Below are 57,394 nucleotides of genomic sequence, written 5' to 3'. Positions count from 1 at the left end.
TTCGCAACCTCAAGCTAGGTAAGAAGGAACGCGTGGACGATTACGTCACCGGCGTGGATGTTGTCGCCACAGCGGTGACTGGGGATTTGGATAAATCAGCAAATTTGGAGCTCAAAACTGAGGATTCTCGTGCACCATTGCCGGTGCCTGGGTTCGACGGGCGTGTGTCTACCGGTGGCGCGGCTGATCCGTTACAAGGGGCGTTTCGCCAAGCAGTGGAACAGGTCAATGAGTTGTTCGCTGCTGCTGGGATCGACATGTCAAACTCGGCGAATACCCGCATGGTCCACGGCGTATGGGAGGCACTCGCCAAGGACGATGAAGTAGAAGTACTCGCCACAAAGAATCCGATGGAAGCACTCGCGAAATCTCCGAAAATGCGCGATAAGGTACTCACTGCAGTCTTAGGCGCGGGCGCTGACAGTGATAAGTTCACCAACCTGATTCTTGGTGGTGAGGACGCGCTGAGTGTGTTGACTGCCGCTATGGCACGCTTGGCGGTGGCTGCCATGGAGGATAAGGCGGATGGTATTGCGCTGCCAGATGAAAGTCTGGTCAATGAGCCAGTATCCGCAACAGATGCATTTCAACATGCTCGTCGTATCCAGGATCTGCTTGACGTGATGTTAATGCACGCGGGCAATTCACAAGTTGAAGACCAATTTGCGCAGGTGCTAGACGCCGCCCTTGTCTCGCGCGGAAGCTCTAATGTTTTTGAGGTCGTCCGTACAGAGTTCATGGAACGGTCACTGCCTGTGGACGGAAACTTCTATCAAAGCGTGGTGATGTACGCCGTGGAAAACTATTAACCAAACAACTAGGCCCTAAATACGTCAAACTGAGAACTCCCTTCCCTTCATCGTGGAAGGGAAGCGGGAAACGTCGCCAAGCGCCGGCGCCCGCTCTGGCGCCCCTTTGCCTCCCATTCTCCTGCCCCTCACCTCCCCCACTCGGGCCGCCGCTCAGGCCCAAACGACAACAACCCCCACCTCCTCACATGGTCTCCCATGTGCCTGTTTGGAGGTAGGGGTTGTGGTGGTGTCAGTACAGAAACTTAGGCGTTCAACGTCCTAGGAGGTGCCTAGTTGATGCGGCCGGTTTCCTTGCGGTACTGGCGGTAGTAGCGGCGGCCATACTTGACGGAGCCGACGGCCAGGATGGCAACAACGACGAGCGCGATAGCGCCGACGATGATGTTGATTTGGTAGTCAGCACCAGCGGTGCCATCCGGGTAGAGCCACGTACCGAGGCCCCAGATGAGGATGCCGGCTGCCGGCAGCATCGAGAGGACCAAGCCCATGCCCACCCATGTGGAGGTGCGCAGCAAAGAAGAGTGCGGTGCACCGTAAGAAACGGGGTCATATCCCTCGATGTAGGAGTCCTGAATCTTACCGGAGAACTCCGGGTAGGTCTCGCTGTGGTGATCAGCAACTGCCGGGTTGAGGTCGCTCATGGCTGAAACTTTCTCTCGTTCCTGTTAATCCTGTGAATGACTATAGCTTAGTCGTCCTTGCCGCGGAAAGCAGCACGTGCACGTTCGCGGGTAACCGCGGAAACCGCGGTCAGCGGCACACCAGCCGGGCAGACGTCGGCGCACTCGCCGTAGAGCGAGCAGTGGCCGAAGTTCTGCTCCAGATCGTCCACCATGTTGCGTGCGCGGCGGCCACGCTCTTCCTTGCCCAGCGGCATGAGGGAGAGGTGAACCAGCTTGGCGCCGGTGAACAGGTGAGCAGCACCGTTCGGGCAGGATGCCACACAGGCACCGCAGCCGATGCAGGCAGCGTGGTCCAGAGCGTACTCGGAGGTCTCGTGGTTGACGTGCAGAGTGTCAGCGTCCGGAGCGGTACCCGCATCCATGGACACGTAGCCGCCCTGCTCCATGACGTGGTCCAGCTTGGCGCGGTCCACGATCATGTCCTTGATGACCGGGTAGGCAGCGGAGCGGAAAGGCTCCAGCTTGATGGTGTCGCCATCCTTGAACTGGAAGAGGCGCTGCTGGCAGGCCGGGGTGTTCTGCCCCGGGCCGTGCGGGCGGCCATTGACCAGGAGGCCACAGGTACCGCAGATGCCCTCACGGCAGTCGGAAGCGAATGCGAACGGCTCCTTGCCGGCCTCAATGAGGCCGTCGTTGACGTGATCGAGCAACTCCAAGATGGACATCTGCTCGGCGGCGTCGTCAACCTGCACGGTTTCGAACTTGCCTTCTTGCGTCGGTCCGGCTTGACGCCAGATCTCAAGTGTCAGTTTCATTACTTGTAGTTCCTTGTCATCAGCGGGATCGAATCAAAGTACAGCGGCTCAGCGTGGCGGATGAACTCGCCCTCAGCGGCGCCCGGCTCCCAAGCGGAAACGAAGCACCAGTTCTCGTCATCACGCTCGGCCTCGCCGTCCTCGGAGAGGTGGTCATCACGGAAGTGAGCACCACAGGACTCGTCGCGGTCAAGGGCGTCAATACACATGAGCTCGCCCAGGTCGATGTAGTCAGCAACACGCAGACCGTACTCGAGAACCTGGTTCATGTCGTTGGCGTCGCCAGTAATGCGGACGTTAGCCCAGAATTCCTTGCGCAGTGCGCGAACCTTCTCGATGGCAACCTTGAGGTCCTCGACGTTACGGGACACGCCACAACCCCAGTAGAGGATGTCACCCAGCTGGCGGTGGTAGTACGCCGGGCCGTGCGGATCCTGACCCTGGATGGACATGAGGCGGTCGATGCGAGCCTGTGCGCGAGCAACAGTCTCGTTGGCCTCTGCCGAGTCCTCAGCCAGCTTGGCCTCACCCAGGTGGTGAGCCAGGTAGTTCGGGATTGTGAACGGCAGGGTGAACCAGCCGTCGACGGAAGCGGACAGCAGGGAGTTAGCACCCAGGCGGTTCGCACCGTGGTAGGTCCAGGAGCACTCACCGGCGGCGAAGAGGCCGTCGATGGTGGTCATCTCATTGAAGTCCGTCCACAGGCCACCCATGGTGAAGTGGCAAGTCGGAGCGATACGCATCGGGGTCTCATAAGCGGACTCACCAATGGCCTCTTCGTACATTTCGATGAGGTTGGAGTAACGCTCGCGGATCTTGTCCTTACCCAGGCGCTCGATGGCGTCGCGGAAGTCCAGGTACACGGAGTTGTGCAGCGGACCAACGCCCAGACCCTTGTTGATCTGCTGGGAGATGGCGCGGGAAGCCACGTCACGCGGGACGAGGTTACCGAAGGCCGGGTAGCGGCGCTCCAGGAAGTAGTCGCGCTCCTCTTCTGGAATCTCGTTGGCAGGACGGTCATCCTTCTCCTTGATCGGAGACCAGATGCGGCCGTCGTTACGCAGCGACTCGGACATGAGGATGGTCTTGGACTGCCACTCGGAGTTCACCGGCAGGCCAGTCGGGTGGAACTGGATGAATGCCGGGGAAGCCAGGTAAGCACCGTTCTCGTACGCACGCATCATGGCGCCAGCATTCGAGTTCTTGGCCAGCGTGGACATGTGGTAGACGTTGCCGTAACCGCCGGTACCGAGGATAACTGCATGGCCGGTGAAGGCCTTGAGCTCGCCGGTGATGAGGTTACGGGTCACGATGCCGCCGGCGCGCTTCTTGCCACCGTCGTTGTAAGTAATGATGTCCTGCAGGTCGTGGTGAGCGAAGAGCTCCACGTTGCCCAGGCCAATCTGGCGGTAGAGCGCAGACGTGGTGGACAGCTGCAGCTGCTGACCTGTTTGGCCACGGGTGTAGTAGGTACGGGAGACCTGCACGCCACCGAAGGAACGGGTAGCCAGGGTGCCGCCGTACTCGCGAGCGAACGGAGCGCCAATGGCGTTCATGTGGTCGATGACGCGGATGGACTCATAAGCCAAGCGCCAGCAGTCGGACTCACGGCAGCGGTAGTCGCCGCCCTTGACGGTGTCCTTGGTGTGGCGGTAAGCGGAGTCGTTATCCACCTTCTTGTGGCGAGAGGAGTTCACACCACCCTGCGCAGCAATGGAGTGCGCACGGCGCGGGGAATCGTGGTAGGTGAAGACCTTCACCTTGTAGCCCAGCTCGCCGAGAGCAGCCGCGGCGGAACCAGCAGCCAGGCCGGTGCCGACGACGATAATTTCGAACTTACGGCGGTTCAGCGGGGAGACCAGCTCCATATGGTCCTTCTGGTAGCTCCACATGTCCTTCATCGGGACGCCGTGCGGCTCGTTGGACTCCAGAATGCGGCCCGGCTTAACACCCGGGACGATGGACTGCGGGTGCGAGAAGTTCGGGTGCTCGCGCTTGAGTTCAGTATTCGCGTTAGTCATGGGTTCAAAACTCCTTTAGCTGACCCAGCCCAGGGCGACGGACAACGGCATAACGATGTTTGCCAGGCACACGACGGCCGGGACGATGTACGCCAGGATGACAAATACCTCGCGCCACTTAGCACCGGTGATGCCCAGGTCGGAAGCCGCAAGGCGGATACCGTGGGTCAGGTGCAGGAAGAGGCAGAGCATGGCGACGATGTAGATGATGGTCACCGGCCAGCGAGAGAAGGTAGCGATCATGTTGGCCTTCACGTCACCATGAGCGAAAGTCTCCGGAGCGATCGGCTGGACACCCATCGTCAGATCCAGAAGGTGGAAGACGATGAACAGGAGCAGCACGACGCCGGTCACCAGCATGGTCTTCGTAGCGAAGGAATCCATGCCACCCATCAGGTTGGTGCGCTTGAACTTACCGCGGGATGCCTTGGAGCGAGCGGTCAGCGCAAAGGCGCCGTAAATGTGGGCGATCACGCAAGCCAGCAAAACGATGCGGATGATCCACAGAAGGTGACCGCTCGGAATCAGCGGATCACCCATGCTGCGCAGGAATGCACCGTAGGCATCGAGGGCTTCCTGGCCGTCATGAGCCGGCAGGTAAAGCTTCAAGTTGCCGGCCATGTGTCCCACGACGAAGAGCGCGAAGAACAAACCGGTAATTGCCATCGTCAGTTTCAAAGCCCAGGACGGAATTCCTGGCTTAGGACGAATCGTTTCATTAGTAATACGGCCGTGAGCGAGGGCTTCACGGTCAGGATTTTTTACAGACATGACACCTCCATAGTCGTCCTTACCTTACGCAGAACTTCACGCTGACCACTAGTTATCTCTTTGCTTTGCGCACCCCTTCCCCCTCCTATGGCCCACCGAAAGATTCAAGATAAGGCAAGGATCACCTTAGGTGGTCTATCCCTTTTGCCGCTCTACCTTGATTACTTCTCTTTACGCAATATTGACCTTGCGAAAACATTTCGCGGTTGAGACTTTTGTCACAGGGTGTGGCGCGAGTGACGACCCTACCCCTTTAGGTGTCAAACTTTCGCTTGGTATCCACCCTTCATTGCCCGCCCAGCACCCTGCCAACACCCCCACTTCGCAGCGGAGTTAAAATACTTCACACATTCCTTGCAAAAATATTGTTATGAGTGAAAGGCACTAGGTAATCTAGCTCACATGAGCAAGACATACGTGGGTTCGCGCCTGCGCCAGCTGCGCCGCGAACGTGATCTCAGCCAAGCTTCCCTCGCCGCTACGCTGGGACTTTCAGCGAGCTACGTCAACCAGATTGAGCATGACGTGCGCCCGCTTACCGTCCCGGTCTTGCTGAAAATCACTGAAGCATTTGGCGTTGATGCCACGTTCTTCTCCCGCGATGATGACTCACGCCTGCTGGCAGAAATCCAGGATGTCGTACAAGACCAGGAAATCTGCCCCTCCCCCGTGGAACTTCAGGAATTGTCCGAGTTGGTTTATAGCCACCCCACCGTTGCCCGCACGCTCGTGGATATCCACCGTCGCTACCGCAACATTCGTGACAAGCTTTCACTTGCCACCGACACCCGCCGCTCGGATGGCAGCCAGGCGCTATCCATGCCGCACGACGAGGTGCGGGATTTCTTCTATGCCCGGCAGAATTATCTCGATGAATTGGACATCCATGCGGAGGGGATCGCCGCGGAGCTCGGCGTCACCCCCTTCCACATCCGCGATATTGAGCAGGCACTGAATGACAGGCTCACATCCCAGCACGGCGTGGAGATTCTCACCACCGACCGCATGGATGGCACGCTGCACCGCTTTGACAAGGACAGCGGTACTCTTCGCCTGGCCAGCCGTTTGAGCGTGGGCCAGCGCGCCTTCCGCATGGCAGCCGAGCTGGGATTCCTGGAAGCGGGTGGGCTTATTGGCGGCTTCGTGGACGAAGAACCCTTCACCTCAGATGCTTCAATCAACTTGGCCAAGCGGGGAATCGCCAACTACTACGCCGCAGCCACCCTGTTGCCTTATGGCCTCATCCATAGTGAGGCGGAGCAATCCGGGTATGACGTGGAGTACCTCTGCAACGTGTTCGGCGTGGGCTATGAAACGATTGCTTCCCGCCTTTCCACGCTGCAGCGCCCCAACAAGCGCGGCATCCCCTTTACCTTTGTGAGGGTGGACCGCGCGGGCAACATGTCCAAGCGTCAGTCAGCCACGGGCGTGCACTTTTCCAACTCCGGCGGCACCTGCCCGCTGTGGAATGTCTACGAGTCCTTCTCACGCCCCAACACCATTTCCCGCCAGCTGGCGCAGATGCCGGATGGGCGCAATTACCTCTGGGTTTCACGCACGGTGAGCTACCCGCAGGGCCGTTTCGGGGATACCAACAAGCTCTTCTCCATCGGCTTGGGCTGCGAGGCCCGCCACGCCAATCGCACTGTCTACGCCCAAGGGCTTAACCTCGATACCCTTTCTTCCGCGACGCCGATTGGCGCCGGCTGCCGCACCTGCCCGCGCCAGAACTGTGCGCAGCGAGCTTTCCCCGCCATCAACGAGCAGTTGGTCATTGATGCCCACCGCTCCGCGGTTGCGCCGTACTAACTCTGCCCTTGCGGCACGAATGGTAGGGGCAACCCAAAAGGAAAGCTTTTAGACCACAAATAACATTTTTATTGCCTTTTGTGGGGAGCGCTCTCCAGTGTTGGGATGAATTTTTCCGGCGGGCGAATCTCCTCTAGGAGTCCTTGTTACACATCTTGTGCTGGGTGTTTAAGCTCCTGGCAGCTCACATACATTGATCTTAAAAAGCTTTAGAATGATTTTGTATATCAAAGTTCATAGATTTTCCAGGGTCGCATCTCTTATAATGGAACATGACCGATATCCCCTATCGAAAGGATCACTATCATGAGCAGCTACCTTAACGGTTTCCTTGGCCAGGTTCAGGGCCTTCTCGTAACCATCGTTAATGCACCGTTCGCTCTGTCCTCCAAGCTCCTCGGCTAAAGACAGGAGCGTTTCGGCGCTAAAACCAACTCTCCCCCTCAAACCCTTTCTGGGATTGAGGGGGAGAGTTCTTGTTTTGGCTTTTCGCCTTGAGCTTAGAGGTTGATCATGTGGCCGCCGATACCCTCGGCTGCTTCCTTCATAGCCTCGGACAGGGTCGGGTGCGTGTGAACATTGCGTCCGATCTCCTCAGCGGTGAGATCGAAGCGCTGTGCCAGGGTCAGCTCCGGCAGCAGCTCGGAAACGTTGGAGCCCACCATGTGGCCACCGATGAGCTCACCGAACTCACCGTCAGCAATGAGCTTGACGAAGCCTGCGGTCTCATTCAGACCAGCCGCCTTACCATTAGCGGAGAACGGGAAGGTGGCAACCTTGATATCGCGGTCAGCGAACTTCTCGCGAGCCTGCTCCTCGGTGTAGCCGAAGGAGGCAACCTGCGGATTGCAGAAGGTAGCGCGCGGCATGTTCATGTAGTCACCCAGCAGCTGGGTCTCAGCGCCGGCAATGACCTCAGCGGCCACAACACCTTGTGCCTCAGCCACGTGTGCGAGCTGCAGCTTCGCAGTGACGTCACCGATGGCGTAAATGCCTTCAACATTGGTGCGCATGTAGTCATCGATAGCGATGGCACCGCGCTCAGTGAGCTCGACACCAGTGTTCTCCAGGCCATAGCCCTCAGTGCGCGGGGCGAAGCCGATGGAGACCATGCAGCGGTCCACGGTCAGAGTATCGGTCTTGGAGCCATCCTTGGACTCAACCTCAACGGTGACGTTGTCGCCGTTGTCCTTAATGGCGGTGGTCTTGTAACCAGTCAGGAGCTTCACACCAAGCTTCTTATATTCCTTGGCAATGGCCTTAGAGACATCCTTGTCCTCGTTCGGCAGGACGCGGTCCATGAACTCCACGATGGTCACGTCCACGCCATAGTTGGCCAGAACATAAGCAAACTCCATACCGATAGCGCCTGCGCCAACGATAACCATGGAATCTGGGGCCTCATCGTTGAGAATCTGCTCCTCGAAGGACACGATGTTGCCGCCGATTTCCACGCCCGGAAGGGAACGGACGACGGAGCCGGTGGCGATAATGCAGTTATCAAAGGTAACGGTCTTACCCTTGTCATCACCCTCAGTAATCTCGATGGTCTTGGCGTCCTTGAAGGAGCCTAGGCCATTGATCTCCGTGATCTTGTTCTTCTTCATCAGGTAGTGCACGCCCTTGACGATGCCCTCCGAAACCTTGCGGGAGCGCTTGTGCGCAACACCGAAGTCGAAAGAAACATCGCCGGAAATACCAAAGGCCTTTGCCTCATGGTTGAAGGTGTGTGCAACCTCAGCGTTCTTAAGAAGAGCCTTGGACGGGATGCAGCCCACGTTGAGGCAGACACCACCCCAGTACTGCTTCTCAATAACGGCAACCTTCTTGCCCAGCTGGGCAGCGCGGATGGCGGACACGTAGCCGCCGGGGCCCGCGCCGAGTACTACAACGTCAAAATGTTCATTAGTCACGTTCTACAGGATACGTAACTTTAGGCTCGCTGTCCCACCACCCCCGCACCTATTCCCACAGGACGTTCATAGCCCTTCTGATGCTGGCCTAACACATGGAGCGCAGCCCGGCATAAATAAACCCCCAACCCCCAATGAAGGGGATTAGGGGAAAGAAAGCGGGGCACTACCCCCGCAGACTTCTTAGAACAGACCCCAGTCCAGGGCAGCCTTCGAGGACGTGGAGGAACCGAAGTGAGCGATCTGGCCCAGCACCTGGTTGATGGAAACGAGGATGGTGTCAAAAAAGTTCATTCTTCTTCTTTCTATTGATAGTTGAGCGGCACGCGCGGCTTCACGCGGCACCCCTCCCGCGAGGTCACAGCGATGCAGGCGGCCGCCGCCAAAGGCGGTCTCGGTACCTAGCTCCACTAACGAACGAGACTGTCGTTGCGTTACATAACCCCGGAATAGGCGCGGAAAGATTATGACACGGTTTCAACTTCAATACCACCATTCACTTTAATAACTTGGTATGTTTAATCTCGCTACCCTTATCTTCGGGGGTACTGAATTACCCGCCTATCAGTACTTTTACTCATTTCAAGGGTGGTTTGTCCGGAGCATCTCTTAAACTTGCCCCTACACTTCCGCTCATCATCAAGAAAGCGAGATTCCATGAAGATTGCGCGCTCTCTCACCACACTGGCGGCGGCCTCAGCCTTAGCCCTCGGCGCCGTTGTATCCCCTATCGCCAGCGCATCCGACATTGACCCGGCTCAGATCCGCGGTAACGCTGAAGAATCCCAGATTTCCGATATCGACCTCTACACCGAGCTCGAGGAGTACCTGCCCAAGGATGAGGCCGGTAACCCGTCGCCGTCTCGAGAGGAATATGAGGTTGCCCTTAACGACAGAAACACCAATTTCAGCCAACTCAAAATCAACACACTCCCGGACGAAAAGAAGTGGATGGGCTACGTCTTCAGGTACGGGGAATACCGTGAGTTGGTGAAGCCTCTTAAGGCCACCGCACCCGCAATGGACCGCGACGTTCCCCTTGCCGTACTCACCCCAGACGGCACCTTTGATGCTTCCCGCCCCACCATTTACTTGCTCAACGGTGCCGGCGGCGCCGAGCAGGGCATGGACTGGATTAGTTCCACCTTTGGCAAGGATCTCGATCCGAAGGCAAAGGGTGTGCAGCACCTGCCGTACTTCTACGCCAACCGCAACGTGAACGTCGTCATCCCGCAGGCGGGAGCTTTCTCCTACTACACTGACTGGCTGACCGACCCGAACAACGGCTACCTCAAGGGCCCGCAGAAGTGGGAGACCTTCCTGACCAAGGAGCTGCCGGGACCGCTGGAGGAGCGCATTAACGGCAACGGCAAGCGTGGCATCGCCGGCATGTCCATGTCCGCTACCTCCTCGCTCGTACTAGCCCAGCACAACCCGAACTTCTACGATGCCATCGGCTCCTACTCCGGTTGTGCTGCCACCTCGGCCCCGCTGCCGAACTTCTACGCGCAGCTCACCGTGAACCGCGGTGGAGGAAGCACCGAGCAGATGTGGGGCGCGAAGGGCGGCGACTACAACCGCTACAACGATGGCCTGATCAACGCCACCGAGAACAACATGGGCGATTCCAAGGTCTATGTTTCCGCCAACTCCGGTTTGGCTGGGGCAACTGACTTGGGCTCGTCCAAGATTGATGCCTTGGGCTCATCCCAGGCCTTCAAGTCCTCCTCCACCCTCGTGGTTGAGGGCGGCGTCATCGAGGCAGCCATGAACGCCTGCACGCATGATCTAAAGGCAAAGATGGAGCGTGAGGGCGTTGACGCAGTCTTCAACCTGCGCAACACCGGTACCCACTCCTGGCCGGGTTGGTATGACGACATCAACTCCTCCTGGCCGACCTTCGCACGCGCCTTCTTTCCCGAGAATCCTTCCGCGCCGGTAGCGGCAACTTATGCAGCAGATGAGGGCACGAGCGCTAACGAAATGAACGCCGAAGCCGATATGCAGGATGCGAAACTGGATGAGGCAGAGGCGAACAACGACGCCCCCGCTGATTCCCTGCCAGTAGATACTGAGGCGACCGAGCGCTAAGCTCAATCGCCGTACCAACCGTTGATAAAGGAACGTTATGAAGCGTCTTAGCTCTCTCCTCGCCGCCGGCGCGCTCAGCGCAGCCGCGCTGGTCAGCCCCGTTGCGGGTGCTGCCACCATCACCCCACAGCAAGTTGCAGGTGACACTGCCCTATCCACTATCTCGGACCTACAAGTCACCCCGGAGGTCGAAAGCCAAAAGTGGTATGACAAATACAAGGATGACCCCCGAGTTCTGAAGCTGGAGGCTACCTCGCCGGCGATGAACGGCCGCGCTATTCCGCTGGCTGTTATCCCGGCCAAGAACCCGGACCGCCCGACGGTCTACTTGCTCAACGGTGCAGGCTCCGCCGAGCAGGACTCTGACTGGCTGAACATGTCCGATGCCGTGGACTTCTACGCTGAGAAGGACGTCAACGTAGTGGTTCCGCAGGCAGGCGCCTTCTCCTACTACACCGACTGGTTGGAGGAGCCCAACGGCAAGTACCTCAAGGGCCCGCAGAAGTGGGAGACCTTCCTGACCAAGGAGCTGCCTGGCCCGCTGGAGGAGCGTCTGAACGCAAGCAATAAGCGCGCCATTGCCGGCATGTCCATGTCCGCGACGTCCTCGCTGCTGCTTGCTCAGCACAACCAGGGCTTCTATGACGCAGTTGGTTCCTTCGCTGGCTGTGCTGCGACCGCCTACCCCACTGAGTACGAGTTCCTGCGTCTCACAGTGAACCGCGGTGGCGGCCAGCCGGAGCAGATGTGGGGGCCGATGGGTTCTGCCTACAACCGCTACAACGACGCCCTGATGAACTCCGAGAAGCTGCGCGGCACCAAGCTGTACATCTCCTCCGCATCGGGCTTCGCGGGCGAGCAGGACACCCCGTCCTACTACATCAACAAGGGCTACAGCCCGTTGACGGCATACATGGGATCAGCTCAGCTGCAGGTGGAAGGCGGCGTCATTGAGGCGGCCGTTAACCACTGCACCCACATGCTCAAGGCAAAGCTGGATAAGCAGAACATTCCGGCAACCTACAACTTCCGCAACGTGGGCACGCACTCCTGGCCGGGCTGGCGCGAGGACCTGGTGAAGTCCTGGCCCACCTTTGAGGAAGCCTTCAACTCCTAAATAGTGAGCGGAGCACGTCGCGGCGTGACGTGCCTGCTCCCCTGGCTTCGAATAAGCCAAACAGGGCGGTAGGATAGCGGCATTATGAAGCTGCTTTCTACCGCCCTTTCGCATATCTCGTCCGCCCGCGGCCACGCCGCGCCTTCCCGGGATAGCTACACGGGGGTGGATTTCAACATCGGCTTCGAGGTCACCCACTATGACTTGGACCTGACCTACCGCGTGGAGCCCAACATGCTTCAAGGCGAAGCTGTGCTCCATATTCGCGCACTGGAGGACGTGGACAAGCTCACGCTCGACCTCGGCGGTGCCATGGTGGCCCGCCGCATCACGGCGAAGCACGCGCCGCGCGTGGCCAAGTTCCGCCTGTCCGGCGGAAAGCTCCGACTGAACTTCGCCGACACAATTGCGGAAGGCCAGGAGTTTGAGCTGCACATTCGCTATGGTGGCTCACCCCGCCCGCTGCGCACGCCATGGGGTGAGATCGGCTGGGAGGAGACGGATTCCGGCTCTTTGGTGGCTAGCCAGCCCAACGGCGCACCCAGTTGGTTCCCGTGCGATGACACCCCGTCCGCAAAGGCCACCTACGATATTCGCATTACCGCCGACGATCCTTTCGTGGTCATCTCCAACGGCAAGCTGGTCTCCCGCCGCAGCGCAGGTGGCTCCATGACGCGCTGGCACTACTGCGTCAAGCACCCCATGGCCACATACCTCGCCACGGTCCAAGTTGGTGAGTACATCGAAATCCCGCTCGGGGCCAACGTCCGCGCGTGGGCGCCGGCCCGGCTCAAGCAGGTGGTGCTCGAAGAATTCGCTCAGCAGCAGGAAATGCTGGATTTCTATTCCACGCTCTTTGGCCACTATCCCTTCGCCGATTACCAGGTAGTCATCACCGATGATGAGCTAGAGATCCCGCTCGAAGCCCAGGGCCTGTCCATCTTCGGCTCCAACCACGTCAAGGGTGATCACGTCTTCGAGCGGCTCATCGCGCACGAGCTCTCCCACCAGTGGTTCGGCAACTCCGTGGGCCTGATGGAGTGGAAGGATATCTGGCTCAACGAAGGTTTTGCCTGCTACTGCGAGTGGCTGTGGTTCGAGCACGCGCATGGCCGCCCGGCACATGAATCGGCGCGCTCGCACTACCAGGTGCTGGCCCGCAAGAAACAGGACATTCTGCTCAGCGATCCTGGGACGCGCGATATGTTCGATGACCGCGTCTACAAGCGCGGTGCGCTGACCGTCCACGCGCTGCGCCGCCTCGTGGGTGATGAGGCCTTCTTTGCCACGGTGCGGGAGTACCTCACCGCAGCGCAGCACTCGGTGGTGAGCTCGGAGGATCTCATCAGCCGCATGCGCAAGGCTGCGGAGAACCCAAGTGACGTCGACCAGCTCCTAGCCCAGTGGTTGGATGAGCCGGAGCTGCCGCGCTTCCCGCTATAAATATCGGCCGCTTCATCCCGGCAGTCCCGTGATTAGTGCATGCTCTAGACTGGGAGACCATGCGCAGACTGCTTGTTACCGGCGGCGCCGGCTTTATTGGTGCAAACTTCGTGCGGCTCGTGGCCCAGCAGCGCCCGGAGGTGGAGATCACCGTCCTGGATAAGCTCACCTACGCGGGCAATCGCGCCAATCTCGACGGCGTGGACGCCGAGCTCGTGGTGGGGGACGTGGCGGATGAGAGGGTCGTCGACAAGCTCGTGTCCCAGGCCGATACCGTGGTGCACTTCGCTGCGGAATCCCACAATGACAACTCTTTGCGGGATCCTTCGCCTTTCCTCCACACCAACATCATGGGTACTTTCGTGCTGCTGGAGGCCTGCCGTCGCCACGATGTGCGCCTCCACCATGTCTCCACCGATGAGGTTTTTGGTGATTTGGAAATTGGCGCGGATACCTACTTCACCGAGGAGACTCCCTATAACCCTTCTTCGCCCTATTCGGCCACGAAGGCCGGTTCGGATCACCTGGTGCGCGCGTGGGTGCGCAGCTTTGGGCTGCGGGCAACCATTTCGAATTGCTCCAATAATTACGGCCCTTACCAGCACATTGAGAAGTTCATCCCGCGGCAAATCACCAACCTGCTTCTGGGCCAGCCCGCCAAGCTTTATGGCACGGGCGAGCAGGTTCGGGATTGGATTCACGTGGATGACCACAACGAGGCGGTGCTCGCCATCCTGGACCGCGGGCGCATCGGTGAGACCTATAACATCGGTGCCGACCAGGAGGACACGAACAACCGCCAAGTCATCGAGATGATCTGTGAGCTGATGGGTGCTACTGACGACGGCCAAGCGTGTTTTGAGCACGTGGCGGATCGCCCGGGCCATGACCAGCGCTACGCCATGGATGCCAGCAAGCTGCGCCGCGAGCTGGGATGGGCCCCGCGCTACACGGATCTGCGAGAAGGCCTGGCCGCCACCATTGAGTGGTACCGCGCCCACGAAGAGTGGTGGCGCGCGGGCAAGGAAGAAGTCGAAGCCAACTACGCAAAGCAAGGACAATAGATAGCCATGAAGGTGCAGTCAACGGCCATCGAAGGCCTGCTCATTGTGGAGCTGGACGTCCACGGCGATAACCGCGGCTGGTTCAAGGAAAACTGGCAGCGCGAGAAGATGGTGGCGGCCGGGCTACCGGACTTTCAGCCTGTGCAGAACAACGTCTCCTTCAATGCGGAGAAGGGTGTTACGCGCGGTCTGCACGCGGAGCCCTGGGACAAGCTGGTCTCCGTGGCTTCCGGCCGGGCTTTCGGCGCGTGGTGCGATCTGCGTGAGGGCTCGTCCACCTTTGGGCAGCTGGTGACCCACGAGCTGCGCGAGGACGTGGCGGTCTTCGTGCCGCGGGGTGTAGCCAACGGCTTCCAGGCGCTGGAGGCTTGCGCCTACTCCTACCTGGTCAATGACCACTGGTCCCCGGATGCGGAGTACACCTGCGTCAACCTGGACATGGTGGACTGGCCGCTGGAACCGACGGAGATCTCCGACAAGGACAAGGAGCACCCCGCGCTTGCCGACGTCTCCCCCATGCCCCCTCGCCGCATCCTGGTCACCGGCGCCAACGGGCAGCTGGGCCGCGCTTTAAAGAAATTCCTGCCCACCGCTGGTCTGGGCGCGGTGGAGTTCCGTGGGCACGAGGACTTCGATATCACCAACCCGCCTGCACGCCCGTGGAAGCAGTACTCCGCCATCATCAACTGCGCGGCCTATAACGATGTCAACGGCGCGGAGGACGATCGCGCCGCGGCTTGGGCGGTCAACGCTTCCGCACCGGCGAAGCTCGCGCGCATTGCGGCGGAGAATAACCTGACCTTGGTGCACGTCTCCAGCGATTACATCTTTGATGGTTCTAACGAGGTCCACTCCGAAGATGAGCTGCCCTCCCCGCTCTCGGCCTATGGGGCGTCTAAAGCCGCGGGCGATACCGCCGCGCAGACCGCCCCGCGCCACTATGTCATCCGCACCTCGTGGGTCTTCGGCGATGGCGCCAACTTCATGTCCACGATGCGCTCGCTGGCGAATAAGGGAGTCAAGCCCTCCGTCATCCATGATCAGCGCGGGCGCCCCACCTTTGCCGAGGACCTAGCGAAGGGCATCATCCACCTGCTCAAGATCCAAGCCGAGTACGGCGTGTACAACATCTCCAACTCCGGTGATGCGGTGGGCCGCGATGAGATTGCCATGGCCGTCTTCACCGGCGTGGGCCAGGATCCCGCCGATGTCACGCCAGTAAGTACTGAGCAGTACCGCGAGATTGCCGGGCCCGAAGCTCCTCGCCCGAAGGAGTCCACCTTCGACCTGTCCAAGATTGAAGCCACCGGCTTTAAGCCGATGAATTGGCGGGCCGCTTTGGCGCTCTACCTGGGTCTTTACCCGGCATAACACTCAACACTTCCCAGGTGTTATGTTAAGTGGGAAGTTAAGTGTTATGTTCGCCAGTCCGCGCCGCCGCACCCCGGCGTGAGCCCCTCCGTTAAGCTTGAAGCCCATGAAGGGCATCATTCTCGCAGGCGGTTCTGGAACCCGCCTCTACCCCATCACCAAGGGCATCTCGAAGCAGCTCATGCCCATCTATGACAAGCCGATGGTCTACTATCCTCTGACCACCCTGATTCAGGCCGGTATCCGCGAGATTCTCATCATCACCACCCCGGAGGACCAAGCAGCCTTCCAGCGCCTGCTTGGCGACGGCTCCCAGCTCGGCCTCATGCTGCACTATGCGGTCCAACCCCGCCCCGAAGGTTTAGCCCAGGCCTTCCTCATCGCGGAAGACTTCATCGCTGAAGATGACGTGGCCCTCGTCTTGGGTGACAACATCTTTGATGGCCACGGTTTCTCCACCGCGCTTAATGAGTGCAGCCACCCGGATGGTGGCATCATCTTCGCCTACGAGGTTTCCGATCCGCAGCGCTACGGCGTTGTCGACTTTGACTCCTCAGGCCAAGCCCTGTCCATCGAGGAAAAGCCCGCCGCACCAAAGTCCAACCACGCCGTGGTGGGACTGTATTTCTACGACAATTCCGTGGTGGAGATTGCCAAGTCCATCCAACCCAGCGCGCGCGGGGAGTTAGAGATCACCGCCGTCAACGAAGAGTACCTGCGCCGCGGGCAGCTGCGCGTCAAACGCATGCAGCGCGGTGACGTCTGGTTGGATACCGGCACGGTGGACTCCATGAGTGAGGCCTCGGCCTACGTCGAGGTGATGCAAAAACGCACCGGCACCGTCATTGGTTCGCCGGAGGTTGCTGCCTTCGAGGAAGGCTTCATCGATGCGGCAGCACTCACTGAGCTGGCCGAGCCCCTCCTGAAGTCCGGCTATGGCCGTTATCTCCTGGCCGCCGCCCAAGAGAGCTGAGCTCGAGGTACATATCGATCAAATAAGGGCCGAGAATCCGCGGGATCTGAGGCCTTATTTGATCGATCCGTACGTACTTAAGCAACCGTGCCCCGCAGGCGGGAGCCGCCATCACCCAAACCAGCCTAAACGCGTTAAGGTAATCGCATGCCTAGTTCATCCTCTCGCCCTACCAGTGATTCGAAGAAATCAGCGCTATCCACCATCAGCCCCGTGGCGTGGGGACTGTTGGTGATCGTTGTTATTTTGGCCGTCATCATTGGCTTCCTGCTGGCAGAGCGCACCTCTTCCGGCAGTGAAAGCACTCCCGCAGCGCAGGAGACGACGACGAGCACGGCGACTGCCGAAGACCTGGCGAAGGATGCCGCCAAGGCCACGCCCGGCACAAAGTTCTCCGATGGGAAGGGTGACCCGATGATGTTCGGGCCCGGTGGTGACACCATGTCGGGGGATATCACGGTGGTACACCGCAAGAAGGACAACGATCCTTTCGCCGTGGGTGCGGTGGATGCGCCCGTGGTAATTTCGGAGTTCTCCGATTTCGAGTGCCCGTTCTGCTCCCGCCACGCTAATGTCACCGAGCCGGATATCCTTAAGAAGTACGTGGAAAAGGGCCTGGTGCGCATCGAGTGGAATGACTTCCCCGTGAACGGCCCCGCCGCCATCGAGGCTGCTAAGGCCGGGCGCGCGGCCGCGGCACAGGGTAAGTTCCAGGAGTTCAAGCACGAGCTCTATGCCGCCAGCAAGGATATCGACGGCCACCCGGAATTCGGCATCGAGGACTTCATGAAGTTCGCTAAGAAGGCCGGCGTTGCGGACTTGCAGAAGTTCCGCCAACAGGCCACGGATGACACCTACACCGAGGTCATCGAGACAGCCACCAGCTACGCTTCCCAGATTGGTATTACGGGTACCCCGGCCTTCGTGGTGGGAGATCAGTTCGTCAGTGGTGCGCAGCCCCTAGAGGTATTTGAGCAAATCATCCAGGAACAGCTGGGAAAGGCAGCCAATGCCTAAACCACCGCTGATCGTGTGGGTCTTCATCGCACTGGTTATCTTGACCGCATTCTTGGGCGGTTATGCAGTAGGGGTGAGCGTATGAGCATCGGAATTTTTGGCGCCGTCATCGCCGGTGTGCTGACTTTGATCAGCCCCTGTTCAGCGCTGTTGGTGCCAGCCTTCTTTGCCTATGCCTTTGAGTCGCAGCGCCAGCTGCTATTCAAGACCATGGTCTTCTTTTTGGGCCTGTGCACCACGCTCGTGCCCATCGGCATGGGCCTGGCCGCCCTGCTTGCGCAATACCGCAGCCAGGTCATCACGGTGGCGGGGTGGATCATCATCGCGCTGGGAGTCTTTACTGCCTTGGGAGGCGGTTTCCGCATCCCCGGCATGGATGCCCTGTCCGGTAAGGCGCGGGGAAGAGTATTTCTGCTCGGCGCGGTCTATGGCTTCGCCGGCTTTTGCGCGGGCCCGCTCCTGGGCGCTGTCCTCACCACGGCCGCCGCATCCGGCAGCGCACTCTACGGCGGGCTCATCATGGTGGCCTATGCCGCGGGCATGGCCGCACCGCTCTTTGTGCTGGCCGCGCTATGGGAGCGCCTCGATGTGGGTTCGTGGTCGTGGCTGCGCGGGCGCGAGGTGGTCCTCGGCCCCGTGCGCACGAACACCTTGTCCATTGTGTCGGGCGCGTTCTTCGTGCTCATCGGCGTGCTGTTTATCTTGAGCTATGGCAGCGCTACCCTACCTGCGGTCTTAAGCACGGATGCGCAGTTCGCGGTGCAAGAAAAAGCCCGCGCCTTCAGCGCGGGCGTGGCGGATGCGTGGGTCTGGTTCGGGCTTTCACTCGCTGCCACGGTGGCCGTGGGAGTGAAAGCAGCCCGCACCCAGGCCTAAGGTTTGCTTAAGGTCTAGTAACCGCGCGCGATGTACTCATCGATGCGCGCCGCCTCAGCACCAATGGTGGTCTCATCGCCGTGGCCCGGCAGGACGCGGGTCTCCGGCGGGAGGTTCAGCACGCGGTTGCGCAGGGACTCGATGATGACATCGAAGTCGGAGTACTTGCGGCCAGTAGCGCCCGGCCCGCCGTTGAAGAGAGTATCTCCCGACAGAAGCGTGGCCTTGTCCGCAATGTAGAGCACCACGCATCCCGGCGAGTGACCCGGCGTGTGGAAGACCACAAAATCGCTATCACCCACGGTGAAGAGCTGGTTATCCTCCAGCGGCACGAAGGTGGCGTCCTCGTGCGTTTCCTCCCACAGGGGGCGGTCATCCGGGTGCAGGTACACGGACACATCGAAGTGCTCGGCCACCTGGGGAGCAAGCTCACAGTGATCGTTGTGCGCGTGGGTGAGAATAACGCCCTTAACCGTGCGCTTTCCTACCTCTTCGATGACGCGCTCGGCGTCGTGGGAAGGATCGATGATGTAGCACTCGGCGTCGCTTGACGCGCTACCTGCGGCCAGGATGTAGACGTTATTGTCCACGTCCCACTCACCGCCATCCAGGCGGAACTTTCCTGAGGTTACAAACTGTTCAATGATCATTTACAGCTCCACTACGGATCGAAGTACCTTGCCAGCCTTCATGGTAGCGAAGGCCTCTTCCACGTCGTCGAGACCAATTCGCTCGGTCACGAAATCCCTGAGCGGGAAGCGTCCCTGCAAGGAGAGGTCGACGTACATGGGGAAATCGCGCTCCGGCAGGCAGTCGCCGTACCAGGAGGACTTCAGCGATCCGCCGCGGCCGAAGAAGTCGATGGCTGGGACGTCGAAGCGGCTGGTGAGGTTCGGCACGCCTACCATGACCATGCGGCCGGCCAGGTCGCGGGAGTAGAAGGCCTGGCGAGTGGTGACCGGGATACCCACGGCATCGATAGCCACGTCGGTACCGAAACCATCGGTGAGCTCGCGGACTGCCTCGATGACCTCGTCCTCAGACTTGTCCTTCGACGCAATAGTGTGGGTAGCACCGAACTTCTTGGCCAGCTCCAGCTTGTCCGGGTCCAGGTCCACGGCGATGACCTTGGAGGCACCAGCCAGCACCGCACCGGCGATGGCCGCCATGCCCACGCCACCGCAGCCGAAGACCGCGACGGACTCGCCGCGCTTAACGTCCGCGGTATTAACAGCAGCACCCAGGCCGGCCATCACGCCGCAGCCCAGCAGGCCCGCGGCGGCCGGGTCTGCCTCCGGGTTGACCTTGGTGCACTGGCCTTCGTGGACCAGGGTTTTCTCCGCGAAGGAACCGATGCCGAGCGCCGGGGTGAGCTCGGTGCCGGCGTCCTTATCCCCGTCCGCGAGCGTCATCTTCGCGGAGGCGTTGTGGGTATTGAAGCAGTACTTCGGCTCACCCTTCTTACAAGCGCGGCACTCGCCGCACACCGCGCGCCAATTCAGGACCACGAAGTCACCGACCTCGACGTGGGTGACGGCATCGCCCACGCGCTCGACGACGCCCGCCGCCTCATGCCCGAGCAGGAAGGGGAAGGCATCCTCGATATCGCCATCGCGGTAAGCCAGGTCGGTGTGGCAGACGCCGCAGGCCTGAATCTTGACCACGACATCGTGCTCGCCCGGAGCGGGCACGACGATGTTGACGGTCTCGACGGGCTCGCCCTTGGCGCGCGCAATCACGCCACGGACAACCTCCGCGCCTTGCTGAGAGTTATTTTCATTTAGGTTTTCATTAGCAGCCATGTCCGCGAGGGTACGCGAAAGGCCCGGACAACGTTGCCCGGGCCCGAAAGTCAGAAGAGCGCGCTTCTAGAAGCTAGCAAGGTGGTTAGCCACAAACTCGTGACCGCGCGCATTAATGTGCAGCGGCAGGTTGCCCGGCCCCGCGGAGAAGTCCACCAGACCCGCCCACAGGCGCTTGTCGGCATCGGCACACATACCGCGATCCCAGGTCATCGGCTTCATGTCCACAAATTCGGTTCCGGTAGCACGCGCCAGGTCCACCTGCATCCACTGCGCGACGTTTTCATAGCGCTGCACCATCGGCAGCGCCGTAGCGTCGGCCGGCTTCGGGCCAAAGTGGATAAGGCAGTAGCGGTCGCCCGAGCCGATGGTCGGGTAACCCACGATCTGGATGCGGGCATTGGGCGCCGCCGCACGAATCTTGTGGATTAGCGGCGCGTTGGCGCCGACCCAGCGGGCGCGCATGTCGCCGTCGGAAAGCCCGGCGTTGTTGTACGTATCGTTGAAGCCGCTAGCAAAGAGCACGCGCTGCGTATCCGCGCTGAGCGCGCCGCGGCGAATGGCGTCGTCGATCTGCGCGTTCACCTGCGGGCCCTGAGACATGGACACAGCACCCGAGCAGGAGAAATCCGCCACCGGCATGCCCAGCTTGGCGGCGGTGCGCTTGGCGTAATTATTGCCCGACGGGCAGTTCAGGCTCGGGTTGCGCTGAGAAGAGCCCACCCGAGAGGCCAGGTAGGTATCAAGTTGCGGATCCGCCAGCACGGAATCACCAAAGGCGACGAGGTTTCGCTCGCCGGCAACTGCCTGCGGAGCTTGGGACAGGCCTACCGCCACGAGGAGGGAGGCGCAGAGAGCAGCGATGCGCTGAGTAGACTTCACGTGACTAACGTCCTTCCAAAAGAGTATGTTCTAGACCGAAACCATAATAGACTACGCTTGCGGTTGCAGCTTATGTAACAATAGCAACACCTTTAACAGGTTGTCGTTTTGATTATGGCGAGTCCGCCATCTCCGTAACCTCTTTTCCCCTCCTTTCGATGAGAACCTTATGAAGCTTTCTGATGTAACCTTCCACGCCGCCGCCCTCGCGCGCTTTATCCCCTCCCTGTTCCGCGCGGGCCTCATTAGCCCCGCCGGCGGCCCGCGGGCGGTGGCCCTGACCGCGCCGGTTCTGGCGCGCTACCGCTTCACCACCGCCCGCGAAGTGGAGCAAGCCTATCTGACCTGCCCAGAACGCCTGGCGCTTATCGACGATGACGGGGCACTCACCTACCGCCAACTGCGCGATCACTCTCGTACCTTCGCGCGCTGGCTGCTTTCTTTGGGGCTCGAGGAGATTCGCCTCGGTGTGATGGCCCGCAATGGCCGCGGCATTATCACCCCGCTAGCCGCCAAGGGCTATGCGGGGGCGCACATCTTTTTGCTCAACGTTGGTTCTTCCCCCGAGCAGCTCGCCGGATGCATCGAGGAAAACCGCATCAACGTCCTGGTCATCGACGATGAGTTCGTTGACCGCCTCGACAGCGCTACCCCCATTGATGGCCTGCACGTGGTCATTGGCCACGAGTCCGGTGAAGAGATTCCCGCTGAGCTGGCGCAGGCAGCAACGCTGCGCAAGATCGTGGAGAATCCGCGGGGCGTCGAGAAGCACAAGCTTCCCACCTGGCCCAAGCACGGGCATATCGTGCTGATGTCCTCCGGCACCACGGGCATTCCTAAGGGAATCATGCGCCCGGAGCCGACGCTGCCAGTGGTGGTCGCCTCCATCGTCGATGCGGTGCCGTGGCGCGGGGACCAAAAGGTGCAGATGACCGCCTCCATCTTCCACACGTGGGGCTGGGCCTGCCTCAACATCGCGCTGGGCCTGCGCAATACCATTGTCACCCGCCGCGTCTTTGACCCGGCGGCCGCACTCGATGATATCCAGCGCTACCAGCTCGATGGCTTGCTCTCCTCCCCCGTCTTCTTCCGCCAGATGGTCGAGGTTGACCCGGATTCCCGCTTCGATACTTCGAGCCTGAAGTTCATTGCCTCCGCCGGGCACGCGCTGACCCCGGAGATTGTCAAGGAAACCCACGAGCGCTTTGGCCCGATTCTCTGCAACGTCTATGGCTCCACGGAGCTGGCGCTGGCATCGACGGCCACCATGGAAGAGGTAGCTAAGGACCCCACCATCGGCGGCAAGATTGCCTCCGGCACAAAGCTGCGCATCCTCGATGAGGAGGGCAACGAGGTTCCGCGCGGTGAGGTCGGTGAGATCTACCTGACCAACTCCACCGCGCTCATTGGCTATACCAACCCGAAGATCCCGCTCAACAAGGTTGATGGCCTCATTTCCATCGGGGACCTGGGCTATATCGACCCCGAGGGCTACCTGCACGTGGTGGGCCGCGCGGATGACATGATCATCGTCGGCGGCGAGAACGTGCACCCGCAGTCGGTGACGGAGGTGCTCGAGGCCATGCCGGGCATCGCGGAGGTACATGCCGGCGGCGTGGAGGATGACACCACCTTCCAGCGCATCGCCGTGTGGGCAGTGACCACGCGCGATGCCCTAGGCAACACCGTGACTGCCGATAGCATCCGCACCTGGGTCCGCGAGAACCTCGCCGATCACTCCGTGCCGCGCGATGTCCACTTCCTGGACAAGTTGCCACGCAATGCCACGGGCAAGGTGGTGCCGCGCCTGCTGCACGGCACCGACTAGCCCACGCCTATTCCTCTCAAGGCATAGAACCCTCCGAGCCAAACTGCCCGAGTTGCCAAAACCTTCGCTCCTAACCGCAGGCGAGCAAAGTTGTTTTTGGCAACTCGGGCAGTTTTTGTGTCTGGGATTTAATCTAGCCGGCTAGCTGCTGCGCTTGACGGTTGCAGCAACCTCGCCTGGCTGGGTATGGCCCTCGCGAGCGATGTCGACTCCGGCGACCTGCTTGGCCATCGGGCACACCACCGGGGTGATGAGGTTGACGCCGCGCTCGCGTAGCTTCTGCGCCTCCACCGCGATGATCGGCGTGCCGGCGGGGACGGTATCGCCCTTCTTAGCCAGGGCGGTGAAACCTTCGCCCTTGAGCTCCACGGTGTCGATGCCGATGTGAATGAGCAGGTCCAAACCATCCGCGGTCTGCATGCCGAAGGCGTGGCGTGTATTGAAGACCATGGTGATGGTGCCGTCTACCGGGGCGCAGACGTCGAAGGCATCGACGGCATCAGGCATTACGGCGAAGCCTTCGCCCACCATGCCCTGGGCAAAGGAGGCATCCGGGACCTGGGAGAGCTCGACAACGTCACCCGCGAACGGGGCGCGCACGTCGACGTCAGCGGAAGCGGCGCTCTTGGCCCTGGCCGGCACGCTGGCTGCAGCACCCGCGGCACCCGCCGTGGCCAGGGCCGGGGAGCCATGGCGCAGCTGGTGGCTGACCTCGTCGTACATGAACTGTACGGCCGGTCCCACGATGACCTGCACACTCTTCCCGGAGGGGTGGATGACGCCGGAGACGGCGGCGCGTTTGATCAGGGAGTCGTCGACAAGCGCGCGATCCTTGACGCCCACGCGCAGGCGCGTGGTGCAGTAGTCCAGGGAGTCAATGTTGTCCTTGCCGCCGAGCCCCTCGATAATGCGGGCGGCATCGGCTGCGGTCTTGTCATCGCCGGTGGCGGAATCCTCCATGGGGTCTGCTACCGCATCGTCCTCGCCGCGGCCCGGGGTCTTGAGGTTGAGCCAGCCGATGAGGAAGTAGAAGATGATGAAGTAGAGGAAGAAGAAGCCCACGCCCATCGCCAGCAGCATGTACCACTTGTTGGCCAGCGGGTTCTGGGAGGAGAGCAGCATGTCCACGAATCCGGCGGAGAAGCCGAAGCCCGCGGTCCACTCCATGGTGGAAGCGATGAAAACGGACAGGCCCATCAGCAGCGCGTGCACCACATAGAGCAGCGGGGCAACGAACATGAAGGAGAACTCCAGCGGCTCAGTCACGCCGGTGAAGAAGGAAGCCAAGGCGCCAGCAGCCATGAGCGAGCCGACCACCTTGCGCTTCTTCTTATCCGCGCGCAGGTACATGGCAAGGGCCGCGCCCGGCAGACCGAACATCATGACCGGGAAGAAGCCGGCCTGATAGCGGCCGACGACGCCTTCCACCGTGCACTGTCCGTTGGCCCAGATGCCAGGGCAGTCGGCGGCGGAGGTAGCAGTAGCGGCGGCCTCGATGGTCTTCTGGCCGGCCTGGAAATTGCCGATGTCATTGATGCCGATGACATCGAACCAGAAGACGGAGTTCAGCGCGTGGTGCAGGCCGGTCGGGATGAGCAGGCGGTTAGCCACGCCGTAGATACCAGCGCCCGCCGCACCCAGGCCCTGGATGGAGGTACCGAAGTTGAAAAGCGCGTTGTAAATGAACGGCCACACGAAGTAGAGGATGCCGGAAACCACCATGGCGATGATGGCGGTAAGGATCGGTACGAGGCGCCGGCCTGAGAAGAAGGCCAAAAAGTCCGGCAGCTTGGTGCCGTGGAAGCGGTTATAAACCCAAGCCGCCATGACGCCGGCAAGGATGCCGAAGAGGACGTTTCCGCCGCCCACGGCGTTCCAGCCTTCCGAGGCCCATTCCAGGGCCTCGTCACCGGTCAGCGCGGTGGGGTCTTCGATGCCGCGGTAGCCGGCCACGGCCTCTGGGCCGAGCAGCTTCATGAAGGTGGCGAAGGCCAAGAAACCAGAGAGTGCTGCGGCACCGTTGGAATCCTTAGCCAGGCCGAAGGCAATGGCGATGGCGAAGATCCAGCCAAGGTTGGCCAGCACCGCATCACCGGAGCTAATGAGCAGCTGGGCGGCGAGGTTATCCGGGCCGGCGGCACTGGAGATCCAATAGCCAAGACCACTGAGGATCGCCGCGACGGGCAGCACCGCCACAGCTCCCATGAGGGCTTTTCCGAGCCGCTGCAGCGGCCCCATGACATCTATTTTCATGTCTGAAACGTCCTTTCGAGCGGAAGAGGGGGAAAGAAGAGCTTTAGTGCAGCCTGTTCTGGTCCGCGAAGAGGTAGTACTCGCGGTCCTCCAAGAGAGCGGCGGCGGCTTCATCAACGATCACGGTCGCGCGCGGGTGCAGCTGCAGCACCGAGCCAGGGCAGCGCGCGGAGAGCGGCCCCTCAACCATCGCCTGTACCGCATTGGCCTTGTTGCTGCCGGTGGCGATGAGGAGCAGGTGGCGGGCCTCGCTAATCGTGCCCAAACCCTGCGTCAGCGCGTGGCGCGGAACCTCCTCCAGGTTGTCGAAGAAGCGGGAGTTATCCTGCACGGTCTGCGGATGTAGGGCCACCACGCGGGTGCGAGACGTCAGGGAGCTCGAGGGCTCGTTGAAGCCAATGTGGCCATTCGCGCCAATGCCGAGCAACTGGACATCGATGCCGCCGGCATTCCGGATCGCCTGGTCATAGGCGGCGGTGGCTGCCACGGGGTCGGCAGCGCTGCCCTCTGGGCTCTTGACCAAGGCATCATCAAAATCGACGTGGCTGGTGAAGTCACGGCGGATGGTGGCGTAGTAGGACTGCTCGTGCTCGGGGGCGAGGCCTAGGTATTCGTCGAGAAGAAAAGCGCGGCTACCCGCGAAGCTGACCTCGCCGCGCTCGTGGCGGGCGATGAGCTCCTTGTACGTGGCCACTGGGGTGGAACCGGTGGCCAGCCCCAGGGTGGCTGAGGTGTTGGCGTAGCTTGCGAGGATATCGGCGGCGGCGACGGCCACGTCGGCGGGGGTGGAGCGGATGAGGATTTCCATGAGTGCCTTTCTGATGCGAGTGAGAGTGTTTTTACGAGTCTATGAATTCAGCGCCACCGACAATGACGCGTACCGGTTCTAGCTGGGCATTGAGGCCCACCAGGTTGGCGCGCGCGCCAACCGCGATGCGGCCTAGATCCTTCTCCCCCAACACGTCGGCGGCCGTGGTGGAGGTAAAACGAACTGCTTCCCCGAGTCCATGACGCTCGGCGAAGCTGGCGAATTGCTGGGCCAAGGTGGAGGTACCACCCGCGATGGCGCCGCTGGGCACGCGCGCCACTCCCCCGCTCACGGTGACAGGGAGGGAGCCCAATTCATAGTCACCATCGGCCATGCCGGCCGCCGCCATGGCATCAGTGATGGCGAAGGCGCGGTGGCTGTGAGCCATGTCCACGGCGCCGTCGACAAGATGCACACCATCTGCGATCAGCTCGACGGACACATCCCCCGCCTTCGCTGCGGTGAGCAAGGCTGCGACTGGGCCCGGCGCGCGGTGGTGAATGGAGGGCATACCGTTGAACAGATGCGTTCCAGTCACGGTCAGGCCGAGCTCCTTGGCCTTGGCGATAACGCTCAACGTGGTGTCGTAGTCGGCCTCGGTGTGGCCCAGGCTGGCGATGATGCCATGCTCCGCGCAGACGTCGAGCAGCTTGTCGACGTTCTCCGTTTCCGGCGCGAAGGTAATCGAACGCAGGTGGCCGCGGGCTGCGGCGATGACCGCGCGGAAGAAGTCCGGGTCACCGGGCACGATGCGTGAAGGGTCCTGTGCGCCGCACTTGGCCGCCGCGATGAAGGGGCCCTCCATGTGGATGCCAGCAATCTCTTCTTCCTCAGCCAGCTGAGCCAAAAGCTCGGCTCGGGCACACAGCTCTTCTTGCGTACCGGAGACCAAGCTGGCCAGCAGCGTCGTGGTTCCGTGCGCGCGGTGGAAGCGGGCGGCGGCCAGGCACTGCTCGTAGTTGCCGTTGGGGAATCCCCCGCCGTTGCCGCCGTGGTTGTGCAAGTCCACGAAACCCGGCACCCACAGCAACGCATCCGAGTCCCCGGCGCGCCAGGCGGCCTCGGCTTGGGGGACGTCGCCAAGCTTTATGCCCTCAATGATCTCCCCGAACGTGACGGCCCCGGCGCGCAGCTCGAAGTTTTCATCGATGTAGAGGCCCTCGACGTGGCCTTTCGCCTCTGTCTGCATGACTCATTCGATTCTGCTTGTACAGGCTGGCGTGGCACAGCCCGGCTGACAATTCACTTGAAATTTATCAGGGCTGCTGATTTTTGTGAATCACACCTCCGCCGAAGGGGGTGTGTGAGCACAGGTTACTTTTAGCGTGTTCGGTGCACCGCGCGGGATGGAAAAGACCTCGCAAGCTACCAGCCACGGGTGGCCACTCGGTCCCAGAGATCGTTGTTCGCCAGCTCGCCAGCGCCCGCAGGCGAAGTGCCAACGAACACGTCTCGTGCATCAGGATCATCAGCAAGAATGTAGCGGAACCACGCAGTGGCATAGCCGTCCCCGAACTCTAAAACGTCCTTGTGGTCCGCGCCCAGGCGGCGGGCAATGACCGCCGGACCACCGGCTGATTCAAAGCTCTCCTGCAAGTCTGACCACGGGCTAACAAGCCAGCGGTCCGAACGGCCATCGCTCGTCATCAAGAACAACGGGGCCTTTACGTTCGCGGTGGTGTAATCCCAGTCATTGGACTGTGCCACTTTGTGGGAGGCCGGGCTCGCCGCATACACAGCTGCTACGTCCGCGTGGGCCGCAGCGTTGATAGCGCCCGCACCGCCCTGTGAGTGTCCGAAAATACCGACCCGTGATCGGTCCACTCGGGATTCCAGGTCCGGCAATCGCTCAATCAAGTGCACGACGTTCTCCCCTGTACCGGTGTGGGGCGTCTCATCACCGACGACCACGAAGCCCCAACTGGCCAGGTGTTCCGCCACGGGCAGGTAACTGCTCAACGGCGTGTTCGTGCCATTAGCCATGACCACCGCCGGAAATGGTCCCGCGCCCGTCGGTGCCGCGATGGTCACGTCACCATCACGCCGCACGTCGACCTCGTGCGGCCCCTCGCCCGCAAACGACGCTTCCAGCGGGCCACCTGTCTCAGCGCTGTATCCGGCAGCCACGCCGTCATCACCGGTCACACTATCGGCGTCTACCCACTGCATGAATCCCACAAACCCGACAAACGCCACCACAATCACGGCCACCACGGCAATAATGCCAACCACAAGCTTTTTCATGCTCTTTATTGTGTTTCGCACGAGAGCGAAGGTCACTAGCGCTAGCACTACTTTTCCTATACACGGTGCAAGACCTAGCACCACCTATAAGAAGGACGATACGGCGAATCAAAGTGCGGGCGCTCCCCGTCCCACAACAGTAGAGTTGGGGCCGCTTAGCCCCACCTGCCCCCACAACTCATACGGAGCTTTCCTCATGGCCCGCTTTTCTGCACGCCAGCTCAAGCGCTTCATGGGATTCTGGCCGCCCTTCTTGGGCGCTGGCATCAAGATCCAAGAATTTGCTGATGACGGCACTCGCGTCGTTGTCAGCCACAGGCCAAACATGCTGACCAAGAACGCCATGGGTGTTGCCTTCGGTGGCACGCTCTCCGCCATGACGGATCCGTTCTTCATGCTCGCCTCCATGCATCGACTGGGCAAGGAGTACCGCATCTGGGATGCCGCTGGTGAAATTAAGTACCTGAAACCCGGCCGCGGCACGGTCACCGCCGATATGCGCATCCCCGAGGAGACCTACGCGCTCATCGAAGAAAAGACGGCCAACGGTGAGAAGTATTTGCATTGGTTCGACGTGGACATCATCGATGAGGAAGGCGATGTCGTCGCTCATGTGCGCCGCCAAGTCTATTACCGGCGCAAGCAGAAACAAGCTGCACTTGGCCACAGACGCTGGCTAGTGACGCTTGGACTACTGAGGGTGCTTCCCGAAATTCTTGTGCTGTGTTTATCTAGTGCTTTGAAGCCATTTTGAGCACCCTTGATTCTAAAGGCGAACTACTCATCACCATCATGAGTAGTCTTGCCCAGGAAGAATCTCGCTCCATATCTGAGAACGTCACCTGGGGACATCGCAGACGCTTCGCTGATGGGAAAGTCATGGTGCCCTACTCCTCGCTACTGGGATATAAGAAAGGCGCTGACGGTAACCTCGCTATTGATGAGACTCAAGCCCCGACCGTGCGCTTGATCTACCAGCTGTTTCTAGACGGCTCATCGATCACCGAAATCCGTGCCGAGCTACAGCGTCGCGGTATTTTGACTCCGCGAGGTAAAACCAACTGGTCCACCTCAACCGTGCGCTCCATCTTGACCAATGAGAAATATAAAGGCGACGCCCTGCTCCAGAAAACGTTCACCGCTGACTTCCTAACCAAACGAATCGAAGTAAACGAGGGCGAAGTCCCGCAATACTACGTCACCGGAAACCACGAGCCGATTATTGATGCGCCCGTCTGGGATCAGGTTCAATACGAGTTGGCCACCCGCCACGCAACCAACAGCTCCAAAATCGGCCTATTTGCCAGCCGACTCAAATGCGCAGATTGCGGATCCTGGTACGGACGCAAAACCTGGGCATCCAACACTAAATACAAGCACACGATCTGGCGGTGCAACCAAAAATACGACCATCCCCGTCCCTGCCAGACCGCTACCTTGCGTGATGAGCAAATCCAGACCGCGTTCCTCGCCGCGCTAAACCAGCTGGCTGAACAATATCGCGGACAAAGCCACCTACCACAGGTCATCGACGCCATGTTTAATACAGACCAGCTCGAAGCGGAGTCCAAGCGCCTAGACGAGAAAATCCGCGCTCTTGCCAGCGAGATTGAATCATTGGTTGCAGAAAATCAGCGGGTAGCGCAAGACCAGGACCAATACCTCGCCCGCTACACCCAGCTAGAAGCGCGATACCAGAAAACCCTGGGCCGCAAACAAGCCATCGAGGCCGAGATTGCTGCCAAGAGTGCCAAGGCCACTGCGATCAAAACCGCCTACACCCAGTTGGCCGACAAGCCCATCCAGCATTTTCAACCATCCCAGTGGACAGCGCTTATCGACCATGCCGTTATCGGAGCCAACGAGATCCAGTTCGTCTTCAGAATCGGCACTGAAATCACCGTGCCTATTGCTAGCAGGCTGCCAGTTTCTTCCACTTCCTGATTTTGGTGCGAAACGTCGTAAATGGCGCGACGGTGTTGATATGCACCCATTTCCACACCGGCCACGCCGACGGGGTGGAAGAAGCCCACGCACGCTGACCCGAACTAAACAATTCTGATTCGGTTAGACCGCCCACCATTTTGACTATCTCACCAAGCAGGATCTTGAACCTGTCGATCAAATCCTCAGTAGATACCTGCTCCCAGCGTTGGTAGAACGATTCATACAATCCGCCCAGTTGATTCCACTTAAAACCAGGTGCCGGAGTCACCACGTCAAGACCGGCTTGTTCGTCACGTTCCCAGCCGAGCAGTAATTCCATCCAGCCAAGCTGGTAGGCGATCATCTGCCGGGGCGTGCGGTCAACACCGTCAACCAGCCGGTCCCAACCATCGCCAGGAACGCCTACGAACTCGCCGATAAAAAGTTCGCCACGCTTAGTAATCTCTGCGGCTAGTTCATCGCCGGACGCATACGATCTCACCACACACCTCCTCGTGAAACGGCCTTAGGTTTAACGCTTCGTTAGCGCGTTAAACCCTGAATACGCATTTTACTAGGGCAAACAAGATACCCGCTAACGCAAAACCCAAACCCGCTAACGCAAGCGATTTTTCACACCCCCTAAGCGATACTCGCTAACGCAAAAGGGTACTTATCAAATCCGACGTCTAAGTGGAGCCGCCTGCGAGAATCGAACTCGCGACCTTCTCATTACGAGTGAGATGCTCTACCGACTGAGCTAAGGCGGCACGATGCAGTGTGTATATGCACCGCGTGAGAGTTTAGCCTAGGCCGGGGCCGAGAAAGAAATCGGGCCACTTGATGTGAGGCACGTGCAGCACACCCGCAGGTTAGCGCGCGCCACAGGCCAGACGCAGGCGGCCCACCATGCCGTCGAAAGCCACCTGCGGGGTGACGTTCTGCGGCAGCTGCTCGCGGCAGGTACGGATGGCGGACTGAGCTGCCAGCAAGCCATCTTCGCTCACGCGCTGGGCAAGTTCACCGGCTAGGCCCGCGAAGTCCGGGTGGGTCATCTCCACCTCAGCGCCGACTTTCAGCATGAGCGCATCGCGGTAGATGCCGGCGAGATCCACGAGGGCGATGTCGAGGCCGTCGGAGATGCGTCGTTTAGCGCGCTTCTTGTGGAGCTCCTCCAGGTCCTTCAGGGCACTGCGGGCGTCGCGCTGCGCCTTCGTCGCGCCCTTGCCCTTGGCACCAACGCCGAAGGATTGCTCAATCTTGGAGCGCTCCGCCTCCTCCGCCGCCGCGTGGGAGTCCTTGGCTTCCTTCTCAATGAACTTCAGTAGCGCTGTGACGGATTGAAAGGCCTGGGAGCCGTGGAAGACGTCCTCGGCCAGGTTGATGGCCATGGCGCGGCGCTTCTGCGCGGCGGGTTCGTTGACCAGGTGCCGCGCACGGCCCACGTGGCGCAGGGTGGTCACGGCGGCTAGGCGCGCGTCATCCTCGCTGGCGCCTTCGGCGACGAGCTGCTTAACGACGCCATCCACACTCGGCGCCGGAATATATAGGTGGCGGCAGCGCGAGCGCAGCGTGACCGAGAAATCCTCTGGATCCTCCGAGGGCGCCACCATGATGATGACGGTGCGCTCCGGGGGCTCCTCCACGGTTTTGAGCAACGCGTTGGCGGCCTCGTTGCGCAGGCGGTCGGCTTTGTTGAAGATGACCACGCGCCACGGCGCCACGCTCGGCAGGCTGGCCGCGCGCCCAATGACCTCGCGGGCCTCGCCAACGGTGATGAACTGCTCCTGCGGGTCCACGTAAACCAAGTCGGTGTGCTCCTGCTTGTCCAGGACGCTCCGGCAGGAGGGGCAGCGCCCGCAGCCGGGGTTGCCGTTCTCGTCGGCAGAAGTGCACATGAGTGCTGCGGCGAAGCATTGCGCGGCCAGTGAGCGGCCAGCACCGGGAGGCCCAGTAAACAGCCAGGAGTGGCTCATCGCTCGCGAGTCGCCTTCACCGCGAGCCGCGCGGGCAGCACTGAGGATGGTGTGGGCGACGGAGGGGGCGTCGGCAAGCCTTTCTGCAACGCTTGATGTAATCACTCGCCCTAGTCTACTGGGATAACTAAAGTGTGTAACCATGAATAGACTGATGCGTGGCGCCCGCTGGTTATGGGGTACTCAATGGCCGATGTACGCCGCGCTCGTCCTTGGAGCCAACATCATCGGCGCCATCGCGATCATGACCTTCGTGGTCTTCTTTCTCCCCATGCCGGAGATCTCCGACTTCATCGCCCACACGCCCCACCTGTGGACCTACGGCACGCTGTTCGTGACCTTTGCGGTCATCATCGGCATAGCGGTAACACTTCGACTGTTCAGGCCGGTGTTGGACTGGCAACGCAGCCCCGATGACCATGATCCCAACATGGTGCGCAACCTGGTCCTGCGCATCCCGCTCTACCAAGCCGGGGTGGCCGCGGGCGTGTGGCTGCTGGGCATCATCTTGGCGGTGGTGCTGGCAGGGCAGCACTCGGCGCGGCTGGCCATCGTCGTGGGCGTGTCTGCGTCGCTGGCCGGTGGCCTCATCGTGCTGTTGACGTATTTGCAGGCGGAACGCCTCGTGCGTCCCGTGGCGGCAGAAGCCGTGGCCCGGCGCTTTGAGGATTCCACCCTGGAGCCGCCGATTAAGTACCGGCTGCTTTCCACCTGGATGATGACCTCCGGCATCCCGCTCATCGGCATCGTGCTTGTCCTCATGGGCCAACAGGCAGGCCTGTTTAGCCCGGAGACCTCAGACATCATGCCGGCCATTGTTGCGCTGACCGTTACCGCGCTGGGCACCGGGCTCATGGGCACCATGTTCGCGATGATGAGCGTGGTCGATCCCATCATTGAGCTGCAGGACGCCATCAACCGCGTGCGCCGCGGCGAGAGTGACGTCCAGGTGGACATCTACGACGGCTCCGAGCTCGGCGTTCTTCAGGCCGGTTTCAACGAAATGATGCGTGGCCTGCGTGAGCGCCAGCGCGTGCGCGATATTTTCGGCCGCTATGTCGGTGCCGAGGTGGCCCAGCGTGCCTTGGAGGAACGCCCGGAGCTAGGCGGCGAGGACCGCAAGGTAGCGGTGCTGTTTATCGACGTCATTGGGTCCACCACCTTCGCCGTCAACCACACCCCGGAAGAAGTGGTGGAGGAGCTCAACAAGTTCTTCGAGCACGTGGTTGAGGTGGTACACCGCAACAAGGGCATCATCAACAAGTTCCAGGGCGACGCCGCCCTGGCCGTTTTCGGTGCCCCGCTGACGGTCTACGACGCCAACTCCATGGCCTTACACGCCGCCCGCGAACTTCGCCAGGAGCTACGCGGGTTGCGGCTGCAGGCGGGCATCGGCGTGGCGGCGGGCCACGTGGTGGCCGGCCACATTGGTGGCGCGGATCGGTTCGAGTACACCGTCATTGGTGATGCCGTCAACGAGGCCGCGCGTCTCACCGAACTGGCCAAGGACACACCGGGCCAGGTGCTCACCAACTCCGCCACGCTGCGCGGCGCCAACGAGGCGGAGCAAGCGCGCTGGACGCTCATGAAGTCTATTGAGCTGCGCGGGCGCCGCCGCATGACGCAGCTGGCACGTCCGATTCGCCCGACGCTGGCGGAGCGTGCCCTCGGATAAATAAGTCTTTGTAATTCTGGTAGCTTCGGGGCCATGCCTCATCAGCCCCATCCGCCACGCCAGAACTCGAGTCCTCGCCTCCTCGTCCCCGACGTCGCCCGCGGCATGGCCCTGTTGGGCATTGCGCTGGCAAACGTCTGCACCGCGTGGATTATGAACGACGGCGATGGTCCCGATGCTTATTTCGGCGGCGTCGAGACCGTTGCGGACAAGATCTACGTGGTCTTTTCCGCCATGTTCGTGCATGTGCGCGGCCTGCCGATGTTCTCCACGCTTCTCGGCTTTGGCGTGGGGCTTATCGCGATGAGCTTGTGGCGCCGCGGCTTCCCACTGCGGCGCGCGCAGGCCGTGTTGGCTAAGCGCTACGGGTTCTTGGCCCTGTTTGGTGTCCTGCACTGCCTCTTCCTCTTTTCCGGCGACATTATGCTGCTCTACGGCGCGATGGGCATGCTCATCGCGCTGCTGCTTTCTTTCACCGACAAGCTCCTCATGCGCGTGGCCTATGGGCTTTGTGCGCTGCTGGTTGTGTCGGGCATCGGAATGGGTATTGGGGCCGCGTTCATCGATACCTCAGATTTCGATTTCAGCGGTTTTAGCGCCGCCGAGTCCTATTGGGAGCTGCTGGGTGAGCAGGCCATCATGGTCGGCGCCCAACTAATGTCCATCCCTCTAACGGGCGCCATGGTTCTTCCGGTCATGCTTGTGGGCTTCGTGTGGGCGCGCCGCGGCACCCTGGCCGGGGGTCATCAACGCGAGCTGTGGACATGGACCATTTTGGCCCTAGCCATTATCCTCTTTCTCGGCCTGCCCTGGGGCTTGTCGACGATTGGAGTGCTGGATCCAGCACTAGCGGATCCCCTCAACGCGGCGAATAGCTGCATCGGTATGCTCACCGGGCCGGGCATCGTGGCGGCGGCGACACTTGCCCTAGAACCCCTGCAACGCCGCGGCGCGCGCCCGTGGTTCCTGTGGCCGCTGATTGCGCTGGGCAAGCGTTCCATGACCGGCTACGTGCTGCAGTCCGTGTTCTTCCTGGCGCTGGTTTACCCCTTCACCCTCAACATTGGGCCAGAGTTCAGCGCCGCAGGCCAGGCAGCGCTGGCCGCCGGCGTGTGGCTGGCCACGCTTCTCATTGCCTGCGCGCTCGAGGCCGCAGGCAAGCCCGGCCCCTTCGAATGGGTGCACCGACGCTTGTCCTATGGCAAGACGATGCGCCCGGAATTAGGTGCGGCGTCTAACCGCGGCTCTTCCGTGCCAGGCCATCCACCAGCAGCACCAGGCCTACCGTCTGGGCCGCCGACTGCGCCGCATCCAGGACTCGGCCACGCAGGCCCGCATCCTGGCGCTGCTCAGCCGGGTTCAGGACCGTCAGCGCCTCAGAGGCCAGAAGCAGGTTAGCGCCGTGGCTCAGGCCCTGCGTAGATTCGGCAGCACGCAGGGCTGGGTCACCGGCTAGCGCGGAGAGCGCAGCCGCCGGGATTCCGGCGATAGCCGTGGCGAAACGCTCGCCTCGGGCGCGCGAAAGCGCAAGGCCCGCGGCCCACGCGCCGGCGCGCAGGCCCCAACCCAGCGCATCGTTGCGCGCACCGCGCAACGCCCATGCGAAGGCAGCGTATTGCACGCTGACACACGTCACGCCGAACGTTGTTGGCTCACCGCGCTTGGCGGCTTGGCCCAGCGAAGCGGCGATAAGCCCCACGCGGGTCTCCGAGGCGCAGTCCGGGCGCAGGGCCAACAGCACGGGTACAGCGGCGGTCGTGGCCGTGCCGAGCGTGCGCCAGTTAAACAGGCGTGACCAGACAGCAGTCTCCCCCACAGCGAGCGCGCCGAGGGTGAGGTGATCGCGGCCAGTAAAGGCCGGGCCCACCGCGCGCAGGAGAGCCTCAGCGCCCTCCTGGGTGCGAGCCAGCATGTCGCGGGCGAAGCTGGTCTTCATATCCTGCTACTTCCTGCGCGATCCGGCCTTGACCACGTTCTTCGTGCCCGGCGAAGGCTTCTTCGTCGCCTTCTTGCTCGACTTCTTCGTGGCCTTCTTGGTCGACTTCTTAGTGCTCTTCTTCGTCGACTTCTTCGCACCTCCGTTCGCTGCGTCCTTGGCGCGGCGCTCGGAGAGGAGCTCGTTCGCGCGGGCGTCGGTAAGCTGCTCCGGATCGTCGCCACGGCGCAGCGAGGCATTCGTGGTGCCGTCGGTGACGTACGGGCCAAAACGGCCGTCCTTAACCGTCATCGGCTTGCCGGAAACATCGTTGTCACCCAGCTGCTTAATCGGCGGCTGTGCGGCCGCGCGGCCACGGCGCTTCGGCTCCGCGTAGATGCGGCGCGCCTCATCCAAGGTGATGGAGAAGATCTGCTCCTCCTTGGCCAAGGAACGGGAATCCTTGCCCTTCTTCAGGTACGGGCCATAGCGGCCGTTCTGCGCGGTGATGACCTCCCCATCCGAGGGATCCACGCCCACCTCACGCGGCAGGCTCAGCAGCTTCAGTGCTTCCTCCAGCGTGACGCTGGACGGCTCCATCGAAGCAAAGAGCGAGGCTGTGCCCGGCTTCAGCTTCTCTTCGACGTACTCGGCAATGCGCTTTTCCTTCTGCTTCGCCGCGGTCTTGGTCTCCCAGTTCTTGGCGCGCTTACCCTCGGCCGCGCGCTGGGCGTCCTCCGCGGCGCGCTCTTCCTTGACGATCTCCTCGGCTTCGGCCTCGGCCTTCTCGCGCTCGTCATCACGCACCTGCTCGGTCACGTACGGGCCGAAGCGGCCCTCCTTGGCCACGATGGTGCGTCCATTCTCCGGGTTCTGGCCCAGCTCGCGCCCGCCCTGCGGGGTGGCAAAGAGCTTCTCCGCTAGGGCCTCATTGAGCTCATCCGGGGTGACGGTCTCCGAGAGGTTGGCGCGCTGGTACTCCACCGTGCCGTCCTCGTTGGTGCCCACGGCGCGCTCGATATACGGCCCATAGCGGCCCACGCGCACGAAGACATCGCGGCCTTCCGCGTCGGTGTACAGGCGCAGGGAGTTGACCTGGCGGGCATCGATGGCCTCCAGGTTGATGTCCACCAGGGACTTCAGGCCGCCGTGGCGAGCGATGGACGCAGCCTTACGCTCGCCGGCCTCAGTATTGCCGAAGTAGAAGTTATTCAGCCAATCCGTGCCGTTCTCCGAACCGGCGGCAATGGCATCGAGCTCATCCTCCATGGAGGAGGTGAAGTCATAATCCACCAGCTCGGTGAAGTTATTCTCCAGCAGGCCTACCACTGCGAAGGCAACCCACGAGGGCACCAGGGCGTTGCCGCGGGAGAGCACGTAACCGCGGTCCTGGATGGTTTTGATGATGGAGGCGTACGTCGACGGGCGCCCAATGCCCAAATCTTCCATCTTCTTGACCAGGCTGGCTTCGGTATAGCGTGCCGGCGGGTTGGTGGAGTGGCCGTCGGCAGTAACCGCAGCGGTCTTCAGCGTGTCGCCCTCGTTGAGGTGTGGCAGGCGCGACTCTCCCTTCGAGTCCTTCGCCGCCACGTCCTCGTAGGCCTTGAGAAAGCCCGGGAAGGTAATCGTGCGGCCGGTCGCGGAGAAGTCGGCGTCGTGGCCGCCGGCGTTGACGGCCGCGGTCACCTTCATCGAGGTTCCCTTGGCATCGGCCATCTGGGAAGCCACGGTGCGCTTCCAAATCAACTCGTAGAGCTTGTACTCCTCGGCGTCGAGCTGGCCGGCCAGCTGGCCCGGGGTGGCAAAACGCTCGCCGGCGGGACGGATGGCCTCGTGGGCCTCCTGGGAGTTCTTCACCTTGCGGTCATACCGGCGCGGCCCATCTGAGACGAACTCAGCGCCAAAGATGGAGGAGGCAGCCTCACGGGCAGCGTCCAGCCCCTGCTTGGACAGGGAAGTCGAGTCGGTACGCATATAGGTGATGTGACCGTTCTCGTAGAGGCGCTGCGCAATGCGCATCGTGCGCTCCGAGGTGTAGTGCAGGCGGCGGCCGGCCTCCTGCTGCAGAGTCGACGTCATAAACGGCGCGGAAGGCTTGCGCGAATAAGGCTTGTGCTCGACACTAGCCACGGTCATGGTGGAGCCTTCCAGCGCGCTGGCCAGCTGCTCCGCCTGGGCCTGCTTGACGACGACCACCTCGTCGCTCTTCAACTGACCCTTATCGTTGAAGTCGCGGCCCGCGGCCACGCGCTTGCCGTCGAGGGCGCTCAGGCGCGCGTCGAAGTCCGGCGTGGACTTCAGCGTTGCCGTAAGATCCCAGTACTCGGCGGGGATGAACGCCATGCGCTCGCGCTCGCGCTCGACGATGACGCGGGTAGCCACCGACTGCACGCGGCCAGCCGACAGGCGCGGCATGACCTTCTTCCACAGCACCGGGGAAACCTCGTAACCGTAGAGGCGGTCCAGGATGCGGCGGGTTTCCTGGGCGTCGATGAGGTTCTCATCGAGCTCACGGGTGTTTTCCGCGGCCTCCAGGATGGCGGACTTGGTGATCTCGTTGAAGACCATGCGGCGCACCGGCACCTTGGGCTTGAGAACCTCGAGCAGGTGCCAGGCAATGGCCTCGCCCTCGCGGTCGGGGTCTGTTGCGAGGTAGAGCTGGTCGCATTCCTTCAGTTTGGCTTTAAGATCAGCGACCTTCTTCTTCTTGTCCTGACTGATGACGTACAGCGGGGTGAAGTTATCCTCCGGGTTAACACCGAGGCGTGCCCAGGATTCCTTCTTATATTTGGCGGGGACGTCGGCGGCGCCGCGGGGAAGGTCCCGGATGTGGCCGACGGAGGCCTCAACAATGTACTTATCGCCGAGGTAAGGCTGAATCTTCTTCGCCTTGGTTGCTGACTCGACGATGACCAGGGTCTTCCCCGGGCCGGTAGCTTCTGCCACTTCGACTTCATCCCTTCCGATGGCTAGTCCTCTGCTGGGGCAATTGCCCCTAGAGTACACAGATAGAGGTTCACTCTAGTTATTCAGGCCAGTACACGTCCACACAACCGGGGGTCTATACTGGCCGTCCGAGGATTCGCCTCACAGTACACAACAGGGAGACAGCGTGATTGCGTCTATTACTGCATGGTTCGAGGTCATCATGGCCACACAGTGGATTTATCCGCTGGTGGGTTCGCTGATTTTCCTCGACTGCTTCTTCCCCGTTTTGCCTTCGGAGGTTCCCCTCAACATGGTGGGCGCCTGGTCTGGCTCCCAAGGTTTCCCCCACCTTCCCACCATGTTTTTCGTCGCCATGGTTGCCGCCATTTTGGGGGATAACTTGTGCTTCCTCCTGGGAACGCGGCTCATCACCCTTATTAATAGAGCCCAAAAGGGCACAAAGGCCTACGACGCCTTAACGTGGGTCAAGCGCAATATTCGGCGCAGCGGCGGCGCGGCGATCATCATTGCTCGCTTCATCCCCTCGGCCCGGCTGTTTATGACGATTCTCCTGGGCTCCATGCGCTACCCCTGGCCGCTATTTTTCTTTTTCGACACCTTCGGTGTCCTGTTGTGGGTGGCACAGGCGCTAGCCATTGGTTATCTCGGCGGTGTGGCCTTCTCCGGCTCGCCTGCGATAGCCATGCTCATTTCCATCATCGCCGCCGTCATCATCGGCTTCGGCCTGCAAAAAGGGCAGAATAAGCTGCTGGAATGGTGGGATACCCGGCGCGGCTATGCCGAATCCCCCTAAACCACCTCGACGTTGGTGGCCTGCTGGCCTTTAGCGTCTTCCCCAATCTCAAAGGAGACGCGCTGGTTATCTTCGAGGGTACGGAAGCCCGTTCCTTGGATTTCGGTGTAGTGCACGAAGATATCGCCGGAGCCGTCCTCCTGCTCAATGAAGCCATAACCTTTTTCGGCGTTGAAGAACTTGACGGTACCGTATGCCATGATGAGTTGTCCTTTGTGGGAATAAAGTAGTGCAAACTAGTGCACCAGTGTGCCACGTTTGGGCACCTACAGCAGATTAGTGGAGGCAAGCGTGAGTGAGAACCCTCTGGGTGAGGAGCTCGTCGAGCACCTTGTTGAGCGTTTCCCCGAATCCGAGCTAACGCACTCCACCACCCTGCCCGCCCAGCCCGCGCGCTATGCCGAGTGGCCCGAGTGGGTCCTGCCGGAGTTGCGGGCGGCGCTGGAGGAGCGAGGCGTCGCCAAGCTCTATGCCCACCAGGTCGCTGTGGCACAGGCCGCGTGGGAGGGGCGCGACGTCGTGGTCTCCACCGGCACGAGTTCCGGAAAGTCGCTGGGCTATCGTTTGCCCATCCTGTCCCGCCTGGCGCAGGACTCAACCGCGTGCGCGCTCTACATCACGCCGACGAAGGCGCTGGGTTCGGACCAGCTGCGCGCGGTGCTGGAGCTCACGCAGGGCATCGCCGCGCTTCACGACGTCCACCCCGCCCCCTACGACGGCGATACCCCCACCGAAGCCCGTGCCGGCATCCGCGATCAGGCGCGGTTCATCTTTTCCAACCCGGACATGATTCATTCTTCTCTGCTGGGCGCGCACCAGCGGTGGGCGCGGGTGCTACGGCATTTGAAGTTCATCGTGATTGATGAGGCGCATGCCTACCGCGGGGTTTTCGGGGCGAACGTGGCTCTGGTGATGCGGCGTTTGTTGCGGCTGTGCAAGCACTATGGCTCGCGGCCGGTGGTGATTGCGGCTTCGGCGACCATGCGGGATCCCGCCCGGCATGCCGCGCGGCTGACGGGGCGCGAAGTGCTCGCGGTGACCGACGATGGCGCGCCGACGGGTGCGCGGACAGTCGCGCTGTGGGAGCCGGGCTTCATGGAGGGCATCGAGGGCCAAAACGGCGCCCCCGTGCGCCGCGCCGCCACAACGGAGGCGGCCTGGATGATGGCCTCGCTGGTAGCGCAGGGCGCGCGGACGTTGACCTTTGTGCGCTCGCGGCGCGCGGCAGAGACCACCGCGCTGCGGGCAGCAGAAGAGCTCTCCGGGAGGCTGGGCCGGCCGGATTTCGCGCGCCGGATTGCCGCCTACCGCGCGGGGTATCTGGCCGAGGACCGGCGCGCGCTGGAGCAGGCGCTGGACGATGGCTCCCTGCTCGGCGTGGCCACCACGTCTGCTTTGGAGCTAGGCATCGACGTCGGCGGCCTCGATGCCGTGGTCACCGCCGGGTTCCCGGGTACCGTCGCTAGCTTCTGGCAGCAGGCCGGACGCGCGGGCCGCCGCGGCCAGGGCTCGCTGGTGGTTTTGGTGGCCCGCGATGAGCCGATGGACACCTACCTGGTTCACCACCCAGAGGCACTGTTGGGCCGGCCGGTGGAGGCCAGCGTGTTCAACCCAGCTAACCCCTATATCCTGGCCGGGCACGTGTACTGCGCGGCGGTGGAGAAACCGTTGTCTGATGCCGACGTGGCCGCCTTCCGCGCCGAATCCGTGGTCCACGACCTAGCCCAGCAAGGCTTGCTGCGCCGGCGCCCGCAGGGCTGGTTCGCCGCTCCCCTGCCCGCTGGCTCCAGCGAGCTCACCCCGGAGACCGCGCACACGGCAGTCTCGCTGCGGGGTGGCTCGGGCGAGGAGGTCATGATTGTGGATTCCTCCGATGGCCGCCTGCTGGGCACCATCGATTCAGCCCGCGCGGTAAGCCAGGTGCATCCCGGCGCGGTGTATCTGCACCGTGGCGAGAGCTTCGTCATCGAGGAACTTCACCTCGGCGGAGGCGATGGTTCGGCGTCCGCCGAACCGGGCGTGGCCCTCGCCGTGCCGAAGTCCCCGGACTACACCACGCAGCCGAAGTCCACGACGGATATCCGCATCCTGCGCGAGGCCGATGACCTAGTGAACTACGCCCCCGGCCTGTGGGTGGCCAGCCTGGAGGTGGAGGTGACCGACAAGGTCACCGGCTACCAGGTGCGGCTTCCCGATGGCTCCGTGGGCGAGGATATCCCCCTTGACCTGCCGGAGCAGCGCCTGGTGACCCGGGCGGTGGCCTACACCATCGATCCGCTGGCACTCGCAGCGATGGGAGTCACCGCCGGGCGCACCCCGGGCACCCTCCATGCAGCAGAGCACGCCGCCATTGGGTTGTTGCCGCTCATTGCCACCTGCGACCGCTGGGACATTGGTGGCGTGTCCACCGCGCAGCATGCCGATACGGGCTTGCCCACGGTCTTCGTCTACGACGGCCACCCCGGCGGTGCTGGCTTCGCCGAGGAAGGTTTCCGGCGCTTCCCCGAGTGGATCAAAGCCACCTTCGAGGCCGTGCGCTCCTGCCCTTGCGAATCCGGCTGCCCGTCGTGCGTGCAATCCCCCAAGTGCGGCAACGGCAACAACCCTCTGGACAAGGCAGGCGCTGTGGCCCTCCTCGGCGCACTGGTCACCATGACCTCTTAGACCGGACCGGCGCGGGCAACGGCGCTGCGCCCGCGCAGCCGGGCAGTGACCTCAACGTCGCGCCCATCGATGTCGCAGGAGCCGAGTTCCGCGCCGTTGAGCGCGGCGATCTCTGTGGCCTTCGTGCAGGCGTCCCTGCCCTTGGCCACCTCCCACGCACCGGCCACCGCGGCGAGGTCCGCCGCCACCTGCGCTTCGTGCCGCGCCACAACGAGCGAAGCAACTGCCGCGACTGCCAACAACAGAGACGCCACTGCAGCGATGATCCCGGCGGTGACGACGGTGGCATAGCCCTCCTCCCCCGCCAGGATCCTTCCCCAGCTGCGCCGACGACGCCTCATGGCTGCGCCCCGTTGTTCCCACCGGCTGCCATCTCCGCGGGAAACACCGCCTGCGCGCGCATGGTCCCCAGCGGTGCCGGCACGGCGGCCTCAGCGGTCATAAGCCCGGAGCCTTCGCTTAAGCTGACCGTCACTCCATCGCGCTGAAAGTCCACACCGATGGCAGCAGAGCGAGCCGCAGCGCCCGCAGCATCAACGGCAGCGAGGTGAGCCGACAACGTGGCGATGCCACCCACGATTCCCACAGCAACGATGACGAGCGCGGACAGTGACAATGCCGCCTCGATGGTGACGGAGCCGGCGTCATCAAGCGCGCGCATTAGCCTGGGGTGTTGGACAGGGCGTCGGTGATGATGGAGGTAATGGCGCTGGTGACTTCGCCACCGTTGACCACGGCATAGAGCACCGCAGCAAGCGCCGCGGCCGCGAGCGAACCCATGGCGTACTCAATCGTGGACATACCATCATCATTCGCTAATAGTGACTGGTAGTTTACCTTTTTCTGCATGATATACCTAGCTTTCTTTTCTTGTGTTTATGAAGGTTGCGTGTACTGAGTTGGTGAGTGGTTAGTTAAGCGGTTATTGGAATGAACTGCCCTAGAAGAGTTGCTGGCCCAAGCTGATAAGGACAGGTATCAACCCAAGGACCAGGAATGCGGGAAGGAAACACACCGCTAGCGGTGCTGCAATGAACACGCCAGCGCGCTCCGCCCGCGCGGTAGCTTGCGCCGAGGCTTCGGCACGCAGCTGCGCCACCAACCGGTGGCACCCCGTAGCCATAGCCGCACCCGATTCGCCAGACAGCTGCGTAAGCCGCACTAGTTCTTCCAAATGCGGTTGACTGGCCAGCGCCGACCATGCCGAACTCATGGGCACCCCCACCCCGATGAGAGCGGCCGCCTCCGACCACTGCGGCGAGGCTTCGGCGACAGCTAGCACGGCACTGCGCGTGGAGAGACCGGCCTCCAGGCACGCGGCGAAGAGCTCCAGGTCGCTGGCAGCATCGAGCGGACTATAGTCCGTTTCGGGACCATCACGCGGCGTCTTCGGACGCGGTGTGCGTGAGCCAGACTGGGCTATTCGTCCAGACGGTGCAGCAGAGGTAACAGCGAATGCCGCAGCCATGAATGCAGCGGAGATATACGTCAAGACCATCACTGCGCCGCCCTTCGCAGAATGAGACGCGACCAAGCAAAGCCGGCGCAGACGAGGGCCACGCCGATGTCGAGAAGCACGCCCCCAAGGCCACCGCCGAGCAAGAACCCCAAGGAATCCGCGCCCATCGCCCCACCCATAAGGATGCCCGCCAGCGGCAGGGACGCCAGGATGACCGCGGTGGCCTGTGGCCCTTGCAAGGAGGCCGCGGTCTCACCGGCATGGCGGCGCGCGGTATCCAGCTGACTTTGAGCCTGCTCGATGAGGTTCGCCAACGCCACGCCATGGCGTCCCGAGAGCGTGAGCAGCGCTGCATAGCGGGCAACCTCCGGTGCATTGAGAGCAACCGCAGGCGAACCTCCTTGTGCCGCGAGACCCGCAGCCGTGATCAACGCGGCGCGGAGGTTCTCCGGGGTGGAGTCAGGAAGAGCGTCGGCGCCCCGGCGAAGCGCGCCCGCCGTTGTCGATCCCGCCCGCAGCTCGGCGGCAACAGAACCGAAGTAGGAGGCGAGCGCCTCCGCGCCACGGCGCTCGCGCCGGGACGCCGCCAGGTCATTGGCAAACCACAGCGCACAAACCACAATGCAGCCCACCGCCACCACGACAGTGGGCCTGCCGAAGAAGACACAGCACCCGACCCCGAGAAAGACAGCCGCGGGTGCCAACGAGCGAGGCTTCGGCGATTCCAGCCGCGTCACCGAAGGCGGCTGCGAGAGCAAACACGCCGCCGCGAGGAATAGCCACATCATGGTTCCACCCCCAGCCGCGAACACAGCTGCGCAAACCCGGGAAGCGGACCGTCTTCGGCCGTCCACACCAGCTGCGGTGTAACCGGGTTTCCCTCCAGCACACCGAGGTGCGCTAGCCGACGCCCCTCCGGCGTGCGCTCCATCCCGAGGACCACGTGCACGGCGGCCGCCAGCTGCGAATGCAGTGCTACGCGGTCGAGTCCGCCGAGAGCGGCGAGGGCCTCCATGCGGGCGGGCACTTCATCAACAGAGTTTGCGTGCACGGTGCCCGCACCACCATCGTGCCCGGTGTTGAGCGCGGCAAGCAGTTCCACGACCTCCGCGCCGCGGATTTCGCCAACGACGATGCGGTCCGGGCGCATGCGTAGCGCTTGGCGGAGCAGGAGCGACATGGAGATCTCGCCGCGCCCTTCCGCGTTGGCCCGGCGCGATACCAGGGTCACAACGTGCGGGTGATTAGGCGAAAGCTCCGGGGTGTCCTCGATGATGAGCAAGCGTTCGGTAGCGGGCACACACCCCAGCAAGGCTGCGAGCAACGTCGTCTTTCCTGAGCCTGTCCCTCCCGTAACCAGGAAGGACGCCCGCCGCTCAACCACGGCGCGCAGGACGTGCTCCAGGCTGGAATCAATGCTGCCACTAGCTATCAGTTCCTCCAGGCTGGTTTGGGCCTGACGCAACACACGAAGGCTGATGCAGGTTCCGCTTGCCGAGGGAGGAGCAAGCAGCGCGTGGAGGCGAATCCTCGTTCCGTCGGGGCGGGTCAGGCGCCCATCGGCAAAAGGTTGCGCATCATCCAACCGCACGCCCGCCACCGCAGCCAGCCGGGTGGCCAGTTGGCGAACCTCGGTGTCGTCGGCAAAGCCAATATCGCGCGGCTGCAAACCCTGCCCGCAATCGACGAAACAGGAATCGGGGCCATTGACAACGACATCGGTCAGCCCCGGCAGCGACAGGACCGGCTCCAATAATCCCAAGCCCACGGAATCGTGGCGCAGGCGCTGCAGAAGGTCGAGCACATCGACATCGCTGATGACTCCAGCCTCCTGGCGAATGCGCCGCGCCAAAGCAGGGGCGTCGTGGGCCAGCTGTGGCTCGGAGGCCACGATGGTGCGCATCGTATCGATCAGGTTCATGCCACGGCCTCCCACATCTGGCGCGCGGCACGCGCAAGGGCCCGGGGCAGCTGGCTCGGCAGCCCACTGGTTTCTACCGTGCGCGTCAGGCCACGGATGGTGGGCAACTCAGCGATGGGATCCGCGTGAGTCACCGTGGCAATATCGCTGGCATCCAGGCCCGCCCACTGGCGGTTGCGCACGACGACGGAGCACTCCTGCGGCCGGGCGCGAAGTTCAGCTACTAGCTGCGCGCAGGCAGCGGCCGCCCGCACCTCAGCGGCAGTAAGCACCACCACGTGATCCGCCGCATCGGGGATATCCCACGGCGGGCAATCCACCACCACGGTCCCCGGGTATAAACACGCAGCTTGCATAATGGCCGCGCGCCGGGCGCTACTCATCTGAACCACCTCTACGCTGGATGACCTCGCAGCCGAGAGAACCGCGATGCCATCCGGGGTAGCGGGCAAAGCACGGACAAGGTCTGCTGCATCAACCGAACCAGTCCCCGCGGCAAGATCCGGCCACCGCGCGCCGGGCTTGTTCTCAATTCCGGTGAGCAAATCGAGGCCGCCGGAATAAGGGCTCGCATCAACGAGGAGATCCGCGCCCGCCTCGCGGGCCAGCGCCACCGCCACCGTTGATGCACCCAAACCTCCGGCGGAGCCGGTCACCGCCAGGGTTAAGCCGGTAGACACGGTGGTCTCCGGAGTGGCGTCTGCTGCTAGTGCGCCCAGGAGCTCTTTCGATTGGGCGGGCACAATGAAGGCGGCAGTCGCGCGGCAGCACAGCGCAGCCTCATAATCGATGGGCCCCGGATCCAGCGCCAAGAAATACACCCTCGGATGCCCCGCCACGAGACGAGCCGTCAGCGAATCAGCCAAGACGGCATCCGCCTTGGGCAGGTGCCGGGAGAAGTCCCGTGGGTCCTCCACGGTGCTCACTTCCGCAGTACTGGCGGCTGCCGCGGATGCCGCCTCTGCTCGCAGCGTGGAATCCCCAACAGCGATAACTAGGTGAAACGTGCTCATGCCTGAAGCATGCGCGAGCGCACCAACCGCGCGCTAGGGCTTCCTCACCACCTGTGGATAACTTCGCCATTGTGGCGTCTTTCGCCCCTATTTTGCTGACGCTTGAACAAAATTACCGGGGCTCACGTACCAAAACTCACAGGAAACCGTGCTTCCACAATGTCCTCAGAATCGGGTTAAGGGTCAAAAGCAAATACCCCCGAGCCACGCTCGAGGGTATCGCAATAAGTGCGGTAAAGAATGGCTTGGTTAGCCATAAAACTCGGGTAGTAAGTCTGAGACTCGGCCCGAGGAGCGCTTGCTTTTAGCCTGCGGCTATGGCGTTCAGCGCCTCACCTAAGAGTATCGTTGGCGCTTCAATTCTGTCAATGACCTCTCATGGCTTGTCTCAATCTTCAAAAGTGGTGTACGGCAGTCACCAAAATGACTCTCGCCTAATGCGGCCGCAATACCCTTCGAAAGCCGGGCCTTTGGCGAACGATCTTCCAAGAAAGCCTCCAACCCCACGTCTTCGATCTTTTTTCGCGCATGGAAAACCGAACTAGCAAGCAGATCTGCCACCTGTAGTGCCGGACAAGTCCGAGAATCCAGACTAACGGCCGTTGCAAACCGCTTATTTCCAAATCGATTGTTGAGAGAGTTCACTAGTGTGTCTCCGTAGGAAACCCCTACTGGGACATCAATGTGGTCGAGCATTACCACCCCAACTTCACGACGAGTAACCAGCCCCCGCAGCAGCCGATCTGTCGCGAACAAATGCCCTTGCCACTGTTCTCGACTACTCCACGGATCGAAATGCCTCTTGTCCAAAACAAAAGCTCCGAACGTGCACCCCGAGCTTATCGCTGCTCGAAAAATATCAAGCAAAATCGGTTCAGAGTGCTTAGTAACTTTCGAGAACTTAATCTCGTCAGCCTTTGTGAAGTTATTCCGCTCACGACATGCCTTAATCTCCCGCGAAAGGAAATCAGGATCCTTCGTGCGCACAGCCGCAACAACGAAATGCTTACCCAACGTGCCTTTACTTCCGGCTTCATCTACAAAGTAGACGGCACTTTCTGCAGCAAGCGGCAAACTCACCTGAGGAGGACCTGAACCCTTTTGGTGAGAAGAAGAATGTGCTTGATAGCTTGTCACAGCTGAGAGTATATCGCCGTGCTAGGACATCAAATATGTCTCAGCTCAATGGCCACAGGCGAGCCCGGTTTTTTGAAAAAGGTGATGGCCCGCGCCTCGGGGGGGTGTGCGCGGGCCATCGGTAACCCGGCATCGGGGGGTGCGCCGGGGCAGGCCGCACTGTATATCGGGGCCTTGCACCTGACATTATGACATGCGAAAGAAGAGATGACAACAGCGAAATCCAACATTCCTTGAGTTTTCTGGCAATATGTTTGCGCACTCCCGATTCTTCCTGCTAAGAGGCTACGATGAGCAGGGTAACTCGCACACTAACGGCAGGCCTTCCTCGATGACCGGTACCCCTTTCCCCACCGACGGCACCACCCGCGCGGCCGCGTTTTTCGACTTGGACAAAACGATCATTGCCACATCCTCGGCCTATGCCTTCGGCCGCGAGTTCATGCACAACGGGCTCATTACGCATGCGGAGGCACTCCAGCTGTCTTTAGCCAAGGCCAGCTATATGCTCGCCGGCCACAGCAGCGAGCACATGGACACCACCCGCGATCAGCTCGCCGCCATGGCCACCGGCTGGTCCGTTCAGGAGGTCCACGACATCGCGGTAGAGACCATGCACACTGTGGTCACCCCCGCCATTTATGCGGAGGCACGCGCGCTTATCGACGCCCACCGCGCCGCCGGCCACGAGGTGGTGATCATCTCGGCGTCGGCAAGCGTGCTAGTCAAGCCCATCGCACAGGAACTGGGCATCGAGCACGTCGTGGCCACCGAGCTTGCCGAGGAAGACGGCCGGTTCACCGGGGAGATCCTGTTTTATTGCAAAGGTGCGGCGAAGGCCGAGGCCTTGGCGCGCATTGCTCAGGAGCTCAACGTCGACCCCGACGCGTCCTTTGCCTATTCCGATTCCGCCACAGACATCCCGATGCTGGAGCAGGTTGGCCACCCCGTTGCCGTGAACCCGGACCGCCTGTTGAAGAAGCACGCCATCGCCCACGACTGGGAAATCCGCACGTTCAAACACCCCGTTCCGCTCTTCACCGCACCCAGCGCCCGCGAATTCGGTATCGGCTCGGCGGTCGTGGCCGGCATCGCAGCCTTAGTGGTCGGCGGAATTTTATTTGCACGCCAGCAGCTGCGCGATTAAGCCGCTTGCGCGATGCCGTCGGCTTCGCGGGCGCCGGCTTCCCAGGCGTCGAGAAGCAGCGTGATGAGTGCCGCCGGATCCTGGCCATAGGTGTCCAGTGCCGCGCGGTAGTCCGCGCGATGACGGTTAAGAAAGGTCTCGGGCACGGCGAAACCCCGCGGATCGAAGCCGGTATGGATGGCGGCGGTGCGCGCGGCGACGAGCGCCACGGCGGTGCTGCGCGCACCGAAGAGCGAGCGCGCGGCGATCTCCGCGTGCACCACCACCGGCAACAAACGGTCGAAGTCTACGCCGGCCCCGCGCGTGATGAGCTGCGCCAGTGCCTGCGCCACCGCCGGATTCTGATCCGGATGCCCCACGCCGCTCGCCGCAATATCGATGCTGGCCAAGACCTGCAGCGGGGCCCGCGCGAAGGTGCGCACCGTGGCCGCCTGTTTTTCTGGAGCGAGCAAGGAATAGGCGCTGACTGCGGGCGGGATACTGTGTGCGTCGAGCGGCGCACCGTCGATCGCCGCGGCCGCCCGCGCACCGCGCAACAGCGACTCGGAAGAAATAACGTCAAACTTGCGCAAGCCCGCGGGCCGGCGGTGTACGCGCGCTATCGCTGCGGCGGCAGAAGCAGCTTTATCCTCCACCCCAGAAAGGGACATCAGCGGGGTCAGCGGGTCAGAATGCGGCATACCCATTACAATAACGCCGTACCCACTTTGCGGGCCGCACCACATGAACTCTGAAAAGTTCATTACTATGGCCGATATAGATTGCGACAAAACAGTAGGAGTATTAAACCGTGAGCAACGACGGACTATTCACTGACGGGTCCAACAAGTTCGCCCCGAAGGTAGACGGCATTCCCTTGAGCGATGCGGATACCTCCCGCCGTGGCGAAGCATCCATCGGCCAGCTCGTATCCAACGCCACCGAGCAGATGTCCCAGCTGGTTCGCTCCGAGGTCGAGTTGGCTAAGACCGAGCTCGCTGCTTCTGCCAAGAAGGGTGGCATCGGCGCGGGCATGTTCGGTGTGGCTGGCACCGTGGCGCTGTATAGCTCCTTCTTCTTTTTCTTCTTCCTGGCGGAACTGCTGGCCGTATGGCTCGACCGCTGGGCGGCCTTCCTGATTGTCTTCCTCATTATGGTTGTCTTGGCCGCCGTCGTGGCCTTTATCGGATTCAAGCAGGTCAAGCAGGTCAAGGCCCCGGAGAAGACCATCGAGTCAACGAAGGAACTCAAGAAGCTGGTTCCGGGTAAGGCTGAAAAGTCCATCGAGCGTGGCCTGTACACCTAAACCTTTAAGGTCCTTTTAACTCTCCCGCCCCGAGCACATGCGTTCGGGGCGGATTTCGTCTGCGCACCCTTCCCACGAAAGGCCCGCCTATGAATCCCCTACCGCCCTCCGTAGTGGAGCTTGACGGCCCCTTTGAGCACGAGTTCTTGCACACGCGCGGCATCCGCCTGCACGCCGCCACCGCTGGCGACCCGGATGACCCGCTGGTGCTGTTGCTCCATGGTTCTTTCGGCGGGTGGTTCGACTTCCGGAATGTCATTGCCCCGCTTGCCGCCGCCGGATTCCACGTCGCCGCCCTCGACATGCGTGGCTTTGGCATGTCCGATAAACCGCCGCTCGAACCCGGCCAAGATATCCGCGTGGCGGTTGGTGATGTCAGCGGTGCCATCCGCGCACTGGGTCACGACGATGCCTACCTGGTCGGCACGGATACCGGCGGTGCGGTGGCATGGGCGCTGGCCACCGAGCGGCCCGAACGGGTACGCGGACTGGTCTCCGTATCGGCGGCACACCCGGCAGATTTGCGCCGCGCCATCGCCGCGCGCCCCTGGGATTTCGGATGGGTGCTCCTGCGCGCGGCCTTGTGCCGACTGGGAAAGACTGGCGCCCCGAGCCTCCTACTGAGAGAGTCCACGTACCTCCGGGAGATGGATCTCGACGCCCTCGGTTCCTTCAGCGGCGCTGAGCGCGAGGAGGCCCTGCGCCTGCGCGTGACGTCGTCACGCATAGGAAATGTCCGCCGGGGAATCATCTGGAACCACCGACTGCGTACCGCCGTGGTTCCGCTGAGTTGGCTTGACCTCACCGTGCAATCCCCGACGCTGTTCATTCATGCCGATCAGATGCTGTGGCGGCCAGTTGCGCGGCGGGCGGCGCGGCGCTGCCGTGGGGGTTTCACCGCCACCACTATCCCCGGGTCCAAGAACCTGCCCTATCTTGAGAACCCGCATGGTTTTACTCAGACCATTATCCAATGGTTGCGAGATAGGTAACATTCACCGCCCTCCGTGCCCCACCCCTCTCAGGGGGATGGGGACTTTTTTAATTCGTTGACAAAACCGCAGGTTAAGAAAGAATACCTACCGCCCTATAGCTTTTATCACAGGACATATTTTTCAATTCCTTGTATATGAGACGAGCCACGCGGTAGCTTCATATAAAACCAACATCACAGGTTTTCTACATCTTTCGCACCACGGAGGTCTAAGCCCTACATGACGCTCAAGAAGACACTCGCTGCTCTCTCTGTCGCTACCCTGCCGCTCACCCTCGCGGCCTGTGGTGGCGACAACTCCGGTTCGGACTCTGCTTCCGGCTCTGGTGATGGCATCGTCACCGTCAACGGCTCCGAGCCGCAGAACCCACTAATCCCGGCCAACACCAACGAGGTCGGCGGCGGACGCATTGTCGATTCCATCTACGCTGGCCTGGTCTACTACGACGGCGATGGCGAAGCCCAGAACGAGCTGGCTGAATCCATCGAGCCGAATGACGACAACACTGAGTTCACCGTCAAGCTCAAGGAATCCACGTTCTCCGACGGCTCCCCGGTCACTGCCAATAACTTCGTGGACGCCTGGAACTACGCCGTGGCCAACGACCAGCTCAACGCATCCTTCTTTGCCAACATCAAGGGCTTCGAGGAAGGCGTCGAAAAGATGGAGGGCCTCAAGGTCGTCGACGACCACACCTTCACCATCGCCCTGAACAGCCCGGAGCAGGACTTCCCGGCACAGTTGGGCTACTCCGCGTTCTACCCGCTGCACGAGTCGGCCCTGGAAGACATGGATGCCTTCGGCCAGAACCCGATTGGCAACGGCCCGTACAAGCTGACCGAGTGGAACCACAACCAGGACGCCACCGTCGTTCCGAATGAGGAGTACAAGGGTGGCCAGACCCCGCAGAATGACGGCATCAAGTTCGTCTTCTACGCCTCCCAGGACGCCGCTTACGCCGATCTGCTCTCGGGCAACCTCGACGTTCTCGACGCCGTTCCGGACTCCGCTTTCGATGTCTACGACGCCGACCTCGGCGACCGTGCAGTGAACCAGCCGACTGCTATCTTCCAGTCCTTCACCTTGGGCGAGAACCTCGAGCACTACTCCGGCGAGGAAGGCGTGCTGCGTCGCCAAGCCATCTCCTATGCCATCAACCGCGAGGAGATCACGGACACCATCTTCAAGGGCACCCGCACCCCGGCCAAGGACTTCACCTCCCCGGTTATGCCGGGCTACTCCGAGGACATCAAGGGCAATGAGGTCCTGAAGTATGACCCGGAAAAGGCCAAGGAGCTGTGGGCTGAGGCTGACAAGCTCAACAAGTGGGATAACCCGACCCTGGAGATTGCCTACAACTCCGACGGCGGCCACAAGAGCTGGGTGGATGCAACCACCAACTCCATCAAGAACACCCTCGGCATCGAGGCAGTTGGCGCTCCGTACCCGGACTTCAAGTCCCTGCGCGATGAGGTGACCAACCGCACCATCAAGTCCGCCTTCCGCACCGGCTGGCAGGCAGACTACCCAAGCCAGGCTAACTTCCTCTCCCCGCTGTACAGGACCAACGGTTCCTCCAACGACGGTGACTACACCAACCCGGAGTTTGACAAGCTTCTCGACGAAGCCCTGACCTCCTCTTCCGAGGAAGACGCCATCAAGAAGTACACCGAGGCCCAGGAAGTCCTGTTCAAGGATCTGCCGGCTATCCCGCTGTGGTACTCCAACGCCACCGGTGGCTACTCCGAGAACGTCAACAATGTCGTCTTCTCCTGGAAGTCCCAGCCGGTGTACTACAACATCACCAAGAAGTAACGCCAGCCTCTAGCTACTTCGCACGACCCCCGCAACCTCTGTGGAGCGGGGGTCGCCCCACGTTTTCACCCCCGAAGTGTGATTAGAAACGCGCTATAGATTTCTCGAAGCGTGGGATCACACATTAAAATTCTTCTAAGCTTTGACCTGCGTCCCGAAATCCGGAGAACGCTGGCAAGCACCTGCCCCACAACGAGTAAAGGACCACACTATGCTGCGCTATATCGGGCGCCGAGTGCTCCAGATGATTCCGGTGTTCTTCGGAGCTACCTTGCTCATCTACGCGCTCGTCTTCTTGATGCCCGGCGATCCTGTCGAAGCCCTTGGCGGTGACCGCGGCCTTACCGAGGCTGCCCGCGCCCGCATTGAGGCGGAATACAACCTCGACAAGCCGTTCATCATTCAGTATCTGCTCTATATCAAGGGCATCTTCATGCTGGACTTCGGCACGACCTTCTCCGGTGTCCCCGTAACCCAGGTGATGGCCAACGCCTTCCCCGTCACGGTGAAACTGACCGTCATGGCCATCATCTTTGAATCCGTCTTCGGCATCCTCTTCGGCGTCTTCGCCGGTATGCGCCGCGGCGGTTTCTTCGATTCCACCGTGCTGGTCATCTCCTTGCTCGTCATCGCCGTGCCCTCCTTCGTCATCGGCTTCGTCTTCCAGTACATCGTGGGCATCAAGTGGGGTGTCCTGCCGGTCACCGTCGGCGCTAACGCCACGGTGAAGTCCCTCCTCATGCCGGCCATGGTGCTCGGCGCGCTCTCCTTGGCGTATGTCATCCGCCTGACCCGCCAGTCCGTGGCGGAGAACCTGCGCGCCGACTACGTGCGCACCGCCCGCGCCAAAGGCCTCTCCAACGGCGCGGTGACCCGCCGCCACGTGCTGCGTAACTCGCTGATTCCCGTGGCCACCTTCATCGGCGCCGACATCGGTGCGCTCATGACCGGCGCCATCGTGACCGAGGGCATCTTCGGCATCAACGGCGTCGGCGGCACCATGTACCAGGCCATCCTGCGTGGTGAGCCGACCACAATCGTCTCCTTCACCACGGTATTGGTGATCATCTACATCATCGCCAACCTGCTCGTTGACCTCCTGTACGCCGTACTTGATCCGAGGATCCGCTATGCCTAATTTCGAGAAAACCACTCCCTATCCGGGCCAAGAGCACTTCGTCTCGGAAACCGATGAAACGGGTCTCGGCGCGGTCGATGCCGTCAAGGACGAGTCCGCGCCTTCCTCCCAGTGGGGCGAGGCATGGCGCTACCTGCGCCGTCGCCCGCTGTTCTGGGTTGCCGCCGTCATGATCCTCGTGGCCGTCCTCCTGGCCATCGCACCGGGTCTCTTTACTAGCACTGACCCACGCCTGTGCGAGCTGTCCAAGTCCCTCGCCCCCGCCGAGCCAGGCCACCCCTTCGGCTTCAACCGCCAAGGCTGCGATATCTACGCCCGCGTGATCTACGGTGCGCGCGCGTCGGTAGCCGTCGGCATCCTCACCACGCTGCTCGTCGTGGTGCTTGGTTCCATGATCGGTGCTATCGCCGGCTTCTTCGGCGGCTGGATCGACTCTGTTCTCTCCCGCATCACCGACATCTTCTTCGCCATCCCGCTGGTGCTCGCCGCCATCGTAGTCATGCAGATGTTCAAGGAGCACCGCACCATCGTCACGGTGGTCTTGGTGCTCGGCCTCTTCGGCTGGGTCTCCATCGCCCGCATCACCCGCGGCGCGGTGGTCTCCATCAAGAACGAGGAATTCGTGCAATCCGCGCGCTCCATTGGTGCGTCGAGCTGGCGCATCTTGTTCAGCCACATTCTGCCGAACGCGGCCGCGCCCATCATCTCCTACGCCACCGTGGCGCTGGGCACCTACATCGTCGCCGAGGCCACCCTGTCCTTCCTGGGCATCGGCTTGCCGCCGACGTTCGTGTCCTGGGGCGGAGACATCTCCGACGCGCAGGCTTCCCTGCGTGTTGCCCCGGCAGTCCTGTTCTACCCGGCAGGTGCTTTGGGCCTGACCGTGTTGAGCTTCATCATGATGGGTGACGTCGTCCGCGATGCACTCGATCCGAAGGCGAGGAAGCGTTAATGACTAAGCCACTTCTTGAAATGAAGGACGTCCACATCTCCTTCACCACGTCCACCGGCGTGGTTGAGGCAGTGCGTGGCGTCAACATGTCCATTTACCCGGGCCAGTCCGTGGCCATCGTGGGCGAGTCCGGTTCCGGTAAGTCCACCACGGCGATGTCCATCCTGGGTCTGCTGCCGGGCACAGGCAAGATCACCGGCGGCCAGATCCTCTTTGAGGGCGAAGACATCACTCACTACAACAACAAGCAATTCGAATCGCTGCGCGGTGACAAGATTGGCTTGGTCCCGCAGGATCCGATGTCCAACCTCAACCCAGTGTGGCGCATCGGCACGCAGGTTGAGGAGTCTCTCAAGGCCAACCACGTGGTGGAGGGCTCCAAGCGTCACGAACGCGTGGTGGAGCTTCTGGAGGAAGCCGGGCTTCCCGACGCCGAGCGGCGCGCCAAGCAGTACCCCCACGAGTTTTCTGGTGGTATGCGCCAGCGCGCGCTCATCGCGATCGGCCTGGCAGCACGCCCGAAGTTGCTCATCGCCGACGAGCCCACCTCCGCCCTCGACGTGACGGTGCAGAAGACCATCCTGGATCACCTGGAGCATCTCACCGAGGAGCTGGGTAACGCGGTGCTCTTCATTACCCACGACCTCGGTCTGGCAGCCGAGCGCGCGGAGCACCTCATCGTGATGCACCGCGGCCGCATCGTCGAGTCCGGCCCGTCACGTGAGATTCTGCGCTCCCCGCAGCACCCCTACACGCGCCGGCTTGTCGACGCCGCCCCCTCCCTCGCCTCCTCCCGCATCCGCGCGGCCAAGGAAGCTGGTGTGGAGGCCAAGGAGCTGAAGTCGGGTGAGGCGATCGGCGCCGCCGTCGAGCCTGGCTCCACCGCTGCAGGTTCATCTTCCGCGGCTCAGGCCCCGGTCATCTCGGTGCGCAACCTCACCAAGGAATTCGATATCCGCGGCCAGCGCGGCGGCAAGAAGCTCCTCAAAGCTGTCGACGATGTTTCCTTCGACATCCGCCGCGGCACCACCCTGGCGCTGGTGGGTGAGTCCGGCTCCGGCAAGTCCACGGTAGCCAACATGGTGTTGGGCCTGCTGGAGCCGACCTCCGGCACCATCGAATTCGAAGGCCGCGATACCTCGAAGCTATCGAAGCAGGAACTCTTCAAGCTCCGCCGCAAGATGCAGGTGGTTTTCCAGAACCCTTATGGCTCGCTGGATCCGATGTACTCGATTTATAAGTGCATCGAGGAACCCATGGCGCTGCACAAGGTGGGCTCGCGCAAAGAACGTGAGGCCCGCGTGGCCGAGCTTCTCGACATGGTCTCCATGCCCCGCTCCGCCATGCGCCGCTACCCCAACGAGCTCTCCGGTGGCCAGCGCCAGCGTATCGCCATTGCCCGCGCGCTGGCACTGCGCCCGGAGGTCATCGTCCTCGATGAGGCCGTCTCCGCGCTCGACGTGCTGGTGCAGAACCAGATCATCCAGCTCCTCGCGGAGCTGCAGTCGGAGCTCAGCCTGTCCTACCTCTTCATTACCCACGACCTCGCGGTGGTCCGCCAGACAGCCGACGACGTGGTGGTCATGAAGAAGGGCCAGGCCGTCGAGCAGGGCACCGCCGACGACATCTTCGACAACCCCCAGCAGGACTACACCCGCAACCTCATCAACTCGGTTCCGGGTATGCACCTGGAAATCGGCACCGGCCACTAGCTCACACGCACCACCCACGCCGCCTAACCCGTCAGCCTTCATCCGGCTGGCGGGTTTCGCCTTTAAGGGGGCTCGCTCTTTAAGGGCTAAGCGTCCCGTTGCTCCTAATGCATCCGACGGCAGGCGAATCGCTACCAGGATCCCCGATTTCCCCGCGCACCATGCTGCGGTTCGCGGAGATCACCGATATGCCCGTCAACCATCTTTCGGTTGGCGGGGCCGGTGGTTGGCGCTGTCCTCTCTGTGTTTGGGACACTAACTGCTGTCAGGTGGTGGGTCTGGTGGTTGTCCTGCTTGTTCGGCGGCGAGTCTGGCTACTGCTTCTTGGTATTCCGGCATTGCTGTAATCGGCGCACCCCAGGGTGGGATGAAGCTGACTCCGGTGTTGA

48 protein-coding genes, 1 tRNA gene and 1 pseudogene (1 of these 50 cut by a window edge) are annotated in these 57,394 nt (G+C 61.7%); 24 read left to right on the top strand and 26 right to left on the bottom strand.

Annotated elements, in window-relative coordinates; genetic code table 11:
* Window positions 1-809 (top strand): annotated as a pseudogene (locus HMPREF2978_RS08150) (type I restriction endonuclease subunit R); its annotated part reaches 1,475 nt to the left of the window's first position; the annotation flags it as partial.
* 272 nt (window positions 810-1,081) lie between these two features.
* On the opposite strand, the gene HMPREF2978_RS08145 reads toward HMPREF2978_RS08150, so the two are convergent.
* Genes HMPREF2978_RS08145 through HMPREF2978_RS08130 form a run of 4 tightly spaced genes read right to left on the bottom strand, consistent with a single transcriptional unit; the run spans window position 1,082 to window position 5,042 of the window.
* Entirely contained in the window at window positions 1,082-1,453 is a 372-nt protein-coding gene (locus tag HMPREF2978_RS08145; RefSeq protein ID WP_010189861.1) for a hypothetical protein, read from the bottom strand.
* A gap of 47 nt (window positions 1,454-1,500) precedes the next feature.
* Window positions 1,501-2,250: a succinate dehydrogenase/fumarate reductase iron-sulfur subunit gene (locus HMPREF2978_RS08140; RefSeq protein WP_070527635.1), complete on the bottom strand. Its 750-nt coding sequence runs from the start codon at window positions 2,248-2,250 to the stop codon at window positions 1,501-1,503.
* Window positions 2,250-4,271, bottom strand: coding sequence for a fumarate reductase/succinate dehydrogenase flavoprotein subunit (locus tag HMPREF2978_RS08135; RefSeq protein ID WP_070744955.1), 2,022 nt, complete (start codon window positions 4,269-4,271; stop codon window positions 2,250-2,252). The genes HMPREF2978_RS08140 and HMPREF2978_RS08135 overlap by 1 nt, the downstream gene beginning before the upstream one ends.
* A 15-nt stretch (window positions 4,272-4,286) precedes the next feature.
* A complete protein-coding gene (locus HMPREF2978_RS08130; protein ID WP_070744952.1) occupies window positions 4,287-5,042 on the bottom strand; it encodes a succinate dehydrogenase cytochrome b subunit in 756 nt (251 codons plus the stop codon).
* A gap of 402 nt (window positions 5,043-5,444) precedes the next feature.
* On the opposite strand from HMPREF2978_RS08130, the gene ramB reads away from it, so the two are divergent.
* Entirely contained in the window at window positions 5,445-6,851 is a 1,407-nt protein-coding gene (ramB, locus tag HMPREF2978_RS08125) for an acetate metabolism transcriptional regulator RamB (protein ID WP_070744950.1), read from the top strand.
* A gap of 500 nt (window positions 6,852-7,351) precedes the next feature.
* Here ramB and lpdA read toward each other — a convergent pair whose 3' ends face one another.
* Window positions 7,352-8,764, bottom strand: a complete 1,413-nt coding sequence (gene lpdA / locus HMPREF2978_RS08120; protein WP_070527649.1) for a dihydrolipoyl dehydrogenase — start codon at window positions 8,762-8,764, stop codon at window positions 7,352-7,354.
* Between the two features lie 657 nt (window positions 8,765-9,421).
* Here lpdA and HMPREF2978_RS08115 point away from each other — a divergent pair.
* The 8 genes from HMPREF2978_RS08115 to HMPREF2978_RS08080 all read left to right on the top strand — a co-directional run bounded on the left by HMPREF2978_RS08115 (window position 9,422) and on the right by HMPREF2978_RS08080 (window position 18,716).
* Window positions 9,422-10,855 (top strand): alpha/beta hydrolase, encoded by a 1,434-nt coding sequence (locus tag HMPREF2978_RS08115; RefSeq protein ID WP_070527651.1) that lies wholly within the window; start codon window positions 9,422-9,424, stop codon window positions 10,853-10,855.
* Window positions 10,856-10,892: 37 nt separating this feature from the next.
* A complete protein-coding gene (locus HMPREF2978_RS08110) occupies window positions 10,893-11,972 on the top strand; it encodes an alpha/beta hydrolase (protein ID WP_070527659.1) in 1,080 nt (359 codons plus the stop codon).
* Window positions 11,973-12,056: 84 nt separating this feature from the next.
* Window positions 12,057-13,415 carry a M1 family metallopeptidase gene (locus HMPREF2978_RS08105; protein WP_070744945.1) on the top strand — a complete coding sequence of 453 codons (1,359 nt, stop codon included), beginning with the start codon at window positions 12,057-12,059 and terminating at the stop codon, window positions 13,413-13,415.
* Between the two features lie 59 nt (window positions 13,416-13,474).
* The gene (gene rfbB / locus HMPREF2978_RS08100) at window positions 13,475-14,479 is read left to right on the top strand and encodes a dTDP-glucose 4,6-dehydratase (protein ID WP_070744942.1); all 1,005 of its coding nucleotides are present in this window, start codon (window positions 13,475-13,477) and stop codon (window positions 14,477-14,479) included.
* Window positions 14,480-14,485: 6 nt separating this feature from the next.
* Window positions 14,486-15,850, top strand: coding sequence for a sugar nucleotide-binding protein (locus HMPREF2978_RS08095; protein WP_070744939.1), 1,365 nt, complete (start codon window positions 14,486-14,488; stop codon window positions 15,848-15,850).
* 106 nt (window positions 15,851-15,956) lie between these two features.
* Window positions 15,957-16,823, top strand: coding sequence for a glucose-1-phosphate thymidylyltransferase RfbA (rfbA, locus tag HMPREF2978_RS08090; RefSeq protein WP_070744937.1), 867 nt, complete (start codon window positions 15,957-15,959; stop codon window positions 16,821-16,823).
* 147 nt (window positions 16,824-16,970) lie between these two features.
* Complete coding sequence (locus HMPREF2978_RS08085) at window positions 16,971-17,840, top strand: DsbA family protein (protein WP_143342277.1); 870 nt, start codon at window positions 16,971-16,973, stop codon at window positions 17,838-17,840.
* A gap of 81 nt (window positions 17,841-17,921) precedes the next feature.
* Entirely contained in the window at window positions 17,922-18,716 is a 795-nt protein-coding gene (locus tag HMPREF2978_RS08080) for a cytochrome c biogenesis CcdA family protein (RefSeq protein ID WP_070744935.1), read from the top strand.
* Between the two features lie 14 nt (window positions 18,717-18,730).
* On the opposite strand, the gene HMPREF2978_RS08075 is transcribed toward HMPREF2978_RS08080, so the two are convergent.
* The 3 genes from HMPREF2978_RS08075 to HMPREF2978_RS08065 form a co-directional block, all read right to left on the bottom strand.
* Window positions 18,731-19,366: an MBL fold metallo-hydrolase gene (locus HMPREF2978_RS08075; protein ID WP_070744933.1), complete on the bottom strand. Its 636-nt coding sequence runs from the start codon at window positions 19,364-19,366 to the stop codon at window positions 18,731-18,733.
* Complete coding sequence (locus HMPREF2978_RS08070) at window positions 19,367-20,518, bottom strand: S-(hydroxymethyl)mycothiol dehydrogenase (RefSeq protein ID WP_070744931.1); 1,152 nt, start codon at window positions 20,516-20,518, stop codon at window positions 19,367-19,369.
* Window positions 20,519-20,584: 66 nt separating this feature from the next.
* On the bottom strand, window positions 20,585-21,400 hold the full coding sequence (locus HMPREF2978_RS08065) for a GDSL-type esterase/lipase family protein (RefSeq protein WP_070744930.1): 816 nt from the start codon (window positions 21,398-21,400) through the stop codon (window positions 20,585-20,587).
* Between the two features lie 169 nt (window positions 21,401-21,569).
* Between HMPREF2978_RS08065 and HMPREF2978_RS08060 the strand changes: the two genes are divergently transcribed.
* Window positions 21,570-23,228, top strand: a complete 1,659-nt coding sequence (locus tag HMPREF2978_RS08060) for an acyl-CoA synthetase (protein ID WP_070744928.1) — start codon at window positions 21,570-21,572, stop codon at window positions 23,226-23,228.
* 141 nt (window positions 23,229-23,369) lie between these two features.
* Here HMPREF2978_RS08060 and nagE read toward each other — a convergent pair whose 3' ends face one another.
* From nagE to HMPREF2978_RS08040, 4 genes are all read right to left on the bottom strand, one after another.
* The gene (gene nagE / locus HMPREF2978_RS08055) at window positions 23,370-25,481 is read right to left on the bottom strand and encodes an N-acetylglucosamine-specific PTS transporter subunit IIBC (protein ID WP_070744926.1); all 2,112 of its coding nucleotides are present in this window, start codon (window positions 25,479-25,481) and stop codon (window positions 23,370-23,372) included.
* A 43-nt stretch (window positions 25,482-25,524) separates the two neighbouring features.
* Window positions 25,525-26,289, bottom strand: coding sequence for a glucosamine-6-phosphate deaminase (gene nagB / locus HMPREF2978_RS08050; protein WP_070527696.1), 765 nt, complete (start codon window positions 26,287-26,289; stop codon window positions 25,525-25,527).
* A 31-nt stretch (window positions 26,290-26,320) separates the two neighbouring features.
* Window positions 26,321-27,478, bottom strand: a complete 1,158-nt coding sequence (locus HMPREF2978_RS08045; RefSeq protein ID WP_070744923.1) for an N-acetylglucosamine-6-phosphate deacetylase — start codon at window positions 27,476-27,478, stop codon at window positions 26,321-26,323.
* A 176-nt stretch (window positions 27,479-27,654) separates the two neighbouring features.
* Entirely contained in the window at window positions 27,655-28,533 is an 879-nt protein-coding gene (locus HMPREF2978_RS08040; RefSeq protein WP_070744921.1) for an alpha/beta hydrolase, read from the bottom strand.
* Window positions 28,534-28,729: 196 nt separating this feature from the next.
* On the opposite strand from HMPREF2978_RS08040, the gene HMPREF2978_RS08035 reads away from it, so the two are divergent.
* Both HMPREF2978_RS08035 and HMPREF2978_RS08030 read left to right on the top strand, forming a co-directional pair.
* Window positions 28,730-29,287 carry a DUF4442 domain-containing protein gene (locus tag HMPREF2978_RS08035; protein ID WP_232751635.1) on the top strand — a complete coding sequence of 186 codons (558 nt, stop codon included), beginning with the start codon at window positions 28,730-28,732 and terminating at the stop codon, window positions 29,285-29,287.
* A 38-nt stretch (window positions 29,288-29,325) separates the two neighbouring features.
* Window positions 29,326-30,477: a recombinase family protein gene (locus tag HMPREF2978_RS08030; RefSeq protein ID WP_198531383.1), complete on the top strand. Its 1,152-nt coding sequence runs from the start codon at window positions 29,326-29,328 to the stop codon at window positions 30,475-30,477.
* On the opposite strand, the gene HMPREF2978_RS08025 is transcribed toward HMPREF2978_RS08030, so the two are convergent.
* From HMPREF2978_RS08025 to HMPREF2978_RS08015, 3 genes are all read right to left on the bottom strand, one after another.
* Window positions 30,446-30,961, bottom strand: a complete 516-nt coding sequence (locus tag HMPREF2978_RS08025) for a ClbS/DfsB family four-helix bundle protein (RefSeq protein ID WP_034969882.1) — start codon at window positions 30,959-30,961, stop codon at window positions 30,446-30,448. The two genes, HMPREF2978_RS08030 and HMPREF2978_RS08025, sit on opposite strands and share 32 nt — an antisense overlap.
* A gap of 192 nt (window positions 30,962-31,153) precedes the next feature.
* Window positions 31,154-31,229: transfer RNA gene (locus tag HMPREF2978_RS08020), tRNA-Thr, on the bottom strand.
* 102 nt (window positions 31,230-31,331) lie between these two features.
* On the bottom strand, window positions 31,332-32,579 hold the full coding sequence (locus HMPREF2978_RS08015; protein WP_083298997.1) for a DNA polymerase III subunit delta': 1,248 nt from the start codon (window positions 32,577-32,579) through the stop codon (window positions 31,332-31,334).
* On the opposite strand from HMPREF2978_RS08015, the gene HMPREF2978_RS08010 reads away from it, so the two are divergent.
* Entirely contained in the window at window positions 32,578-34,110 is a 1,533-nt protein-coding gene (locus HMPREF2978_RS08010; RefSeq protein ID WP_070744919.1) for an adenylate/guanylate cyclase domain-containing protein, read from the top strand. The two genes, HMPREF2978_RS08015 and HMPREF2978_RS08010, sit on opposite strands and share 2 nt — an antisense overlap.
* A 33-nt stretch (window positions 34,111-34,143) precedes the next feature.
* A complete protein-coding gene (locus HMPREF2978_RS08005) occupies window positions 34,144-35,508 on the top strand; it encodes a DUF418 domain-containing protein (protein WP_246818744.1) in 1,365 nt (454 codons plus the stop codon).
* Window positions 35,509-36,052: 544 nt separating this feature from the next.
* On the opposite strand, the gene topA is transcribed toward HMPREF2978_RS08005, so the two are convergent.
* Window positions 36,053-38,971, bottom strand: a complete 2,919-nt coding sequence (gene topA, locus HMPREF2978_RS08000) for a type I DNA topoisomerase (protein WP_070744916.1) — start codon at window positions 38,969-38,971, stop codon at window positions 36,053-36,055.
* Between the two features lie 202 nt (window positions 38,972-39,173).
* Here topA and HMPREF2978_RS07995 point away from each other — a divergent pair, with 202 nt between their 5' ends.
* Window positions 39,174-39,767: a DedA family protein gene (locus HMPREF2978_RS07995; protein WP_371326364.1), complete on the top strand. Its 594-nt coding sequence runs from the start codon at window positions 39,174-39,176 to the stop codon at window positions 39,765-39,767.
* On the opposite strand, the gene HMPREF2978_RS07990 is transcribed toward HMPREF2978_RS07995, so the two are convergent.
* Window positions 39,764-39,967 carry a cold-shock protein gene (locus tag HMPREF2978_RS07990; protein ID WP_010189920.1) on the bottom strand — a complete coding sequence of 68 codons (204 nt, stop codon included), beginning with the start codon at window positions 39,965-39,967 and terminating at the stop codon, window positions 39,764-39,766. The two genes, HMPREF2978_RS07995 and HMPREF2978_RS07990, sit on opposite strands and share 4 nt — an antisense overlap.
* Window positions 39,968-40,058: 91 nt before the next feature.
* On the opposite strand from HMPREF2978_RS07990, the gene HMPREF2978_RS07985 reads away from it, so the two are divergent.
* Entirely contained in the window at window positions 40,059-42,431 is a 2,373-nt protein-coding gene (locus HMPREF2978_RS07985; protein ID WP_070744913.1) for a DEAD/DEAH box helicase, read from the top strand.
* On the opposite strand, the gene HMPREF2978_RS07980 is transcribed toward HMPREF2978_RS07985, so the two are convergent.
* The 8 genes from HMPREF2978_RS07980 to HMPREF2978_RS12840 all read right to left on the bottom strand — a co-directional run bounded on the left by HMPREF2978_RS07980 (window position 42,428) and on the right by HMPREF2978_RS12840 (window position 47,961).
* Window positions 42,428-42,772, bottom strand: coding sequence for an Rv3654c family TadE-like protein (locus tag HMPREF2978_RS07980; protein WP_070527722.1), 345 nt, complete (start codon window positions 42,770-42,772; stop codon window positions 42,428-42,430). The two genes, HMPREF2978_RS07985 and HMPREF2978_RS07980, sit on opposite strands and share 4 nt — an antisense overlap.
* Window positions 42,769-43,092, bottom strand: a complete 324-nt coding sequence (locus HMPREF2978_RS07975) for a hypothetical protein (RefSeq protein WP_070527725.1) — start codon at window positions 43,090-43,092, stop codon at window positions 42,769-42,771. The genes HMPREF2978_RS07980 and HMPREF2978_RS07975 overlap by 4 nt, the downstream gene beginning before the upstream one ends.
* The gene (locus HMPREF2978_RS07970) at window positions 43,092-43,280 is read right to left on the bottom strand and encodes a DUF4244 domain-containing protein (RefSeq protein WP_010189925.1); all 189 of its coding nucleotides are present in this window, start codon (window positions 43,278-43,280) and stop codon (window positions 43,092-43,094) included. The genes HMPREF2978_RS07975 and HMPREF2978_RS07970 overlap by 1 nt, the downstream gene beginning before the upstream one ends.
* Before the next feature lie 91 nt (window positions 43,281-43,371).
* Window positions 43,372-43,929 (bottom strand): type II secretion system F family protein, encoded by a 558-nt coding sequence (locus HMPREF2978_RS07965; protein ID WP_070744911.1) that lies wholly within the window; start codon window positions 43,927-43,929, stop codon window positions 43,372-43,374.
* Entirely contained in the window at window positions 43,929-44,678 is a 750-nt protein-coding gene (locus HMPREF2978_RS07960; protein ID WP_070527731.1) for a type II secretion system F family protein, read from the bottom strand. Before HMPREF2978_RS07960 ends, HMPREF2978_RS07965 begins: the two co-directional genes overlap by 1 nt.
* On the bottom strand, window positions 44,675-45,811 hold the full coding sequence (locus HMPREF2978_RS07955; RefSeq protein WP_070527737.1) for a TadA family conjugal transfer-associated ATPase: 1,137 nt from the start codon (window positions 45,809-45,811) through the stop codon (window positions 44,675-44,677). Before HMPREF2978_RS07955 ends, HMPREF2978_RS07960 begins: the two co-directional genes overlap by 4 nt.
* Window positions 45,808-46,824, bottom strand: a complete 1,017-nt coding sequence (ssd, locus tag HMPREF2978_RS07950; protein ID WP_070527740.1) for a septum site-determining protein Ssd — start codon at window positions 46,822-46,824, stop codon at window positions 45,808-45,810. Before ssd ends, HMPREF2978_RS07955 begins: the two co-directional genes overlap by 4 nt.
* 336 nt (window positions 46,825-47,160) lie before the next feature.
* Complete coding sequence (locus HMPREF2978_RS12840) at window positions 47,161-47,961, bottom strand: DUF3800 domain-containing protein (RefSeq protein WP_141761414.1); 801 nt, start codon at window positions 47,959-47,961, stop codon at window positions 47,161-47,163.
* Window positions 47,962-48,292: 331 nt separating this feature from the next.
* On the opposite strand from HMPREF2978_RS12840, the gene HMPREF2978_RS07945 reads away from it, so the two are divergent.
* Entirely contained in the window at window positions 48,293-49,108 is an 816-nt protein-coding gene (locus tag HMPREF2978_RS07945) for an HAD family hydrolase (RefSeq protein WP_070744909.1), read from the top strand.
* Here HMPREF2978_RS07945 and HMPREF2978_RS07940 read toward each other — a convergent pair.
* Entirely contained in the window at window positions 49,105-49,794 is a 690-nt protein-coding gene (locus tag HMPREF2978_RS07940; RefSeq protein ID WP_070744907.1) for an oxidoreductase, read from the bottom strand. The genes HMPREF2978_RS07945 and HMPREF2978_RS07940 overlap by 4 nt on opposite strands.
* A gap of 104 nt (window positions 49,795-49,898) precedes the next feature.
* Between HMPREF2978_RS07940 and HMPREF2978_RS07935 the strand changes: the two genes are divergently transcribed.
* The 6 genes from HMPREF2978_RS07935 (at window position 49,899) to HMPREF2978_RS07910 (ending at window position 57,005) form a co-directional block, all read left to right on the top strand.
* Window positions 49,899-50,393 carry a phage holin family protein gene (locus tag HMPREF2978_RS07935; protein WP_070527749.1) on the top strand — a complete coding sequence of 165 codons (495 nt, stop codon included), beginning with the start codon at window positions 49,899-49,901 and terminating at the stop codon, window positions 50,391-50,393.
* A gap of 89 nt (window positions 50,394-50,482) precedes the next feature.
* Window positions 50,483-51,385 (top strand): alpha/beta fold hydrolase, encoded by a 903-nt coding sequence (locus tag HMPREF2978_RS07930; protein ID WP_070744905.1) that lies wholly within the window; start codon window positions 50,483-50,485, stop codon window positions 51,383-51,385.
* A gap of 222 nt (window positions 51,386-51,607) precedes the next feature.
* Window positions 51,608-53,203, top strand: coding sequence for a peptide ABC transporter substrate-binding protein (locus HMPREF2978_RS07925; RefSeq protein WP_070527755.1), 1,596 nt, complete (start codon window positions 51,608-51,610; stop codon window positions 53,201-53,203).
* Window positions 53,204-53,414: 211 nt separating this feature from the next.
* Window positions 53,415-54,341, top strand: a complete 927-nt coding sequence (locus HMPREF2978_RS07920) for an ABC transporter permease (RefSeq protein ID WP_070744903.1) — start codon at window positions 53,415-53,417, stop codon at window positions 54,339-54,341.
* A complete protein-coding gene (locus HMPREF2978_RS07915; protein ID WP_070527758.1) occupies window positions 54,334-55,293 on the top strand; it encodes an ABC transporter permease in 960 nt (319 codons plus the stop codon). The genes HMPREF2978_RS07920 and HMPREF2978_RS07915 overlap by 8 nt, the downstream gene beginning before the upstream one ends.
* Window positions 55,293-57,005, top strand: coding sequence for an ABC transporter ATP-binding protein (locus HMPREF2978_RS07910; RefSeq protein WP_070744901.1), 1,713 nt, complete (start codon window positions 55,293-55,295; stop codon window positions 57,003-57,005). Before HMPREF2978_RS07915 ends, HMPREF2978_RS07910 begins: the two co-directional genes overlap by 1 nt.
* The last annotated feature ends 389 nt before the right edge of the window (window positions 57,006-57,394 follow it).

It is taken from the genome of Corynebacterium sp. HMSC074C01, from assembly GCF_001814605.1.
Taxonomy (GTDB): Bacteria; Actinomycetota; Actinomycetes; order Mycobacteriales; family Mycobacteriaceae; genus Corynebacterium.
The sequence above is the reverse complement of the archived record's forward strand: the minus strand, read 5'-3'. Positions and strand labels throughout refer to the sequence as shown.

Excerpts from the sequence above, each read along its gene's own strand:
- HMPREF2978_RS08145 (WP_010189861.1), bottom strand. The coding sequence starts at position 1,453 with ATGAGCGACCTCAACCCGGCAGTTGCTGATCACCACAGCGAGACCTAC.
- HMPREF2978_RS08140 (WP_070527635.1), bottom strand. The coding sequence starts at position 2,250 with ATGAAACTGACACTTGAGATCTGGCGTCAAGCCGGACCGACGCAAGAA.
- HMPREF2978_RS08135 (WP_070744955.1), bottom strand. The coding sequence starts at position 4,271 with ATGACTAACGCGAATACTGAACTCAAGCGCGAGCACCCGAACTTCTCG.
- HMPREF2978_RS08130 (WP_070744952.1), bottom strand. The coding sequence starts at position 5,042 with ATGTCTGTAAAAAATCCTGACCGTGAAGCCCTCGCTCACGGCCGTATT.
- ramB (WP_070744950.1), top strand. The coding sequence starts at position 5,445 with ATGAGCAAGACATACGTGGGTTCGCGCCTGCGCCAGCTGCGCCGCGAA.
- HMPREF2978_RS08115 (WP_070527651.1), top strand. The coding sequence starts at position 9,422 with ATGAAGATTGCGCGCTCTCTCACCACACTGGCGGCGGCCTCAGCCTTA.
- HMPREF2978_RS08110 (WP_070527659.1), top strand. The coding sequence starts at position 10,893 with ATGAAGCGTCTTAGCTCTCTCCTCGCCGCCGGCGCGCTCAGCGCAGCC.
- HMPREF2978_RS08105 (WP_070744945.1), top strand. The coding sequence starts at position 12,057 with ATGAAGCTGCTTTCTACCGCCCTTTCGCATATCTCGTCCGCCCGCGGC.
- rfbB (WP_070744942.1), top strand. The coding sequence starts at position 13,475 with ATGCGCAGACTGCTTGTTACCGGCGGCGCCGGCTTTATTGGTGCAAAC.
- HMPREF2978_RS08095 (WP_070744939.1), top strand. The coding sequence starts at position 14,486 with ATGAAGGTGCAGTCAACGGCCATCGAAGGCCTGCTCATTGTGGAGCTG.
- rfbA (WP_070744937.1), top strand. The coding sequence starts at position 15,957 with ATGAAGGGCATCATTCTCGCAGGCGGTTCTGGAACCCGCCTCTACCCC.
- HMPREF2978_RS08085 (WP_143342277.1), top strand. The coding sequence starts at position 16,971 with ATGCCTAGTTCATCCTCTCGCCCTACCAGTGATTCGAAGAAATCAGCG.
- HMPREF2978_RS08080 (WP_070744935.1), top strand. The coding sequence starts at position 17,922 with ATGAGCATCGGAATTTTTGGCGCCGTCATCGCCGGTGTGCTGACTTTG.
- HMPREF2978_RS08075 (WP_070744933.1), bottom strand. The coding sequence starts at position 19,366 with ATGATCATTGAACAGTTTGTAACCTCAGGAAAGTTCCGCCTGGATGGC.
- HMPREF2978_RS08070 (WP_070744931.1), bottom strand. The coding sequence starts at position 20,518 with ATGGCTGCTAATGAAAACCTAAATGAAAATAACTCTCAGCAAGGCGCG.
- HMPREF2978_RS08060 (WP_070744928.1), top strand. The coding sequence starts at position 21,570 with ATGAAGCTTTCTGATGTAACCTTCCACGCCGCCGCCCTCGCGCGCTTT.
- nagE (WP_070744926.1), bottom strand. The coding sequence starts at position 25,481 with ATGAAAATAGATGTCATGGGGCCGCTGCAGCGGCTCGGAAAAGCCCTC.
- nagB (WP_070527696.1), bottom strand. The coding sequence starts at position 26,289 with ATGGAAATCCTCATCCGCTCCACCCCCGCCGACGTGGCCGTCGCCGCC.
- HMPREF2978_RS08045 (WP_070744923.1), bottom strand. The coding sequence starts at position 27,478 with ATGCAGACAGAGGCGAAAGGCCACGTCGAGGGCCTCTACATCGATGAA.
- HMPREF2978_RS08040 (WP_070744921.1), bottom strand. The coding sequence starts at position 28,533 with ATGAAAAAGCTTGTGGTTGGCATTATTGCCGTGGTGGCCGTGATTGTG.
- HMPREF2978_RS08035 (WP_232751635.1), top strand. The coding sequence starts at position 28,730 with ATGGCCCGCTTTTCTGCACGCCAGCTCAAGCGCTTCATGGGATTCTGG.
- HMPREF2978_RS08030 (WP_198531383.1), top strand. The coding sequence starts at position 29,326 with ATGAGTAGTCTTGCCCAGGAAGAATCTCGCTCCATATCTGAGAACGTC.
- HMPREF2978_RS08010 (WP_070744919.1), top strand. The coding sequence starts at position 32,578 with ATGAATAGACTGATGCGTGGCGCCCGCTGGTTATGGGGTACTCAATGG.
- HMPREF2978_RS08015 (WP_083298997.1), bottom strand. The coding sequence starts at position 32,579 with ATGGTTACACACTTTAGTTATCCCAGTAGACTAGGGCGAGTGATTACA.
- HMPREF2978_RS08005 (WP_246818744.1), top strand. The coding sequence starts at position 34,144 with ATGCCTCATCAGCCCCATCCGCCACGCCAGAACTCGAGTCCTCGCCTC.
- HMPREF2978_RS07995 (WP_371326364.1), top strand. The coding sequence starts at position 39,174 with ATGGCCACACAGTGGATTTATCCGCTGGTGGGTTCGCTGATTTTCCTC.
- HMPREF2978_RS07990 (WP_010189920.1), bottom strand. The coding sequence starts at position 39,967 with ATGGCATACGGTACCGTCAAGTTCTTCAACGCCGAAAAAGGTTATGGC.
- HMPREF2978_RS07980 (WP_070527722.1), bottom strand. The coding sequence starts at position 42,772 with ATGAGGCGTCGTCGGCGCAGCTGGGGAAGGATCCTGGCGGGGGAGGAG.
- HMPREF2978_RS07975 (WP_070527725.1), bottom strand. The coding sequence starts at position 43,092 with ATGCGCGCGCTTGATGACGCCGGCTCCGTCACCATCGAGGCGGCATTG.
- HMPREF2978_RS07970 (WP_010189925.1), bottom strand. The coding sequence starts at position 43,280 with ATGCAGAAAAAGGTAAACTACCAGTCACTATTAGCGAATGATGATGGT.
- HMPREF2978_RS07965 (WP_070744911.1), bottom strand. The coding sequence starts at position 43,929 with ATGGTCTTGACGTATATCTCCGCTGCATTCATGGCTGCGGCATTCGCT.
- HMPREF2978_RS07960 (WP_070527731.1), bottom strand. The coding sequence starts at position 44,678 with ATGATGTGGCTATTCCTCGCGGCGGCGTGTTTGCTCTCGCAGCCGCCT.
- HMPREF2978_RS07955 (WP_070527737.1), bottom strand. The coding sequence starts at position 45,811 with ATGAACCTGATCGATACGATGCGCACCATCGTGGCCTCCGAGCCACAG.
- ssd (WP_070527740.1), bottom strand. The coding sequence starts at position 46,824 with ATGAGCACGTTTCACCTAGTTATCGCTGTTGGGGATTCCACGCTGCGA.
- HMPREF2978_RS07945 (WP_070744909.1), top strand. The coding sequence starts at position 48,293 with ATGACCGGTACCCCTTTCCCCACCGACGGCACCACCCGCGCGGCCGCG.
- HMPREF2978_RS07940 (WP_070744907.1), bottom strand. The coding sequence starts at position 49,794 with ATGGGTATGCCGCATTCTGACCCGCTGACCCCGCTGATGTCCCTTTCT.
- HMPREF2978_RS07930 (WP_070744905.1), top strand. The coding sequence starts at position 50,483 with ATGAATCCCCTACCGCCCTCCGTAGTGGAGCTTGACGGCCCCTTTGAG.
- HMPREF2978_RS07925 (WP_070527755.1), top strand. The coding sequence starts at position 51,608 with ATGACGCTCAAGAAGACACTCGCTGCTCTCTCTGTCGCTACCCTGCCG.
- HMPREF2978_RS07920 (WP_070744903.1), top strand. The coding sequence starts at position 53,415 with ATGCTGCGCTATATCGGGCGCCGAGTGCTCCAGATGATTCCGGTGTTC.
- HMPREF2978_RS07915 (WP_070527758.1), top strand. The coding sequence starts at position 54,334 with ATGCCTAATTTCGAGAAAACCACTCCCTATCCGGGCCAAGAGCACTTC.
- HMPREF2978_RS07910 (WP_070744901.1), top strand. The coding sequence starts at position 55,293 with ATGACTAAGCCACTTCTTGAAATGAAGGACGTCCACATCTCCTTCACC.